The sequence below is a fragment of the Sporosarcina beigongshangi genome (assembly GCF_033485195.1).
Classification (GTDB): Bacteria; Bacillota; Bacilli; order Bacillales_A; family Planococcaceae; genus Sporosarcina; species Sporosarcina beigongshangi.
The window spans coordinates 287,747-345,417 of the sequence record NZ_JAWLIR010000002.1 but is presented as its reverse complement, the minus strand read 5'-3'; the positions used below and the strand labels follow the sequence as shown (position 1 = coordinate 345,417).

Sequence of the window (57,671 nt, the reverse complement as noted above, 5' to 3'; positions counted from 1 at the left end):
TCGATGCTTGGCTTTTAATCCGTGGGTTGAAAACTTTGCCAGTTCGGATGGAGCGTCATTCGTCGAATGCGGAAAAGCTAATCACTTATTTAAAAGGCCAGCAACAAGTGGAGGAAGTTTTCTATCCGTTTGATCCGGATAATCCGCAATATGCCATTGCTCAACGTCAAATGCGTGCAGGTGGTGGTATTATTTCATTTTCAGTGAAGGGTGGAAAAAAGGAAGCGCAGTTATTTATGGATCGCCTTTCGCTTATTAAGATTGCGGTTAGTTTAGGAGATGCGGAGACACTTATTCAGCACCCAGCAACGATGACCCATTCTGGTATTCCTGAGCAGGAGCGTCTTCGCATGGGGATTACAGATTCCTTGCTACGGCTATCAGTAGGCCTCGAGCATGCTGATGATTTAATTCGAGATATGGATATGGCGTTCTCTACAATGGCATAAATGTGAAATGAAGAAACCACCTTGGTTAAATAAACCAAGGTGGTTTCGATTTAGATATGTTGAATAAGAATTTGAGTAATACGCTCTAGACCAATTCGATCATCTTCAGTAAAACGATTGAATTCAGGACTGTCAATATCGAGTACGCCTAGAAGTTGACCGTCTCTGACTAGCGGTACGACGATTTCGGATTTTGAAGCTGCATCGCAGGCAATATGTCCTGGAAATGCATTGACGTCTTCTACAACAATGGATTGCTGTGTCTTGGCAGCAGTTCCGCAAACGCCTCTTCCGAGAGGAATGCGAATACACGCAGGAAGCCCTTGGAAAGGTCCAAGTACAAGCTCCTCTTCATCTAGCAGATAAAAGCCAACCCAATTGATACGATCGAAAAATTGATTGAGTAACGCCGAAGCGTTGCTTAAATTGGCGTATCTATTTTTTTCACCTGTTAATAAAGCATCTAATTGTCCAGCTAGTTGCTCATATTTTGCATGGCTATCAGTTGCATAATCAATTTCTACGAACAAAGAAAGCACCCCTTTATACAAAATCATTATGAAATAAGTATACATTTTCAGCTGTTCTTAGACAAATATTCTGAATGAAATAAGTGAAAAACAGATTTTTCCCTATAAATCATTCATTTTCGCAACAAAAGTCTTTAAACGTGGTACTATATAGGATAATATCAAAGGTATAGTGACTCGGGATAGGGGGACCACGATGATATACTTCATCATTCCAATTATAGTACTCATCATAGCAATAACAATCATCTTTTTGTTTAGACGCAAACATATTCAGCAAGTCGGTCGACTGGAGCAGCAGAAGTTGCAAATTCAACACAAACCGATTTTAGAAGAGATGACAAAAGTCAAGCAACTGAATATGACGGGTGAAACCGAGGAAAACTTTGAACGCTGGCGCAACGAGTGGACAGAAGTAATGGATATACATATGCCTAAAATTGACTCACTGTTATTTGACGTTGAAGATTTGGTCGATCGTTTTCGTTTTGGGAAAGCAACTGAGGTAGAAAAGGGTATCCAGGAGAAAATTCTTTTTTGTGATAAAAAGATGAATGATATATTACAAGAATTGAATGAACTCGTTGGAAGTGAAGAGAAAAATCGGATTGAAATGGAAAAGTTGAAGGAGCAGCATCGCGCTGCACGCAAAACAATCCTTGCCCATCAGCATTCATTTGGGATGACGGTTGATCCATTAGAGAAAGAACTGGAAGCATTTAATCCGAAATTTGACGAATTTGACGAGTTGACAGATAACGGAAACTATTTATTGGCGAGGGAAATTGTGATTACCTTGTCAGCACAAGGGGACCGTCTGTTTGAAATTATTCACGAAACACCATCTTTGTTGGCGGAGCTCCAAAATAAGATTCCATCAGCCCTTCGTGAACTCCGGAATGGAATGAAGGAGATGGAAGAGCAATCTTATTATTTGCAGCATCTAGAACTGACGGAGCATCTTAATGCCATTGAAAGTGAATTGGAGCAGTTGCTGTCAAAAATGGCTGAATTACAAATTGAATCTGTCCAACAGGAAACTTCAGAAATAAATGATCGGATTGATTCTTATTATGATGCTTTAGAGAATGAAGTAACAGCTAAGCATTATGTCGATGAGAATCATGGGGAAATTGCAGCGAAGCTAGTGGAAATTACTAAGCTAACAAGGGAAACTTCAGATGAAGCGGCATTTGTGCAGCAAAGTTATCGACTAAATGAACAAGAAGCGCAAATACCACAGCAATCACTTAAAAAATTGTCTGCCATTGATAAACGATTTGAAATGCTGACTGCTAGAATTGAGGAGCAAGTATCTGCTAATTCTAGCTTACAAGAAGAATTGCGGCAGATTTCTGAGGAGCTCATGCAAATAGCCGATGAGCAAGACAGCTTCGCCAATCGTATGAAAAATTTGCGAATCGATGAAAATAATGTTCGGACAAAGCTAGAGGAACTGTCTCGGAAATTGCAACAGACAGATCGAATGCTTCAAAAAGGAAATATTCCAGGCATTCCAGATGAAATGGAAGCCCGACTCGAAGAGGCAGACGAACAAATTTATATTGTGACACAAAGCTTGCAGGAAGTACCTCTTAATATGAGCCTTGTGGACACATACTTGGAAAATGCAGAAAAAGCGGTCATTGACGTTACTGGAAAAGTGGAAGAGCTACTTGATAATGTCATGTTAATTGAATGGATTATTCAATATGGTAATCGCTACCGCGCTTCTAATCCCGAAATGCATGAACGGCTGTTGGATGCAGAGGAGTCATTTAGACAATTCCGATATGCTAAAGCATTGGAAGAAGCTGCGACAGCAGTCGAGGATGTTGAACCGGGTGCAATGAAGCGAATTCAGGAACTTGTCAAAGAACATGTGTAAGATGATATAATAAAAGAACTTGTGAAGGTTTGGTAACGAAAAAATAGCCACCGGCATAGTAAGTGCGGGTGGCTTTGTCACGTATTTTTAGGGGAGTTTTTCGAGTGGACTTGAAAAAATCCGGACGCTATTACGCCTTGGCGTAATTGATATTTATGATGACTGAAAGGGTGGAACGAATGATTTATTTTGACAATAGCGCAACCACAGCTCCAGATGATAGTGTACTTACTTCCTTCATTGAAGTAAATAAGCGTTTTTTTGCAAATCCTGCTTCGATACATCTGGCAGGTAAGCAGGCTGAGACATTGCTAGAAAAATCTAGAGCACAAATTTTATCGATTCTTGGTGTGCAAGATGGCCAAGTCATATTTACTTCTGGAGGGACAGAAGCGAATAATTTAGCTGTCATCGGCTTTGCACGAGCCCTGCGTTCTAGAGGAAATCACCTCATTACGACAGAAATTGAGCATCCTTCGGTTCTGAATGCGATGGCATATCTTGAAACACAGGGGTTTGAGGTTGATTACTTAACGGTGGATGAACAAGGAATGATTTCGACCGAAGAATTAAAAAACAAGCTACGCGCAGAGACAGTTGTCGTAAGTATTATGCATGTGAATAATGAGATTGGTACAATCCAACCTTTAGCTGAGTGTGCACGCATTATAAAAAAGCATTCACGAGCATTGTTTCATTCGGATGCGGTACAAAGCTTTGGAAAGTTACCTGTTTCATTGACAGGAGATGGTCCGGATGCAATTACCATCTCAGCCCATAAAATTAATGGATTAAAAGGGTCAGGTTTACTAGCATTTAGAAAAGGTATTCCGCCGCAAGCGCTTAACTTTGGCGGGGGTCAGGAACATGGTTTACGCAGTGGTACGGTAGCGGTAGCAGATGCTGTAGCGATTGCTAAAGCGATGCGAATTAGCTCACTGGATGAAGAGCAACAGGAATTTAGACAATGGAGAAATCGACTAATCCGATTCATTGAGCCTTTTAAGGATGCGGTTGTTCTTGCACTTGATAAGGCGGCGCCGCATATTGTGACGATTGCGTTTTATAAAATAAAAGGTGAAGTAGCTGTTAATTTCTTTCAAGAAAAGGGCATCATCATATCGACTTCCAGTGCTTGTTCATCGAAAAGTAGCGCTGCCGGACATGTAATAGAAGCCATTCGATTGGCTGATAAATATAAAAACGGAGTCATCCGCGTAAGTTTTGGGAAAGATAATCATGAGCAACATGTAGCGGAATTCGAGCAAGTTTTTGCTCAGTTCATGGAGCTACTTGGAAGGGGAAATGACTAATATGGAATGGAACGAATTACTAATTCGATATGGTGAAATATCATTAAAAGGTCGGAATCGCAATGTATTTGTGAAGAAGCTACGCAAAAATATAAAAGAAGCTCTAAGTGATTTGCCAACTGTTGTGCTAAAGCCAGAACGGGATCGCATGTTTTTGTTTGCGAGTGACAAACAGGATATGGAGCAAGCAATTGAGAGGTTACCCTACATTTTTGGTATCCAATCTTTCAGCCCGGTTGCAAAATGTGAAGCAACACTTGAGGCGATTAAAAAAACTGCGCTCGATGTAATTGGTGCAAGTGAAACAGCAGGGAAAACATTTAAAGTAGAAATTAGACGGACAGACAAATCGTTTCCGCTTGTCACAGGTGAGCTGCAGCAAGAAATTGCAGCGCATGTGTTAGAGCGTTTCCCTGGATTGATTGTGCAGATGAGAAAACCAGAAATATTACTGCATGTAGAAATTAGAAGTGAAGGTGCTTTTTTAACGGCTAAAGTACATAAAGGTGCTGGTGGTATGCCGGTGGGATCGAATGGTCACTCGCTTTTAATGTTGTCAGGCGGTATTGATAGTCCGGTTGCAGGTTACTTAATGATGAAACGCGGTGTGTCGATTGATGCGATTCACTTTGCAAGCCCACCGTTTACAAGCGAGTTGGCGAAAAAGAAAGTAATGGATTTAGCAGAGAAATTGAGTTCTTTTGGAGCGACAGTGCGTCTGCATATTATTCCATTTACTGAAATTCAACAAACGATTGTCAATCAGGTGCCGGATAACGTGTCAATGACGACAACACGTAGATTAATGCTACAAATTGCAGATCAAGTACGTACGGAAATTGGTGCATTAGCAATTGTGACGGGAGAAAGCCTAGGGCAAGTGGCAAGTCAGACATTGGAAAGCCTAACGGCAATTAATGCAGTTACATCAACACCGATTTTGAGACCACTCATTGCCTCAGACAAGCTTGATATTATTGAGATTGCCCAAAAAATTGGAACGTATGATATTTCAATTCAACCGTATGAAGATTGCTGCACAATTTTCTCGCCTTCAAACCCAAAAACAAAACCGAGGCTTGAAAAAGTTATGTATTATGAAAGCTTTTCTGATTTTACTCAAATGATCGAAGAAGCAGTGAAGAATCGGGTAACGGTTGACTTACCGCTTCAGCAGCAGGATGAATTCGAAGATTTGTTATAGGTGATACAAAAATTACCACATAAACCTCGCGTATGAATTTCCGCTTACGGTACATTCTACATGCATAAGGAGGTGGTAATCATGGCTAGTAACAACAGTGGTAATTCAAATCAGCTTGTCGTTCCAGGCGCAAGACAAGCACTTGATCAAATGAAAAATGAAATTGCAAACGAATTTGGTGTACAGATGGGCCCAGATGCTACATCGCGTGCCAACGGATCCGTCGGCGGAGAAATTACAAAGCGATTAGTACGTCAGGCACAACAACAAATGGGTGGCACTAACCAACAATAAATATACTTTGAAAAGCTGTTTCGGAATTTTTCCGAGGCAGCTTTTCACTTTTTTATTTTGTAGTTTTGCCAAAGGAAGAGAACTTTAAGCGACAAAAGCCGACTTGGTGGAAGTTACCAATTGGAAGGGTTGTATGAATTTTAATCATTGGAACATTCTATCTGCACAAGGAGGTGACACACAATGCCAAACAGTGGTAATTCAAATCAACTTGTCGTTCCGGGTGCTAGACAGGCGCTTGATCAAATGAAAAATGAAATTGCGAATGAATTTGGTGTACAAATGGGACCAGATACTACAGCGCGTGCTAATGGTTCTGTTGGTGGAGAAATTACAAAGCGATTAGTACGTCAAGCGCAGCAACAAATGAATGGTTATAGCCAAGAATAATGATGATATGACCGGTTGTTTAGAAGTTCTTTTTCTTCAAATCAGTCTTGGCGTAAATGTAGTATTTTAAACTTCTTTAACCAATTTGGTAGAAGTTACCGACTACCGTTTGTGTATGAATCTTCACCACGAGCACATTCTATCTGCACAAGGAGGTGACATACAATGCCAAACAGTGGTAATTCAAATCAACTTGTCGTTCCAGGTGCTAGACAGGCACTGGATCAAATGAAAAATGAAATCGCAAATGAATTTGGAGTACAAATGGGTCCAGACGCTACATCGCGTGCCAACGGTTCCGTCGGCGGAGAAATTACGAAGCGATTAGTACGTCAGGCTCAAGCGCAAATGAACGGATACCAAAAATAATGGAATAGATGACAAGCCGCCTCTAAAGCTAAGAGGCGGCTTGTTCGTTTTAAATTACATTAACCAAAACTTATTATGCTGAAAATGATACGTTAGCGATTGATAGGCCGAAAAGTAAATTATTTTTGAATTGTTGTACAAATGTTTGTATAATTAATGTAGCAAGAAATGAGGAGTGAATTTAATGAATCGGGAGCAGTTAATTGCGCCAGAAAATTATAATCTTGTAAGTGAATTTGAAAAGTATGCGACAGGAAGCGGAAAGAAAGCACTTATTTACATAAATGCACAAGGCGACAAAAAAGAAATTTCATATGATGTATTAGTGACATTAGCGAACAAAGCAGCTAACGTATTCAAGGCGAATGGACTCCAGAAGGGGGATGTCGTTCTTGTTATGGTGCCTCGTTTGATTGAGGCGTATGTAACGTATATTGGAGCACTAAAAGCGGGACTTGTCGTTATTCCTAGTTCTGAAATGCTTAGATCCTCAGATATCGAATACCGACTGGCACATAGTGATGCAAAAGCGATTGTGGCCTACGACGCGTTCACTGATCAATTTAATGAAGTAAGCAATATGAAAAATATTCAACTGTTTGTAGTGGGAAAAGCAGGAGAAGGACAGCTGTCATTAACGGAATTGATGGAGACGGCATCACCAGAATTTAGTGCACCTGACACAAAAAGTTCAGATATGGCATTTCTTTCGTATACATCTGGAACGACTGGCAAACCAAAGGGTGTCGTTCATTCCCATGGGTGGGGTTATGCCCATTTACGAACAACTGGTGCAAGCTGGCTTGGTATTGAAGAAGGAGACGTCGTTTGGGCAACTGCTGCCCCTGGTTGGCAAAAATGGATTTGGACACCTTTTCTTTCCGTTTTGGGAAGTGGTGCAACGGGGTTAGTCTATGATGGAAAATTCGATGTTAAAACGTATTTGGAGCTTATTGCTAACTATCGTGTGAATGTACTTTGCTGTACACCGACAGAATACCGATTTATAGCAAAAGCGGACAACCTAAAGGATTACGATGTTTCTTCGATTCGAAGTGCTGTATCGGCAGGAGAGCCTCTGAATCGTGAAGTGATTGACATATTCGATAAAACATTCTCACTTCAGGTGAGAGATGGCTATGGGCAGACTGAAAATACATTACTTGTCGGAACGATGCTTGGTATGGAAGCAAGACCTGGTTCAATGGGTAAACCAACGCCAGGGAACAAAGTCGATATTATAGATGACGAAGGATATCCTATTAGGACAGGGGAAGTTGGGGACATCGCAGTCCATGTGTCAACACCCGCATTATTTAAGGAATATTTAAAAGATCCAGAACGGACGCAGATGCAGTTCCGCGGAGAGTATTATATAACTGGTGATCGTGCAAAAATGGATGAGGATGGCTACTTCTGGTTTGAAGGTCGTGGAGATGATATTATTATCAGTTCTGGTTACACAATTGGACCTTTCGAAGTGGAGGATGCCTTAACGAAACATTCAGCAGTTCGTGAATGTGCAGTCGTCGGAAGTCCAGACGAAGTGCGAGGTAATATTGTTAAAGCATTTGTTGTGTTACGTGATCCTAAACGAAAAAGTGAGATCGGCCTCGTTGCAGAATTGCAAGAGCATGTGAAGAAATTGACAGCGCCATATAAATATCCACGTGAAATTGAGTTTTTGAATGAATTGCCGAAGACAGCGTCAGGAAAAATTATGCGCGTTGTACTAAGAAAACAGGAACAACAGTAAGCGATAGGTTAAGCCGCATTTGGAAGACGGAGTATCCGTTTTGACAAATGCGGTTCTTATATGTAATGAAAAAATTAAAAGTAAATTTCACCTTTACCTATTATTAGAATGGGTCTATAGTTAGTTTATTATTTCGAGAATCAAAATAAAAGGGGATGTCGTTGTGCAGACAGAGAAAAATGGTGTCCTCTGGGCGGTAGGCTCGTATTTAATTTGGGGATTTATGCCGATTTATTGGAAGAGTTTGGAGCATGTGAGTAGTACTGAAATTATTATAAGCCGCATCTTCTGGGCATTTGTTATGACGCTATTATTAGTGCTTTTGTTGAAAGGTGGATCCCATTTAAAAGAGGACATACAAAGTCTTTGGAAATCGCAGCGAGATTTTTGGGCATTATTTTTTGCGTCCATCCTCGTTTCCGGTAACTGGTTCATCTATATTTGGGCTGTGAATCATGATTATATTGTCCAAGCAAGCCTCGGCTACTATATGAATCCACTCATTTCAGTGCTGCTCGGGATCTTTTTTCTAAAGGAAAAGCTTAGCCGGGCACAGCAAGTGGCATTTCTACTTGCGACAATAGGTGTGGCAATTTTAACAATTTCATATGGCCAGTTTCCATGGTTAGCATTTTCGTTGGCCGCTACTTTTGCAGTGTATGGGCTCATTAAGAAAAGAATTCAGCTAGATGCCTTGCGTGGATTGACAATCGAAACATTTTTTATTATGCCATTTGCGGTCATCTATTATATTTGGTTATTCATGGATGATCGTGCAGTATTTTTACATATGGATATAAAGACAGATGTTTTACTGATTTTAACAGGTATTGCAACTGCCTTACCGCTCGTTATGTATGCTAAAGGGGTCCAAAAGATTCCGCTCTACATGGCTGGCTTTTTGCAGTATATTGCACCGACGATGATGCTGTTTATCGGAGTTGTCGTTTATAAAGAGTCTTTTGAGAAAATCGATTTATTATCGTTTGCATTTATCTGGATCGCACTTATTTTATTTACAGTGTCAAAAGTACTGGAAGTAGTAAAGATAAAGAAGAGCCACCAATAATTGGGCGGCTCTTCTTTATTATAAATAAATGCGCTGTACTTTTTCCCAAAATGAATTATCTTTTAGTTTTACAGTTTTAATTGTTTTGTCGCTTAACCGAATTTCTACATGTTCGACTTGGCGAATACCGAGTGCTTCATTATCAGCAGCCATCGAAGGAAAATCGTTGCCGTCTTGGTGGACTTTAAGCTGTAACTTTCTGCTGCCACTCATAATAAATGAAGAGCCGAGTGTGCGGTATTTATTGTTATTGACAGACGCTAGTTCACTTACTTGGAAACAAGGTAGTAATGGGTCAACAACTGCACCTTTTACAGATTTATTATAAGCTGTGCTACCTGTTGGCGTTGAAATGATTAGACCATCGCCAAGGAATGCTTCGAATAATTTGTCGTCAATAATAACGTCAAGTGCGAACGTTCGAATGATATTTGAACGAATACTAAATTCATTCAAGCAATAGAATGGTTGGTGATTGTCAATCGTCACTTCGATAAGTGGGTATCTTCTTACTTCAAGTTTTTCTTGGTGAATAGCCTGTGTCATTTCGTAAAGATTGTTATAATGAAAATCGCAGTATAGTCCATGCTTGCCAGTTAGTGATAGTCCGGCATATAAGCAGTCCTGTCGAAACCCAGTTTTACGAACAGCCTGCAAAAAAGAACCGTCACTACCGATACTGATGATAATATTGGCCTCTTGGTCATTTTCAGTCATCGTAAAGCCCTCGTGGATGAGCGCGTCTTCCACCTTCGATTTTTTATCGAGTGAGTCTTCGTCATGCTTGCTGTAAATATAAATGTTCATCCGCTCTGTCATAAGTTCTGCTCCTTCCAAATGAGGTATCTTTATCTTAACATGGAAGTGAAACATTTTGGACTTTCAAACGTATAGAGTGGTGTAAGAAAAAAAAGGAGGAATCGTAAATGACAATGAAACGATGGATTGCTATCATCGTCGCGGCAGCACTTATTTTTGTTTCAATTGGTGTTAATTCGCTATCGTACATATTTACAAGAGATTTCAATAGTTTGTTTGATGAGATGATGGCAACATCATCATCAGGTTATACTGAAATCGTTTTAGAGGAAGGTGTATCAAGGGATCGAATTGCAGTCCTGACATTAGATGGAGTTATTCAAGACTTAGGCAGTTCTTCTTCACTGTTCCAGCCGGCTGGTTATAACCATCAGTTTTTCATGAATCAGTTGCATGAAGTTTTGGTGGATCAAAGTGTTAAAGGAGTGGTTCTACGCGTAAACTCACCTGGTGGTGGGGTAGTAGAGTCGGCAGATATTTATGATGCGATTCGTGAAATTCAAACGACAAGGGAAATTCCTTTATACGTATCAATGGGTGGTATGGCTGCATCAGGGGGCTATTATGTGTCAGCGCCTGCCGAAAAAATATTCGTCAATCGTGAAACCATTACAGGTTCAATTGGTGTCATTATGGAAAGCGTCAACTATGCAAAGTTAGCTGGAAAATACGGAATTGATTTTAATACAATTAAAACAGGACCCTATAAAGATATTATGAGTGGATCTCGCGAAATGAAAGAAGAAGAGCGTGCGATGCTACAGGAAATGATTAATGATTCCTATGAACGCTTTGTTGATATTATTGAAGAAGGGCGCGGTATGACAGAGGCGCAGGTCAAGACAGTGGCAGATGGTCGGATTATGAATGGGCGCCAAGCGATTGAAGCTGGACTAGCAGATGGTGTCGGCAAAGTAGAGGATGTCATTGCTGCAATGAGAGAAGACTATGATCTGAACGATGCAACTGTGTTTGAATATGCGGCAGAAGAAAACTGGGCTTCGCTATTGGGTATGAAAGCAGGCAGTCTCGTTGGCAGTAATATTGAATCAGAGCTTATTGGAAAATTATTATCTGATTACAATGCCCCGCGGATGATGTATTTGTATGGTGAAAGATAAGGAGGAGTCGCAAATGTCAGAGTTTATGGATCAAGCGCCACAACTCCCAGAACAGTCAGTCGTAGTGAAGCCAGCTATGGAATATGAAACGGTTCAAATAGAGCATTTTCGGCCGAAATATGCCGGTTTTTGGACACGGTTTTGGGCATATACAATCGACCTTCTTGTCCTCTATGCAATTAGTGGAATAATGATTAAACCTATCTTTAGAGTGGTCGATATTGACATTAGTAATCCAGCTTTTTTGTTCTTTAGTCCCTATAAAATAACTGCTTTGTTGTTGTTATTCCTTTATTTCACACTTATGACGAAGTATATGGGACAGACGGTCGGGAAAATGATTATGGGAATAAAGGTAGTGGCGAAAAATGGAGAACAGCTAACCTGGAGTGCTGTTGTATTTCGAGAGGTGTTTGGACGGTTTATATCAAAGATGCTAATGCTACCTTATCTGCTCGTATTATTCATGCCTAAAAAAGAGGCTCTACATGATGTGTTTGCGGACACAGTCGTTGAATATGAGGCTGTCTATGAAAAGGAGCTGCGCATTAGTCAACGCCAACAGCTTGAGGGACAACAGTTGCAAGAATAGATCGGCTTTTAGTATGATAGAGAAAGAAAAAGGAGGCGTCTTCATGGCTAACGTTACATTTAAGCATAATCCTGTTACATTACTCGGTAAAGAAGTTTCAGTAGGCGATACTGCACCTGATTTTACAGTGCTTGCAAATGATTTAAGCCCGGTTTCATTGGCAGATTCAAAAGGTAAAATTCGTCTTATTAGTGTTGTACCTTCAATCGATACAGGTGTTTGTTCCACGCAGACACGTAAATTCAATGAAGAGGCTGCATCACTTGGTGATGATGTCCAAATTTTGACGATTTCAGTAGATTTACCATTTGCGCAAGCAAGATGGTGTGCTGCAGAAGGTATTGCAAATGTTCAAACATTATCTGATCACCGTGATTTGTCATTTGGGGAAGCGTATGGCGCGGTTATTGAAGAACTTCGTCTACTGACACGATCCATTTTTGTTGTCGATCAGAATGATAAAGTAACATATGTCCAATATGTACCTGAAAACACAGATCACCCTGATTATGATAAAGCAATTGAAGCCGTTAAACAGCTTAAAAACTAATTACTGAAACCCACTCGGTGACGGGTGGGTTTTGTCGATTGAGGGATAGGAAATGACAACAGATACAGAAAAAGTATTTTCATTCATTGATACATATGCAGAAACAGCCGATCAGCTTTACTTAGAAGCGATTATTGAAGCGTGCGAGCACTGGCTTTCAAATGAAGGCGGTCCTAGCCTGTCTGAGTCTGTATCAAAAGAGGATATCCGTAGAGGAATTCAGCTTGCTATCCTTAAGGGGATGAAGCAAAATGCTCAACCACATCACCAGATGACTCCCGATTCGATAGGGATGTTAATTGCTCATATTGCTAATCAATTGACAGTAGATAGGCATAATTTGACGGTGCTGGATCCAGCAGCGGGGACGGGTAATTTACTGCACACCGTGATGAATGCGATTGGTAATGGTGTGACTGCGACAGCAGTTGAAATTGATGATATACTTATCCGCTTAGCGGCAGTTGCAGCAGAACTTCTTGAACATCCTGTGTCATTTTATGTTCAGGATGCACTGCGCCCTATGCTTGTCGATCCGGTAGATATTACCGTCTGTGATGTACCTGTTGGGTTTTATCCAGATGATGATAATGCATTGAATTATGCTTTAATGCCGGCTGAAGGTCATGCGTATGCACATCACCTCTTTATCGAACAATCAATGAACCATACAAAATCGGGTGGTTATGGACTATTTATTGTACCGGCGAATTTGTTTGATTCTGAACAGTCGTCTTTACTGCACCCGTTTTTGAAAAAAGAGACCATTATCCGAGCGGTCATTCAGTTGCCGGATTCACTATTTAAAAGTTCTACACATGCAAAAAGTATCGTAGTCCTACAAAAGCCTTCTACAGAAATTATTGCTACGCCAGACGTCATGCTAGCGAAGGTTCCTAACATGACAGATAAGCGAGCTATGGCACTATTTCTTCAAAAGATTGATATGTGGGCTACTGAATCAGAATAAGGAATTATGGTTTCACCAAGTATATAGTTGAAATGAGGCATTAGTGATGCAAAACATTTTAGCGATTAACGCAGGTAGTTCTTCTCTAAAGTTTCAGCTTCTTCAAATGAAGAATGAACATGTAGTTGCAAAAGGACAAATTGAACGGATTGGTCTTTCTGATTCTATTTTTACAATGAAATCAGAACAAGGTAAAATAGAAAAAATTCAGGATATCCATAATCATGCTGATGCAGTGAGTATACTTTTGGCTATGTTATTGGACGAAGGAATTGTTCGATCCTTCGATGAAATTGACGGGATTGGTCACCGTGTTGTACACGGTGGAGAAGTTTTTAGTGACTCGGTATTAATTACTGAAGAAATTCTCATGAAACTCGAGGAGCTTTCTAATCTTGCGCCACTTCATAATCCAGCTAATATTATCGGCATTAAAGAATTTCAAAAGGCTTTGCCGTCTGTACCAGCTGTTGCTGTTTTTGACACTGCTTTTCATCAGACGATGCCGGAAAGCTCGTTTCTCTATCCGTTACCGTACGAGTACTATGAGAAATATGGCATACGGAAATATGGATTTCATGGGACGAGTCATAAGTATGTAACGGAGCGTGCGGCGGTACTATTGAATCGACCACTGGAACGTACACGACTTATTTCTTGTCATTTAGGAAACGGCGCAAGTATTGCAGCTGTTGAGGGCGGCAAGTCACTTGATACGTCGATGGGCTTTACACCGTTAGCCGGTTTAACAATGGGGACACGCTCTGGTAACATAGACCCGGCGCTCATTCCTTATATAATGGAGCAGACGGGAAAATCGGTAGAAGAAGTACTCAATATATTGAATAAAGAGTCGGGTATGCTCGCTGTTTCAGGTTTTTCCAGCGATTTACGTGATATTGAGATTGAAGCGTCAAAAGGCAATAGCCGTGCGCAGCTTGCGCTAGATGTATTTGCAGACAAGATCCATAAATATATCGGGTCCTATGCAGCGCGAATGGGCGGTGTCGACGCAATCATTTTCACAGCAGGAATTGGTGAAAACAGTGATGTTATTCGCCGGAAGGTGCTTGAAGGCCTTGAGTTCATGGGTGTTTACTTCGATCCAGATTTGAATAACATAAGAGGGAAGGAAGTTTACATCAGCTTCCCACACTCCCCTGTGAAGGTACTTGTCATCCCAACGAACGAAGAGATCATGATTGCTCGTGATACCATTCGGGTTGCAGGGTTATAACAATTATAAAAAAGAGTTACCCAATGATAATCGGGTAACTCTTTTTATTATTTTGCTTCTTCAGCTGTACGCACAACAAGCACATCACATTTCGCAGAACGGACAATATTTTCAGAGACACTTCCAATGAGGAAGCGTTCAACTGCGTTCAGTCCTGTTGCGCCACAAATGATAAGGTCTGCTTGTAACTTTTTCGACAAATCGCGTGAAATCATTGTTTTAGGCGAACCGTATTCGACGATGATATTGACATTTTGTACTCCGGCTTTTTCGGCCTCAACTTTATAATCGTTCAACAGCTCTTCCGCAAATTTTTGCGCACGTTCCGCAATTGATCGGTCATAAGCTTCAACAGCCGCGTAAGAACGTGTGTCAATGATATTTATCAGATTCAAAGTCGCATCATTACGATCCGCAATCGCTACAGCTTTTTTAAAAGCCCATTCTGATTCTTTTGATCCGTCCACCGCAACAAGAATTTGTTTGTATACTAATGTCATTTGAACCACTCCATTCTTAATTGTTATAATAACTACTTCGATAATAAAATTAGAAATCCTTTAAATCTATAAAAAAATATTAGGAATCGTATAGTTATTACAAATTTGTGACATACTTTGTCGAAAAATGAAACTTGTTAGGGAAGTTGCACAATTATGTGATTGAGTATTCTGTGAATACCGAAAAATAGAGCGAAATGATTTTCTATCTGATAGAATAAAGTAAACATTGGTTCACATAACAATTTGCCGTGTAACCAACGAAATAATCATTTTTTAGGGGGAAGAGCAATGCGTATCGGGGTTCCGAAAGAAGTTAAGAATAATGAAAATCGAGTCGCAATGACACCGGCGGGAGTTTTTAATCTAAAGTCGGCTGGACATGAAGTCTTCATCGAAACAGGGGCGGGTCTCGGTTCAAGCTTTACAGATGAGCAGTATGCTGCATCAGGTGCGCAAATCGTTGCAACTGCGGAACAAGCATGGGATACCGATATGGTGATGAAGGTTAAAGAGCCGATTGCTTCAGAGTATGGCTTTTTCCGTGAAGGGCTTATCCTATTTACTTACTTGCATCTTGCACCAGAAGTGGAACTGACAAATGCGCTACTTGCTAAAAAGGTTATTGGGATTGCTTATGAAACTGTTCAACTTCCGAACAATACATTACCTCTTCTTGCGCCAATGAGCGAAGTTGCAGGGCGGATGGCTACACAGATTGGTGCGCAATATTTACAACAAACGAATGGTGGAAAAGGGATTTTACTTGGCGGTGTACCAGGTGTTTCTCGTGGACAAGTAACGATAATTGGCGGAGGACAAGCGGGCGCAAATGCGGCGCGAGTTGCAGTAGGTATGGGAGCGAAAGTAACCGTGCTAGACCTGTCGGTAGACCGTCTACGTTATTTAGATGAAATCTTCGGTAATGATATTCAAACACTGGTTTCTAACCCATTCAATATCGCTGAATCCGTGGCGAAGTCAGACCTTGTTATCGGTGCAGTTTTGATTCCAGGGGCAAAAGCACCGAAATTAGTGTCTGAAGATATGGTAAAGTCGATGAAGCAGGGCTCTGTGCTTGTTGATATTGCAATTGACCAAGGTGGAATTTTTGCAACGTCAGATCGTGTCACAACACATGATAACCCGACATACGAGAAACATGGTATTGTTCACTATGCAGTTGCAAATATGCCAGGAGCTGTTCCACAAACCTCGACAATCGCGCTAACAAACGTTACGGTGCCTTATGCACTGCAAATTGCTAACAAAGGCTATAAACAAGCGTGTCTAGACAATTTAGCTCTTCAAAAAGGTATCAATACATTAGACGGCCATGTAACGTATAAAGCTGTAGCAGATGATCAAGGGATTGACTACGTAGCAGCTGAAACAATACTTAGCCGATAACGATAAAAAAAGGCTGTCCACGAACTCATGTGGACAGCCTTTTTCATATCTTTATGGTTGAAGAATTTGTAATTCTTTCGGGAACTTCGTCAATACTTCTACGCCGTTTGCAGTGACGACAACATCGTCTTCGATTCGAACGCCTGTAATATCGGGATGGTAGATGCCTGGTTCAATGGTAAACACCATTCCTTCCTCAAGCTCAAGTTCGTTGTTACCTGTAATCGAAGGGAATTCATGCACTGAAATGCCAAGTCCATGACCGACGCGGTGTGTGAAATAGTCGCCGTAACCAGCCTCGTCAATGACATCCCTTGCAGCTTTATCAATTTCGAGTGCTTTAACGCCAGGTCGTACTTTATCAATGGCTGCTTGTTCTGCATGCTTAACCGTTTCGTAAACCTCGCGCATTTTGTCGGTTGGTTCGCCGAAGGCAACAGTTCGAGTAATGTCGGAGCAATAGCCGTTATAGACAACACCGAGGTCAAATAGGATGAAATCTCCCTTTTGGATTTTGCGGTCCCCTGGCGTGCCGTGTGGTGAGGCAGTCTTTGGACCGGAAAGCACCATCGTATCGAATGACATTTTCTCGGCACCCTTTCTCTTCATCTCAAACTCGATAGCCATGAGTATTTCTAGTTCCGTTTTCCCTTCGGCAATTTCCTTGCAGCCAACTGCAATCGCATAATCGGCTAGCTCAGCAGCTTTGCGTAAGTTCGTTAACTCATCTTCACTCTTGATATTGCGCATACTATTTAGCTGTTCGTCAAGACGGACGAATGTAGTGTCAGTTAATAGTTGTCCCAAACGCTCGTAGCGTTCAACAGTCAAATGGGATTTTTCAATGGCGATAGAAGTCGGAAGATCCCCTCGTTTGCGGACAGTATCCATGACAACGTCCCAAGCATCCTGTGTATCTTCGTGTCCGACCGCTTCGAAGGACCAACCGGCTGCCTTCACATCAGGCACTTCCATCAATGGACAGATGATAAAAGGCTCTGCATCCTTGAATACCATAACGCCCAATAATCGTTCATGTGGATTACTGTGGAATCCTGTAATGTAGAAGACATTATCAGGCGTTGTGATAAAAGCAACGTCTACATTCTCATTGTGCAAATATTGTTGAATTTCTTTCACTTTACTCACTCTTAATGACCTCCTCTTCAGATATTATAATCATAACAAAAAAGAGGGTTTTTGGGTTGAAGAACGAAAATTATAGTTTAGTGGATAAAAAATGAAGGAGGTATTTTTATGCAAATTTCATATCACGGACATTCCGTTGTCAAAATAATAACAGGCAACACTTCAATTTTCATTGATCCGTTCATTACTGGAAATAAACTGACGGACTTAGTTGTTGGTGATGAAAAGCCGGATATTATACTACTCACGCATGGACATAATGATCATGTTGGTGATACGGTGGCGCTTGCCAAAGCAAATGATGCACTTGTCATTGCAACCTTTGAGCTTGCTAACTATCTTGAAGGGCAGGGTGTGAAAACGCACGGTATGGGCATTGGTGGAACGCGTGTCTTTGATTTTGGGACAGTGAAGTTTACGCAAGCATTCCATAGTTCGTCTTATACAACAGAAGATAACGACATCGTTTATACAGGGATGCCAGCAGGTATTTTACTAACGGTGGAGGGAAAAACAATCTATCACGCGGGGGATACGGCACTCTTTGGTGATATGCAAATGATTGGTAAGCGTCATCCGATCGATGTGGCTTTCTTACCAATCGGTGATAATTTCACAATGGGACCTGAAGACGCTGCTTTTGCTGTGGAATTGCTAAATCCGAAAGTAACGATTCCGATTCACTTCGACACATTTCCGCCTATAGAGCAGGATCCAGTAGTTTTTAAAAGACTTGTTACTAATCATGCTGTGAAAATTATGCAGGTCGGCGAGGCTTTCGAATATTGATCCATTATAGGGATCTTTTATTCACTCCCTAGTCTGCAGGCAGCTTGCGCTTTTCTTTTACTTTTGTGGTAGAATGGCTGTAAGGTCATGATAGGAAAAGGTGAAGACATGGCGACGAAGCACGAACTAATATTACAACATATTGAAGGGCTTGCCGTAGGTGAAAAGATATCTGTTCGACAAGTAGCCCGTGCGCTGTCTGTTAGCGAAGGAACGGCATACCGAGCTATAAAAGAGGCGGAAAATCAAAAACTTGTCAATACAATTGAACGTGTTGGGACAATCCGAATCGAAAAGAAAAAGAAGGACAATATTGAACGGCTCACGTTTGCAGAGGTGTTGAATATTGTCGATGGGCTTGTGCTTGGGGGACGTGGGGGCTTACATAAAACGTTGACCAAGTTTGTCATTGGTGCGATGCAGCTGGATGATATGATGCGCTATATCGATGCAGGCAGTCTATTGATTGTAGGAAATCGTTTAAAAGCGCATGAAACGGCTTTATTAGCAGGTGCAGCGGTGCTCGTTACGGGAGGCTTTGATGCATCAGATGATGTGAAAAAATTAGCAGATGAGCTGGAGTTGCCGGTTATTTCAACGAGTTATGACACATTTACCGTAGCAACGATGCTGAATCGAGCGATTTACGATCAGTTAATTGAGAAGGAAATATTGCTTGTGGAAGATATTTTGACACCATTATCGAAAACAATCACATTGTCAACGAAGGATAAGGTTGCTCATTTCAATGAAGTGAATCGTCAGACGTCTCACTCAGGTTATCCTGTTATTGAAAATAACGGCAAACTTATAGGTATTGTTACATCGCGAGATGCTATTGGTAAATCGAATGAAGAATTGATTGAGAAAGTGATGACACGCCATCCGATTACAGTTACAGGAAAGACAAGCGTAGCGTCGGCGGGGCATAGTATGATTTGGGAAGGTATCGACCTCATGCCGGTGGTGACAGATGCGGGAATGCTTGCTGGTATTATTAGCAGGCAGGATGTTTTAAAGGCATTCCAAATGACACACAGGCAACCACAGCAAGGGGAAACCATTGATGATATCGTAAAAAACCAAATGAAAAGCTTGGCGAATCAGCAAATGACTGTGGAATTTACTGTTATTCCACAAATGACTAACCAGTTTGGCTCGCTGTCCTATGGAGCATTGACGACTCTTTTGACGGAAGCGGGTAACAGAGCTATCAAAATGCGCAAGCGTGGAGAAAGTGTTCCGGAAAATATGACATTATACTTTATAAAGCATGTCCAGCTGGGTAGTGTTGTCGTCGTGGAACCACGTATTTTGCATATGAGCAGGCGCTTTGTAAAAGTAGACTTCGATATTTTGTCGGAAGGCGAATTTGTTGCCAAGGCCGTGTTCATGTACCAATTATTTGAACGTTGAATGTCAATGGAATCATAATTAAATATGCTGCCGTACTCACGACTGCCGCTTTGCTTTCGTCTCGGAAAACATTGTGCATTGACTTTGAATTGGGCTTCCCCAATTCATCCCTTTCAAAAGCTGTGGCATCCGCTGGAGGCTTGATTAAAAACAAAAACTGATGCACGTAAAGCGCATCAGTTTTTGTTCAACTCATTTTCTTCATCTACGAAGGTTAGATAATGTTTATAGGCTTTGAAATTGAAAATCGCAACATAAGCGCCTAATCCGATGAATAGCGCTGCAATTAGGTATGTTACAATGCCGTTAAATAGGAACAGTTGATTGATTCCAAAAAACAACAGAAGACTACCTAGAGCTGAGCCAGCCATACTGGCAAACATTTTTTTTCGTATGGGAAAAACAGATTTTGTTCTGAATTGCCGCGTTTTGAAATAAAAATAAAAGACAAAAGAAGCAATAATAAGAAATACTAAAATGAAATTTAACATAAAAGCCCTCCATGAAATACAAACTTCTTATATTGTAGCGGCTTTTAGAACGAAATGCGACTCGAATCAATCGAGACCTGGAGGAATCGGAATTGAAAAGACAAATCATTGACACAATTGAAAAGTACGACAAAATTATTATTCATCGCCATGTAAGACCAGACCCAGATGCGTATGGCTCTCAAATGGGGTTGAAAGCACTAATACAAGCCAATTATCCATCAAAACAGGTATATGCAGCAGGTGAACATGATGAATCTCTTACATACTTAGCCCTTCCTGACCGCGTAGATGAAGCTTTATATGAAGGTGCTCTTGTGATTGTCACAGACACAGGTAATACGGAGCGTATCGACGGGGAATTTTACACAAAAGGCGATTTACTAATGAAAATTGACCATCATCCAGATGCGGATCCTTATGGGGATGTAAAATGGGTGAATACAGCTTCAAGTTCGACCTCAGAAATGATCCATGCACTGTTTGAAGTTGCGCGGGCAGAGTACGGCTGGACTATGACGACGGAAGCGGCTAGATTGTTGTTCGCAGGAATTGTCGGAGATACGGGGCGCTTTATGTTCCCAAGCACATCTGTTCATACGTTTGAAGTTGCAAGTAATCTGATAAAATACGATTTTGATCGAACAGAATTGTTTGCGGGAATGTATGAAGTGAAGCGAGAGTTACTGCATTTAAAAGGCTATATGTATCAAAACTTCAAGATGGATGAAAACGGGGCCGCCTTTGTTAAAATAGACAAAGCGATACTGAATCAGTTTCATGTAACTGCCTCTGATACATCTCAGCTTGTGGGGGCACTTGGAGATGTCAAAGGAATTTGTGCATGGGTTATTTTCATTGAAGAAGAAGACCAAATACGTGTGAGACTACGCTCCAAAGGTCCTGTAATTAACCAATTGGCTGCAGAATTTGGAGGCGGAGGTCATCCGCTCGCTTCTGGAGCATCAGTTCACTCATGGGAAGAAGCAGATGAAGTCATTGTTAAGTTAACACAATTATGTAAGTAAAAAAACGAGCGGAGGGATTGCGTTGACACTTGTCTATCCGCAAGTAGTGACTGGCGCAGATCTTTTGCGCGGGATTATAAAACTCGATCGACTAGCCCCACTTCTGCAGCGAAGAGGGGCTACCTCTGTTGCTATCGTCAATTCGAAATTATATGGCGTTCGTTCATTTCATAAAGTGATGACAAAGTATGGGATTCGCCCCGTTATTGGATTATCCATTTTTGCAGAGGTTAACGAAGCAGAAGCCGTTTTGCTATATATTTATGCGAAAGATGATGAAGGCTACCGCAATTTATTGAAAATGAGCAGCGCTGTAGCTGTCAGAGATTCTGAAACCCTTCCTCTACAATGGTTGAAAGCCTATAGCTCGGGGTGCTTCATCGTCTGTCCACTAACGGACAATTCGTGGGATGGATTACGCACAAAGGATGTATTTCAACAGCTACTAGCGAATTGTGAAAAGTCGCAAATTGTCATTGGGATAAGTCGTGCCGGCGATGTTAAGCATCCTGAAGAAGAGGTAATTGAAACAATCGCACAGGTGGAACAGATTACGATTGTAGCTGTCCATGAAGCTCGCTATCTTATGCAGGAGGATGCTTTTGCCTATGAGGTTGCGGACGCAATTCGAACGGGGTATAAGTTAAACGATTCAGCAAGACCAACCGTCGTGCAACAGGCTGCCTATGTACCAGAAAAAAGTGAGCTTACCGAATGGTTTCAGGACAGACCACAATGGCTTGAAAATATGTCTGAACTGCTCTTGGCGTGTGAAGTCAGTTTGCCGGCAAGTCAGTCGCTTATGCCGGTATTTCCCGTTCCGCCAGGAGAAACAGCCACCTCTTTATTAAATAAAAATAGCTTCGCAGGCTTACAAAGAAGGCTTACAACAGTAACAGAAGCTTATATGGAACGTTTACGTTATGAAATAACGGTTATAAGTAGCATGGGCTTCGCAGATTATTTCCTCATAGTTGAAGATTTCATGCGCTATGCGAAGGATAATCATATCCTAACAGGGCCAGGTCGAGGGTCTTCAGCAGGCTCACTTGTTGCTTTTTCACTTGGAATTACAGATGTTGATCCTCTTAAATATGGTCTACTATTTGAACGATTTTTAAATCCAGATCGTATTACGATGCCTGATATTGATATTGACTTTGCTGATAACCGTCGTGCCGAAGTAATTGACTATGTCGCACAAAAATATGGTAAAACACATGTGGCGCAAATTATTACATTTGGCACTCTATCTGCCAGATCTGTTGCACGCAACGTGGCACGTGTATTTGATTTTTCGAATGAAGAAATGGCTTTTCTATCGAAGGAGATTCCTAATCGTCATGTAGGGACCTTGGAAGAGGCTGTCGCCCAGTCCAAGGCGCTACGTGATTGGATGTCACTCGATCCAGAACGCAGTAAATGGTTGAAGACGGCTTCATTGATTGAAGGGCTACCCCGTAACGCATCGACACATGCGGCGGGTGTTATTTTATCGCCTGTGCCTCTTGTGGAGATTGTACCGTTACAAAATGGGGGAGACGACATTTATCTCACCCAATGGCCGATGGGGGACGTTGAAGCACAAGGGTTATTAAAAATGGATTTTCTTGGCTTGCGCAATTTGACTTTATTAGACAGAATTCGCTCAATGATTTCCTATGATAAGCACATTCGCTTGGATTTTGAGGCCATACCGCTTGATGATGAAAATACTTTTGAACTGTTTCGAATGGGTGACATGACAGGGATTTTTCAATTTGAATCGGAGGGGATGAGGGAAGCATTGCGACTCATTCAGCCGACAACATTTAATGATATTTTTGCTATTAATGCGTTGTATCGTCCGGGTCCGATGGATCATATTCCGCTGTATAGCCGCAGGAAAAATGGTAGCGAGAGCGTCACGTATCTTCATTCGCAGCTGGAAATGGTGTTGAAGGAAACACATGGCGTTATTATTTATCAGGAACAAATTATGCAAATTGCTGTTCGAATCGCGGGATTCACAATGGGAGAAGCAGATTTGCTGAGAAGGGCCATTAGTAAGAAAAACCGCGATATACTTCAAAAAGAACGTGCGCATTTTACGCAAAGTGCAGTAAATAATGGGTTTCCAGAAAGTGTAGCTGTTGCAGTATACGATTTGATTGTTAAATTTGCGGATTATGGATTTCCAAAAAGTCATGCAGTAGCATACTCGCTAATTTCGTATCGGCTTGCTTATTTGAAGGCGAATGAACCAGCTTACTTCTATGCGGCGTTGCTGTCAACGATGACAGGCAACAATCATAAAACGATGGAGCTACTACGCGAATCGGAGGCGCATGGTATCCAAATACTTCCGCCGTCTGTCAAGCGAAGTAGATATATGTACACCGTGGAAAACGGGGCTATTCGAATGGGACTAGGCGCCATTAAAGGTGTCACTCCAGTTTTCTATGAAGCGCTTAAAGAGGCAAGGAAATCTAATGGGGGCTGGAAAACATTATTTGATATGGCGGTTGGACTTGGAGTGGAAGCTTTTACGGAGAAGTCTATTCTACCTCTCATTAAAGCAGGAGCACTCGACGATTTTGGTGAATCGCGCTCCGTATTACTCGCGTCCATCAAAGGGGCAATCAGTCACCAATTATTTGGTGGGGAAGCAAGTCCGAAGTATACGCCTGCTGAAGATCAGGATCGTATGGAAATACTCGAATTGGAAAAGGAAGTACTTGGCTTCTATTTTTCGGATCACCCAGCTACAGAAATGAAAAGAGCAGCGGGCGGGGAATTTAACGCTATTACAGCACTCGCCACTGTGAAGGATCGTGAACATGTGAAAATTGCAGGACTTATTACAGGGATTAAACGCATTCGGACAAAAAAAGGAGAGGCGATGGCATTTGTCACTATCCAAGATGAAACAGCAGATATTTCGTGCACCTTCTTTCCGAGACAATATGCACTTGCGGCAGAACGACTAATTGAAATGACCATTATTCAGTTGAATGGGACTGTGGAGCGCCATAGGGGGAAGCCGCAAATACTTGTGCAGCAGTTATTAGAATAACGAACGGGCTTGTGCAATTTAGACAAGCCTTTTTTGAATGAGGGTTTTCCATCTTTCACTTTACGACGCGCCCTCTTTTCTGTATGCTATAGACATAAGTGGTCTGACCACTTTTAACTCGATACAGAAATTTTTTGTATAGAAGTGAAGTGTCAGATACAGAAGTCTTCCATTTTCATAAATGGTGTGATTGATTTTATTATCCAGAGGGGTCCATGTATGCAAATTCCAAAAACGTCATCGAAAATGTACCTCGATATTGTCGGTGAACTTCGAACGATTATTAAAGAAGAGGGCATTAAAACGGGTGATAAACTACCATCAGAAAGAGAGTTAGCGGAGCGTCTACAGGCCGGAAGATCGACAATCCGTGAAGCGTTGCGGAGTTTGGAGTTGCTCGGTTTGATTGAAACCCGTCGGGGGGAAGGGACGTTTCTTGTAGATTTCAATAAGCATCAGCTCGTTGAAGTGCTAGCCGCATTCATCATGCAGCAACCCGAATCAGTTATTGATGTACAAGAAACAAGACAGATTCATGAAACAGCTGCACTAATGTTGGTGTGTAAGGATAGCTCACTGCGCACATTGCCTGTATGGGAAAGTTTGCTTGTTAAAATCGATATAGATGGGCAAATACTCCGTGAGGATCTCATTCGTGAAATGATTGTTGCGACTGGCAATAGATTGTCGCTTAAAATCTGGTTTTTATTGAAACAATATAGTAAGGCTCCTTATGACGAAATGACGGCAGCCGACGAAAATGAAATTGTAAAAGAACTACTCCGTAGTGTAATCGGTGGTCATGAGTTGAAAGCATTGCAAGCCTATTCGAAATGGATAGAACTAGTTGAAGGTGAAAGAGGGGAAAGAAAGAAATGATTCGCGATATATTCATGAAAAATAAAAAGAGGCATCCGGTAACGATACCTTCTGATGATGCAAAAAATGATGTACCTGAAGGAATTATGACAAAATGTCCGCAATGTAAAAATATTATTTTAACAAAGGATTTAATGAAAACATTAAAGGTTTGCCCGAAATGTGATCATCACTTGAAAATGACCGCAGCGGAGCGTGTAGATTGTTTATTTGACGAAGGTACATTTGAATCGATCGACAATCATCTAAAAACCGAAAATCCGTTACAATTTCCAGCGTATACGGAAAAGATTGAATCGGACGCCAAAAAAACAGGACTAAACGAAGCAGTTTTAACTGGAACTGGGAAAATTGATGGCTATGAAGTAGCCGTTGCGATTATGGACGCTCATTTTAGAATGGGGTCAATGGGTTCTGTCGTCGGTGAGAAAATCACACGTGCGATTGAAAAGGCAACAGCGCTCGGTATCCCAATCATTATTTTTTCGGCGAGTGGTGGTGCACGGATGCAAGAAGGCGTATTATCGCTTATGCAAATGGCAAAAACGAGTGTTGCGTTGAATCGTCATGCTTCAAAAGGCTTATTATTCATATCAGTTATGACTTATCCGACAACAGGTGGTGTATCGGCAAGTTTTGCATCTGTTGGAGACATTAATATCGCTGAGCCGAAAGCACTTATTGGATTTGCTGGCAGACGAGTTATTGAACAAACAGTTAGGGAGAAGCTACCGGAGGACTTCCAGACGGCAGAGTTTTTGCTGGATCATGGACAGTTGGATGCGGTTGTTCATCGTAACGAAATGAAAAATACATTGGTCAAAATTGCACGACTTCATGCGAAGGAGGCGAAGTGAGATGAGTAAAACATTAGCATTCGAAGAGCCAATCGTCAGACTTCGTGAAAAAATTAAAGAACTTGAAGAATTTACAGAGACGAACACAGTAGATTTATCTGAAGAAATAGGTACACTAAAAACACGTTTAGCGAGCCTAGAGGCAGATATTTATGGTAATATGGAACCGTGGGACCGAGTTCAAGTTGCGAGGCACCCAGAACGTCCCACGACATTGGATTATATAAATGAGCTATTTGAAGATTTCATGCAGCTGCATGGGGATCGGACGTTTGGTGATGACGCTGCTATCGTAGGGGGAATTGCCTCATTTGAAAAATCTGCGATTACAATTATTGGTCATCAGCGCGGAAAAGATACGAAAGAAAATGTTAAAAGGAATTTCGGAATGCCCCATCCAGAAGGCTATCGCAAGGCGTTACGTCTAATGAAGCAGGCAGAGAAATTCGGGCGTCCAATTATTTGTTTCATCGACACGAAAGGCGCATATCCTGGTAAGGCAGCTGAAGAACGTGGGCAAAGTGAAGCAATAGCACGTAATTTAGTTGAAATGGCTGGATTGACAGTGCCGGTTATTTCGATTGTTATTGGGGAAGGCGGAAGTGGCGGTGCGCTAGCACTTGGCGTAGCGAATCATATTCATATGCTGGAGCATTCGACGTATTCCGTTATATCTCCTGAGGGTGCGGCTTCAATTCTTTGGAAGGATTCAAGTCTTGCTAAACAAGCTGCTGAAGCAATGAAAATTACGGCACCTCATTTAAAAGAAATGGGCATTATAGATAATATTATTCCGGAAGTACTGGGTGGTGCACATCGTGATTTGCAAACACAGGCTGTCTATATCGGAGATGCCATTCGTGCTTCGTTGGAAAAGTTGGGGGCGCTTGACAGAGATGGACTTATTGAAGATCGTTACAATAAGTTCAGACAAATGGGTGTGTTTTCTGGCTAAGGAATAGATGTGTAAAAAAATCGTATCTATTCGTGTTCAATGGAAAAACCAATTATACATATACGAGGAGCGATTTTAATGAAAAAGATTGCTGTTTTGACAAGTGGTGGAGACGCACCGGGCATGAATGCAGCAGTTCGTGCGGTAGTCCGAAAGGCTATATTCGAAGGGATTGAAGTGGCGGGTATTTACAATGGTTATCAAGGATTGATTGACGGGAAAATTGAACTTTTACAGCTTGGTTCTGTAGGTGATATTATTCAACGGGGTGGAACGATGCTTCGCTCGGCTCGTAGTGTCGATTTCCGGACGCCAGAAGGACGAGACAAGGCTGTCGAGCAATTGAAGGCACATGGTATTGAGGCAATTGTTGTCATTGGTGGAGACGGTTCTTTCCAAGGAGCTTTTGAGTTGACAAAGCTTGGTATTCCTTGTGTAGGTGTTCCGGCGACGATTGACAATGATATTAAAGGGACAGACTTTACTATCGGCTTTGATACTGCATTGAATACTGTCATTGATGCCATCGATAAAATTCGGGATACAGCTTCTTCGCATGAACGTACGTTTATTGTAGAAGTGATGGGGCGTGACGCAGGTGACTTGGCTTTGTGGGCAGGACTTGCGGGTGGTGCGGAAACAATTTTAATCCCTGAAGAGAAATATGATGTTCCAGCAATTATTGAAAGACTGAAAAGTGGCTCAGGTCGTGGCAAGAAGCATAGTATCATCATTGTTGCTGAAGGAGTTATGCCGGCAGTAGAACTAGCTGATTTGTTGAAGCGAGAAGCGGATATTGATACACGTATCTCAGTGCTTGGCCATATTCAAAGAGGTGGATCACCTTCTGCACGCGACCGTGTAATTGCCAGCCAATTTGGTGCAAGAGCAGTGGAGGTCCTAAAAGAGGGCCGCGGTGGTGTCGCTGTAGGGTTGAGAAACAATGGTATAGTGGAGTATGAATTAAAAGATGTTGTAGAAGATAAGAATGAATGGAAATCAGAGATGTACAAGCTTTCAATAGAATTATCTATCTAAATTGAACTAATAATTTCACATCACCACTAGCGATGGCTCCTTACTGGCTTATCGCGGGGGACTTCCCTAGGAGCCGAGCGTTATTTCAATAAAGTTAGTCTGAATGGTTTTATCATTGGAGAAGGGGCGATAATAGATGAGAAAGACAAAAATAGTTTGTACAATTGGTCCAGCAAGTGAGTCACCAGAAATATTGGGGCAACTGATTGACGCGGGGATGAACGTTGCAAGGCTCAATTTTTCACATGGAGATCATGCAGAGCATAAAGCACGTATCGATACTATTCGAAAAGTGGCTCATGAAAAAGGCAAAGTGGTCGGTATTTTATTAGATACAAAAGGACCTGAAATTCGAACGCATTCTATGAAAAATGGCGAAGTTGAACTTGTTACTGGACAACATGTCGCTATATCTATGCAAGAAGTTGAAGGAGATCAAAGCGTATTTTCTGTCAGCTATGAAAAGCTAATTGAGGATGTTGGAATCGGCTCAGTTATTTTACTGGATGATGGACTTATACAACTAGAAGTAACAGGAAAAGACGAAGCGCAAGGTCTTATTCAGACGCTTGTTATCAATTCTGGTACTTTAAAAAATAAAAAAGGTGTCAATGTTCCGGGTGTTTCCGTACAACTTCCTGGAATTACAGACAAGGATGCAGCAGATATTTTGTTTGGAATTCAAGAAGGTGTTGATTTCATTGCGGCATCATTCGTTCGACGTGCCTCCGATGTCATGGAAATTCGTGAAATCTTAGAAGCAAATAACGGAGCACATTTGCAAATTATCCCTAAAATTGAAAACCAAGAAGGCGTCGATAATATTGATGAAATCATTAATGTATCAGACGGCTTGATGGTTGCACGTGGTGATCTTGGCGTAGAAATTCCAGCTGAGGAAGTACCACTTGTTCAAAAAGAGCTTATCAAAAAATGTAATCAGGCGGGTAAACCGGTTATTACTGCTACACAAATGCTTGATTCAATGCAGCGTAACCCACGTCCTACACGTGCGGAAGCAAGTGACGTTGCGAATGCGATCATGGATGGCTCCGATGCCATTATGTTGTCGGGAGAAACAGCAGCAGGTTTGTATCCAGTTGAATCAGTTCGTACAATGGATCGTATTGCTACGACAACAGAAGATGCAATTGACTATCGTTCAGTCGTATCGACTCGACGTCGTGAAAAACATGGTAATATGACAGATGCGATTGGGCAAGCAGCAGCCTACACAGCTATTAACTTAAAAGTGAAAGCCGTTCTTGCACCGACAGAAAGTGGTCATACAGCTAAAATGATTGCTAAATACCGTCCGGGTTGCCCAGTTATTGCGGTGACTTCTACTGAATTATGTTCAAGAAAACTGTCACTTGTTTGGGGCGTCTATCCGATTGTGGGTAAAAAAGTAACATCTATTGATGAAGTTTTGCAAGAATCTGTTGAAGAGAGCGTTAAGCATCAATATGTTGGTCATGGAGATGTAGTCATTATTACTGCCGGAGTTCCGGTCGGCGAGGCTGGAACGACGAACTTGATGAAAATTCAAGTTGTTGGCGATCAACTTGCCCGTGGTCAAGGAATTGGTAGAACGACTGCATTTGGTCGTACAGTAGTTGCTAGAAATGCAGCAGAGGCACTAGCGCTTGATACAACTGGTGCAATTCTTGTGACAGTTGGTTCAGATCGGGATATGATGCCTGCTATTGAAAAGTGTGCTGGGCTCATTACAGAAGAAGGTGGGCTCACTAGTCATGCGGCAGTTGTAGGCCTTAGTTTAGGTATCCCTGTTATTGTTGGCGTTGAAAATGCAACAAAATTGATTAAGCATGGCAATGAAGTGACAATTGATGCTGAGTCTGGTGTAATTTATAACGGACATGCAAGCGTCCTGTAACGATCATTAATGAGTAAAGGCTGCTTCCGAATTGATCGGTAAGCAGCTTTTTCACTTAATTCAGCAGGGTAACCCTCTGCCGAATGTCACAGATTTTGAAGGGAGTTAATTGAGCTTGCTCAATTCAAAATCTGGACCCAATCACGCCGGGCGCGATTGATAATAAGGAGGTTGATTACGTAATGAAATGGCTAATCCTTGCCTTTATTGCAATTCCAACGGCAGAGCTTGCGTTACTTATTTATTCTGGGAAAACGCTAGGTCTGTTCTCTACGGTTGCTATCATCTTAATAACGGGTGTAGGTGGCGCTTATATGGCTAAACGGCAAGGCATGAAAGCGTGGAATGAGCTCAGAACTCGAATGGCAACAATGGAAACGCCAGGGAATGCTCTGATTGATAGTGTCTGTATTTTTTTAGGTGGTATCTTGCTTGTCATGCCGGGCTTTATAACGGATATTGTTGGGATATTGCTGTTATTCAAAGGGCCGAGAAATTTTATTCGTCCTTTTATCCAAAAATGGATCTATAACAAAATGAAAAATGGTCGTATCATTATGATGTAAACATGGGATGTTGTTTAATTTTTAGAGCGGCAAATAATAAGAATGGCGTAAGTAAAATGCCGGGTAATCCGAATAAGTAAACTGAGCATGCAGTAATGAAAAATGCATGGATCGGTTTTAATTGAAATGTGGAGGCCCACATATACGATTCGGCCATTTGCCGGGTAATCATCGTAAAAAGATAGAGTAAAATTAGCGTAATTCCAACGTATAGATTATTTGTGTAGATGAAAAAGGCTGCCATTGGTAACAGGAATAAGCCGATTCCGAGAAAGGGAAGGCTGTCCGCAAGTGAAATTAAAAATGCCATACCAATGGGGGAACTGAATTGAAGAAAGAAGAACCCTATGGTGATAATTAAAAAGGTTAGAAAAAATAACCGCATTTCCACGGCTACGAAAGTACCAATTAGTTGCCCGGCTTTTGTAAACATCTTTTTTGCAGGGGCGCGGACTTTTGCAGGAAAATAGACAAGAAACCAAAAACGATTTTTCCCAGATTCGCGAAGTGCAAAGAAATAAGCGATAAGGAAAATAACAAGGCTGAACAATTGTTGGAATATCATGCTAATCATTGTGACGGCGTATTCGAGTAAAGCATGTCCATACTGAACAACTTTATCCTCGAGAAAAATGAATAGCCTGCCTACGATATCGGTATTTTTTGTGAAAGGTGCTATGTGTCGCTCGATGGCAGGAATCGTATCCATCAATCCATGAAGCGCGACGAAGGTAAACGCACTAAATAGGAATACAATTAGCGTCATAACGAATAGCGTTGCAATTGTTAGAGGTAATTTTATTATGCTACGTAAAGACACTAAAATGGGTGAGGTAAAATAGGCAACAATAACTGCAATGGCAGCTGGAGGGACAGTAAAAAAAAGAATTGCTGTCAAAATAACAGGTAGCCATTTAAATAATATTAATTGGAAAGTCTGTTGCTTGTCGCGGTTTGCAGGCATTTATCTCCCACCTTTTTATAAATATAAAAACAAAAATAAGCGTAACCATTCACAAAGATGCCGAAATTGATTATAATGGTCTTTGTAAGCGTTTTTTAGATAGTGATTTAATATTATAAGCAGACTGGCCGTCCTTCTTTTTTAGGAGATTGAACGGCTACACTGAAAGAAGGAGCGATTTACATGACATCAGCCAAAGGGTTGGAGGGAGTCGTAGCGACACAGTCAGCAATTAGTTCAATTATTGATGACACACTTACATACGTCGGCTATGATATTGACGATCTCGCAGAGAATGCCAGTTTTGAAGAAGTCATTTATCTTCTATGGCATCAGCGTCTACCTAAAGAGGACGAACTTGCAGAGCTAAAAAAACAGCTTGCAGATAACATGTCTGTTCCTCAAGAAGTACTTAATCATTTTAAATCGTACCCAATCGGAGAGGTACATCCGATGGCAGCGCTACGCACGGCAGTTTCACTTCTTGGATTATACGATGACAAGGCAGAAGATATGTCTGACGAAGCAAACTACGAAAAAGCAATTAAGCTTCAAGCGAAAATTGCGACAATCGTAACAGCATTCGCACGTATTCGTAAAGGTCTTGAGCCGGTTGCTCCAAAAGCAGGTTTTGGCTATGCTGAAAACTTCCTTTATATGCTTTCTGGCAAAGAGCCAGAGGCAATTGCAATCGAAGCATTCGATAAAGCGTTAGTTCTTCATGCTGACCACGAATTAAATGCATCGACATTCACAGCGCGTGTCTGTGTTGCGACACTATCTGATGTATACTCTGGCGTAACAGCTGCCATTGGTGCACTCAAAGGACCACTTCATGGTGGTGCTAATGAGCAAGTAATGAAAATGCTAATGGAGATCGGTTCTGAAGAAAATGTGGAACCTTACATTCGTGAGAAATTAGCAAACAAAGAAAAAATTATGGGCTTTGGGCACCGTGTATACCGTAAGGGTGATCCACGTGCGAAGCACTTACGTGCAATGTCTAAAAAATTGACAGCACTTCGTGGTGAAGAGAAGTACTACAATATGTCAAATCAAATTGAAGCGATCGTGACAGGCGAAAAGAACTTGCCACCAAACGTCGATTTCTATTCAGCATCTGTTTACCACTCGCTTGATATCGACCACGATTTGTTTACGCCGATTTTTGCGGTTTCTCGCGTATCTGGCTGGATTGCACATATTCTTGAGCAATATGCAAACAATCGTTTGATTCGCCCACGTGCAGACTATATCGGACCTGGTATGCAGAAATATGTACCAATTAACGAGCGATAATCACATTAAATGAAGCAGTAAACTATGACTATCTATGGGGCGGCGTATTTATATGTCAGCCCTAAGATTTTGAAATTAGGAGGAAATTATTCATGACTAACGGTGGAAAAATTACAGTAACTAACGGTGTACTAAATGTTCCAGATCACGCAACAATCCCTTTCATTATCGGTGACGGTACTGGTCCGGATATTTGGCATGCAGCATCACGTGTACTTGAAGCAGCTGTAGACAAAGCGTATGACGGTAAGAAGAAACTTGTGTGGAAAGAAGTTCTTGCAGGAGAGAAAGCATTCAACGAAACGGGCGAATGGCTTCCACAAGAAACACTTGACACAATCGAAGAGTATTTGATCGCTATTAAAGGACCACTTACAACACCAATCGGCGGCGGTTTCCGCTCATTGAACGTAGCACTTCGTCAAGAATTAGATCTTTACACTTGCTTACGTCCAGTACGTTACTTTGAAGGTGTACCTTCACCAGTTAAACGTCCTGAAGACTGTGATATGGTTATTTTCCGTGAAAACACAGAAGATATCTATGCAGGAATTGAATACAAAGAAGGCACGCCAGAAGCGAAAAAAGTAATTGATTTCCTTCAAAATGAAATGGGTGTTAAAAATATCCGCTTCCCAGAAACTTCTGGAATCGGTATTAAACCAATTTCTGAAGACGGCACAAAACGTCTAGTGCGCGCTGCACTTAACTACATCATCAAAGAAGGTCGTAAGTCTTTAACACTTGTTCATAAAGGGAACATCATGAAGTTCACTGAAGGAGCATTCAAAAACTGGGGCTATGAAGTGGCTGAACAAGAATTCGGCGACAAAGTATTCACGTGGAACCAATACGACAAAATCCAAGAAGCTGAAGGAACTGAAGCTGCAAACAAAGCACAATCAGATGCTGAAGCGGCTGGCAAAATCATCGTTAAAGATGCAATTGCTGATATCTTCCTACAACAAATCTTGACACGTCCAAAAGAGTTCGATGTTGTTGCAACAATGAACTTGAATGGTGACTATATTTCTGATGCACTTGCTGCACAAGTTGGCGGAATCGGTATCGCACCTGGTGCGAACATTAACTACGATACAGGTCATGCAATCTTTGAAGCAACACATGGTACTGCACCGAAATATGCAGGTCTTGATAAAGTAAACCCATCTTCAGTACTTCTTTCAGGTGTTTTAATGCTTGAACACCTTGGATGGAATGAAGCAGCTGCAATGATTACAGCTTCAATCGAACAAACAATTGCATCTAAAGTTGTTACTTACGACTTTGCGCGTCTAATGGACGGTGCAACAGAAGTAAAAGCATCTGAATTTGCTAATGAATTGATCAAAAATCTATAATTTAGTGTAGTTGTAGGGGGACAGCTCCCCTTACAACTATTTTTTGAGAGTCGAGTAGCAGATGCTACTCGATTTTTTTTCTGATTATTGTTAAACTTATAGTGTTCGAGTACATCTAAAGGGGGAAGCAAGTTGATACTTGGAAAGAAAAGACGTCTTGGAAGAAAGATTGAGGATATTACTGTTGGAGAAAAGTTAAAGTTAACAGAAAAAATAGAAGACAAAGACCTGCTACTTTACCTTGGGCTAACGAATGATAGTAACCCGCTTTATATTCAGCATGATTATGCTTCGCAGACTGCTTTTGAAAAACCAATTGTACCGACCATTATGCTAACTGGAATTGTAACGTCGGCTATTTCGAAATATTTGCCTGGTCCTGGTTCTCATGTTGTGGAACAGCATCTAACATTCCAGAAACCTGTTTATCATTATTCGACGATTGACTTTCTATTCGAAGTAACTCGTGTCACTAAAGAAGATAATTGTATTGATATTTCAGTAGAAGCTCGTGACGAGCAACAAGAGATTGTCATTTTAGGAACAGTGTCGGCACTGCCACCAAAAGTGGAGGAACGTTTAACTTCACAAGCGATGGAAAATTTTTGATGGGAGAGCTGATTGAAAATGTCTAAACAGAAGAAAATATTAATTGTCGATGATGAGCAACCGATTCGTACATTGCTCGAATATAATTTACAGCAAGCGCAATATGAAACGATTTCAGCGGCTGACGGTGAAGAAGCGGTTCAACAAGCGGAGTTAGAAAAGCCTGATTTAATATTACTTGATTTAATGCTACCGAAAATGGACGGTCTAGATGTTTGTAAAACATTAAGACAACGTGGTGCCGATATTCCAATCATCATGTTAACAGCAAAAGGGGACGAGTTCGACAAAGTGTTAGGGCTTGAGATTGGTGCAGATGACTATATGACCAAACCATTTAGCCCGCGTGAAGTAGTAGCCCGTGTAAAGGCTGTACTGCGACGTAGCGGGGATGCTGGTGGTCGTGATGAAGAAGAAAGTGGAATCATTAGTTCTGGAGCACTCACTGTCCATCCAGAGCAATATGTTGCGTACCTAGACAATGGAGAACTCGAATTCACACCAAAGGAATTTGAATTACTCGTTTATTTTATGCAAAATAAAAATCGTGTCCTGTCGCGTGATCAATTATTAAGTGCGGTTTGGAATTATGACTTTGCAGGGGACACACGTATTGTCGACGTCCATGTCAGCCATTTACGTGAAAAAATTGAAGAAAACACAAAGAAACCAGCATTCATTAAAACGGTAAGGGGAATTGGCTATAAATTTGAGGAGCAAAAAGCATGAGAAAAGGTCTCTACGCCCGCCTCGTAATTGCTTGCGCAATCCTTCTTTCGGTTCTTTTAACTGGCCTTGGTATTGTACTCGGTCAGTTTTTCCCATTATTTGCGGAAAACAGCCATCTTGCATTGCAACATCAATATTGGTTATTCCTAATTGTCACACTCGTAATTGCCTTTTTATTGTCTTTATTTATCGCGTCAAAGATGATGTTGCAATATGCCCGTCCAATTGATGAAATGACGAAAATAGCGACTCGGATTGCAAATGGGGATTATTTGGCAAGGGTCCAAACAAGTGAGTCAGAATATGATAATGATTTAGCAAAAGCAATTAACAAAATAGCGAGTGATTTTCAAGAAATGTCGACGCAGCAAGCGATGGAAAAAGAGCGTTTGAAAACCCTAATTGAAAGTATGGGTAGTGGACTTCTTATGTTTGGGCGGGGGGGTACGGTCAATCTTTTCAATGAAGTATTTAAAAAAACGTTTGGATTATCAGAGCATGAAGTAGTCGGCAAAACGTTTAAAGATATTGGCTTACCAATTGCGATTGAAAATTTGATTGAGGATGTTTTTATGACAGAACAAGTTCACGCCAAACAGATACGTATCGATAGTAGTGATCACCCTGCTTATATGAGTGTATATGGAGCGCCTGTTATTGGTATTCATGGAAATTGGTTAGGGATTGTTGTCGTCATTCATGACATTACGGAGCTTGTCCGGCTTGAAGAAGTTAGAAAAGACTTTGTGGCGAATGTTTCACACGAATTGCGCACACCTATTACATCTATAAAGGGCTTTACTGAAACATTATTAGACGGTGCAATGAATGAACCTGTTATTATGAAAGAGTTTCTTGGAATTATTCAGAAAGAAAGTGACCGTTTGCATTTGCTAATAGATGATTTACTTGAGTTATCGGGAATGGAAAGAGAGGGGTTTTCTCTTACGTATGCAGCTGTTAATGTGAAAGAAATGATACATGATGCAATGAGAATTGTCTCTAGGAGCATGGAACGCAAGAAGATGAAAATTGTAACTGAGATTCCTAAAAATCTATTCATTGAAGCGGATGCTAGTAGACTTATTCAGGTGATGGTCAATTTGTTATCGAACGCGATTAGTTATTCAAAAGAGGAAACGACGATTACAGTCACTGTTACTAGCTCTATGAATGAAGTAATCATTAACATTCAAGATCAGGGGATTGGTATTGAGCAGTCGGAGCTACCACGACTGTTTGAGCGATTTTATCGAGTGGACCGTGCGAGAAGCCGTGATTCAGGTGGAACAGGCTTAGGTCTAGCAATTGTCAAACACCTTGTTGAAATTCATGGTGGTCGGGTTGAAGTAGAAAGTACGATTGGCGTGGGGACTAGATTTTGTATTCATTTGCCAATTACGCATGATAAGTGAGCGATCCAATTCTCTGGGTCGCTTTTTTTCATTCGGAGTGTTGGCATAAAGAGTCTTAGTAACGACGCTCGGCGCTTGGGGATGCCTAAGCGGATTCAACGTAATGTTTTATTAGCGTAGAACTCTCCCTTTCCCGAGAGTTCTACGCTTTTTCACGTTATTATGAAACTTCCAGCAAACTAATCCGTATAACATAGATATACATAAAAGGAGGGACTTTAAAATGAGTACACGCCGAATTTCAGTTATTGTCGGTATGGCGATTGCCGCTTTATTACTTATCGTTATTGCTTTTACAACGTGGTATACAGTTGACGAGTCAGAGCAGGCTGTTGTAATCACTTTTGGAAAGGCAGATACACCCGTTACAGATTCGGGACTGCATTTCAAACTACCTTGGCCAATTCAGAATGTAGAAATACTTTCGAAGGAAACGTTTAGTCTTCAATTTGGTTATAAGCAAGATCCGGGTGGGGAACTTGTATCATTTGATAAAGAAACAAAAATGATTACAGGGGATGAATATATTGTCCTGACAGACCTTGTCGTACAGTGGAAAATTACCGAGCCACAAAAATATTTATTCAATGCACAAGACCCAAAGGAAATTCTTTCTGATGCAACGTCTGCATCGATTCGATCAGTTATCGGAAGTTCGACGATAGATGCTGCGTTAACAGACGGTAAAGCTGAAATCGAAGCGCAGACACGTGAACTGCTTTCAACACTTATTGAAAAATATGATATTGGTATTGCGATTCAAGGTGTGAAACTGCAGGATGTTGAACTTCCGAATGCAGAAGTTCGAGCGGCGTTTACGGCAGTGACAGATGCCAGAGAAACGAAAAATACGAAAATAAACGAAGCGGAAAAATATGAAAATCAGAAAAAGAATGAAGCGCAGGGGGAGCGTGACGCTATCAAATCGCGGGCAGCAGGGCAAAAAACAGCTCGTATCGAACAGGCACGCGGTGATGTTGCCCTTTTTAACAACCTGCACACGGAATATATGAAAAATAAAGAAATTACACGTCAACGATTAGTCCTTGAAACGCTTGAGCAAGTATTACCGAAAGCGAAAATTTATATTATGAATGATCAAGGGGAAACGGTGAAATATTTACCGTTGCAACAACTGGAAAACCAAACACCTCCACCAGTAGAATCAGCTAAAGAAGGAGGCGGAAACTAATGGCAAACGATAACAATCCATTCAAAACAATTGAGGGTAAGCTATTAGAAAAGCAACGTGCGAAACAAAAGGGAACTGGAGAACCTAAAGCACCGATAGAAGTAAAGAAATATGTGAAGCTGACGCTTTTTTGGACCACTCTATTCGCGCTTGTAATTATTTTAGTCGCCAATGTCTTCGTCGTCAAAGAAGGAGAATATCACGTCGTCCGTCAATTCGGTGAGATTAAGCGTACTGTCCACGAGCCAGGTATCAACATAAAAATACCATTCATTCAAAGTGTCACGACCTTACCAAAAAGCCAAATGACGTTCAATGTATCAGAAGAGGAAATAAATACAAGAGATAAAAAGCGTATTATTATTGATAACTATGCTGTTTGGAAAATTACAGATCCTGGTGATATGATTTCAAATGCACGAAACATCGTCAATGCTGAAGCGAGAATGGAAGAGTTCATTTACTCAGTTGTAAGGACAGAGCTTGGACAGCTTGACTATGTAGATGTTGTCAATGATGAGAATTCTTCGCGAGGGAGTTTAAATGACAGGGTAACAGAACGAGTCAATGAATTTCTCGCTGAAGGAAATTATGGTATCGAAGTGGTTGACGTACGCATGAAACGCATTGATCTTCCACAAGAAAACGAACAGTCCATCTACACGAGGATGATTTCTGAGCGTGAATCGACTGCTCAAACGTATTTATCCGAAGGGGATGCGGCAAAGCAACGCATCGAAGCAGAAACAGATCGTGAAGTGCAGGAAATGCTTGCCTTAGCGAAAAAGGAAGCTGCTATTATTCATGCTGAGGGTGAATCAGAAGCCGCAAAAATCTATAATGATACTTTTTCAAAAGATCCCGAGTTCTATAATTTATATCGTACTCTCCAATCTTATTCGAAAACGATCGGTGATGACACAATGATCATTCTTCCAGCCGATTCCCCGTATGCGAAAGTGTTAACGGGTTACTTGGAATAATGGAATGCCTGCATGGCTAGCGGAAAGCCCGCCATGCAGGCATTTTCATTTACTATGCCTATCGTGGTAAGATAAATGCAGATGATGTCTTATAAAGAGGAGTGGATTGAATATGACGACAAAGAAAATTGTACTATTGGACGGCAATAGCTTGGCTTATCGTGCCTTTTTCGCTTTGCCTTTACTAACAAATGATAACGGAATCCATACGAACGCGGTGTATGGTTTTACAATGATGCTACAAAATATTCTCGCGGATGAAAAGCCGACCCATATACTGGTGGCTTGGGATGCTGGCAAAACAACATTTAGGCATTCGACATACGGGGAATATAAGGGAGGGCGTCAGAAAACGCCGCCTGAATTATCCGAGCAGTTCCCTTATTTGCGGAAGCTACTAGAGGCTTATCAGATCCCTCAATATGAATTGGACCAGTACGAGGCAGATGATATTATTGGCACGCTGAGCAAAACAGGCGATGCAGATCAAGCAGAAGTTGTTGTCATTTCGGGTGATAAAGACTTGACGCAACTAGCAAGCGGTCATACGACTGTGTACATTACCCGTAAAGGGATGACAGATATTGAAAAATATACACCTGACCATGTGCGCGAGAAATACGGCATTGAGCCCCATCAGATCATTGATATGAAAGGTTTAATGGGTGATGCATCTGATAATATTCCTGGAGTACCAGGTGTTGGTGAGAAGACAGCCCTTAAACTATTGAAAGAGTATGGATCAGTTGAAAATGTTTATAAATCGATTGATGCGATTACTGCCAAAAAGCTTAAAGAGAATTTGACGGACAATGAAGAGCAAGCTTATATGAGTAAAGTACTTGCAACGATTGAAGTCAATGCACCAATCAAGGTAACAATTGATGATTTGTCTTATGAGGGTCCAGATTTGGACAAAGTTATAAGTATTTATCAGGAGCTGAAATTCAAAACACTTCTTGAAAAAATTGCGCCACAAGCAGCGGAAGAACCACAAGAGGAAATTGAACTGACAATCGCATCCACGCTATCAGAAGCGGATTTGACAGATGAAATGGCAATCCATCTTGAAATGATTGAAGAACACTATTTGACTGCCGACATTTTAGGAATTAGTGTGGCAGATGATAGCCACACGCTATTCATTCCTCTCCCAGTTGCGTTAGATTCTGATGTATTTAAAAATTGGTTGAAGAATCCAGCTAAAAAGAAGTATTCATCTGATTCAAAAGCAACTATGGTCTCACTAGCGCAGCGTGGATTGGAAGCAGATGGATTCGAGTTTGATTTTCTTCTTGCCTCCTACATCGTCAACCCATCGTCTACGTTTACAGATGTTGCTTCAATTGCACGTGAATTCGGCTATGGGGACGTACAATCCGATGAAGTGATTTATGGTAAGGGAGCAAAGAAATCAGTACCGGTTGAAGCGATAGTTGCGGAAACTGCCAGTCGGAAAGCGCAGGCAGTTTGGAAGCTACGTCCATTGATTGAAGAAAAGTTAAAAGAAAATAACCTATATGATTTGTACCACGAGCTCGAACTCCCACTAGCAAAGATTCTAAGTAAAATGGAATCGACTGGTGTTAAAACCGATTTGAAGACATTAGAAGCAATTGGAGTCGATTTAACTGCAAAATTATTGGAGCTAGAAGCAGCTATTTACGAGTCGGCCGGTGACAAATTCAATATTAATTCACCGAAGCAGTTGGGCGTTATTTTATTTGAAAAAATTGGACTTACACCGATTAAAAAAACAAAAACGGGCTATTCAACTGCGGCAGATGTCTTGGAAAAGCTTGAAAATGAGCATGAAATTATTAGCTTGATTTTAACATATCGCCAGCTGGGTAAACTCAATTCGACCTATATAGAGGGGTTATCTAAAGAGATTCATGACGATGGAAAAATCCATACACGTTTCCAACAGGCCCTGACAACAACTGGCCGACTCAGTTCCATCAACCCGAACTTGCAAAACATTCCCGTTCGCCTGGAAGAGGGACGGAAAATTCGGGCAGCCTTTGTTCCATCTGAGCCAGGCTGGTATTTATTTGCAGCGGATTATTCCCAAATTGAGTTGCGTGTACTTGCCCATATGTCACAGGATGCCAAAATGATTGAAGCATTCCGTGCCGGTGTAGATATTCATACGCAAACAGCAATGGATGTATTTGGAGTTGACAAAGAGTCTGTCACTTCAGATATGCGCCGTGCTGCAAAAGCGGTTAACTTTGGAATTGTTTATGGTATCAGTGATTATGGGCTGTCACAAAACTTGAACATTACTCGAAAAGAAGCGGCTAAATTTATTGATACCTATCTCAATAGCTTCCCAGGTGTCAAACAATATATGGTTGATATCGTTGCAGACGCAAAGCAGACGGGATATGTCACTACGCTGATGAATCGTCGTCGCTATCTACCAGATATTACGAGCTCGAATTTCAATTTACGTGGTTTTGCCGAAAGAACAGCTATGAATACGCCAATCCAAGGAAGTGCGGCCGATATTATTAAGAAAGCAATGATTGATATGGCGGCAAGGCTGGAAGTAGAAGGTTTGCAGACGCGTATGCTATTACAAGTGCATGATGAATTAATATTTGAAGCACCAGAAGATGAAATTGAAAAATTAAAAGTAATTGTACCAGAAGTAATGGAATCGGCTATTGCACTCGATGTGCCGTTAAAAGTCGATTGGGCATTTGGATTGTCTTGGTACGAAACGAAGTGAGGGAGCGGCATGCCTGAATTACCAGAAGTAGAAGGGGTTGTCCGTGCGCTTGCACCCATCGCGATGGGCAGGACAATCTGTGCAGTAACCGTTTCAGATACGGTTATACAGTCTAAGCAATTAGGGAAAGAAACGATTGTGAAGGGGATTACAACAGAAGACCTTGCGAGTGATTTAGTCGGTATGTCGATTACTAATGTCACACGTCGTAGCAAATATATTTATTTTCATCTATTAAAAAATGGGCAGACATGCCTCCTTGTTAGCCATTTAGGCATGACGGGGGCATGGTTCACAGTCGGCTCTGTAGATGACATTGTGGAGCTGAAATTCCGGAAGCATGTCCATATAATTTTAACGATGGATGACGGGGAACTCCTTGTTTATTCAGATATACGCCGATTTGGTGAGTTACGACTTATTGGCTGTGAAGCTGATCACCCGCCTTTATTGAAAATGGCGCCTGAACCGTTCGTGGATGGAGCATGTCAACACTTCTTAGAGATGGCCGCTACGCCGAAGTATGCACGAAAGGCGATTAAGGAAGTCATCATGGACGGGCAAGTGATCTCTGGTTGCGGTAATATTTATGCAACAGAGGCATTGTTTAAGATGCATATGCATCCTGCGAGAACGGCTGAACGAGTGAGTATAGCGCGGAAAAAAGAATTGTTTCAGGTCATTGTGGATATATTGCAGGAAAGCATTGATGCAGGTGGGAGCTCGATTTCCGATTATCGTAATATTGATGGACAAGCGGGGACAATGCAGGATCGCCTGAAAATGTATGGACGAAAAGCATGCAGTGCATGTGGTACGGAAACAGCAAGCTTAAAAATTGCGGGTAGGACATCGGTGTATTGCCCGTCCTGTCAAAAGTGAGGAGACCGCGGATGATTATTGGTTTAACGGGTAGCATTGCTAGCGGAAAAAGTACAGTGTCTGCCATGCTACGAAAAAGAGGATACCCAATTGTGGATGCGGATGAGATTGCCAGGCTTGTTGTTGAGCCGGGCAGTCCTGTTTTGCTTGAAATCAGTCGCCAGTTTGGTAAGGATATTGTCAATGAGGATGGTTCACTTAACCGTGAAAAATTAGGTGTACGTATTTTCGGACATGATAAGGAACGAGAAAAACTGAATAGTATTATTCATCCAGCCATACGTCGCGAAATGCTACGTCAAAAAGAAGAGTGGCTATCGAATGGTGCAAATACAGTTATTATGGATATCCCCTTGCTATTTGAAAGTAAGCTCCAATCATTCGTCGATAAAATCATTGTCGTTGCTGTTTCACCTGAAATTCAAAAAGAACGTCTTATTGCACGAAATGTGTTATCGCAAGAAGAAGCAGATGCACGAATACGTTCTCAATTGTCTATGGAGATTAAAAAGCAGGGAGCCAACGCGGTTTTATCTAATGATGGAACGCTGGAAGAGACGGAGTTACAGCTTGAACAAGTATTGCTGAGATGGCAAGTGACGCCTTGAATAGCATTCTGAAAACTGAAATTTAATAAATATGCTGACAAAATCATTGTTTTTCTTTCGAATGTGTTATACTAATTAACGAATAACAATTAAGAGTATAACATACATGCAGGGGGACTGGTTTTGATGACTACTTCTATAGCGATTAATGGCTTTGGTCGGATTGGACGGATGGTTTTCCGCCAAATGATTATGGAGGAAGATGTTACGATCGTAGCGGTGAATGCGATGTACGCACCAGAAACTCTTGCTCATCTACTCAAGTATGATACGAATCATGGATCATTTGATGGTGAAGTGATTGCGGACGAACATGCGCTAATTGTCAATGGAAAACGTGTCACAATTGTTTCGGATCGTGATCCGCTCAATCTGCCTTGGAGAGACCTAGGTGTAGACATTGTGATTGAAGCGACGGGTAAATTCAATTCGCGCGACAAAGCTGCACTTCATCTAAAAGCGGGTGCGAAAAAGGTTATCATCTCTGCACCAGGTACAGATGAAGATGTAACAATCGTTTTGGGAGTTAACGACGACAAGCTTGATATTGAAAAACATGATATTATTTCGAATGCTAGCTGTACAACGAACTGTCTAGCGCCGGTAGCGAAAGTATTGAATGATACATTTGGGATTGAAAACGGCTTGATGACGACGGTTCACGCGTTTACGAATGACCAAAAAAACTTAGATAATCCACATAAGGATCTTCGTCGTGCACGTGCTTGTGCACAGTCGATTATTCCAACTTCTACAGGAGCTGCGAAAGCGTTATCACTTGTGCTTCCTGAACTGGAAGGAAAAATCCACGGCTTGGCATTACGTGTACCAACGCCGAACGTATCACTTGTTGATCTCGTTGTAGATGTGAAAACGGATGTTACGGTTGAAATGGTGAATGAGGCGTTCAAACAAGCATCTGTTGGAGCGATGACTGGTATTCTGCGTTTTACGACGGAACCGCTAGTGTCCATTGATTTCAACACAACGACAGACTCTGCAATTATTGACGGTTTGTCAACGATTGTCATGGGCAACCGAAAAATAAAAGTGCTCGCTTGGTATGATAATGAGTGGGGGTACTCCGCACGCGTTGTCGACTTAACAAAGAAGGTAGCCCAAGCCTTACAAACTGCTCTTGCAGCCTAATCATGAATCCTCCATCAAATTGATGGAGGATTTTTTTACCTTTGCATTGTTTTCTGATGTTCTCGCTAATGTTCTGTTATAATTAACTTGATACATTCGAAACACTCCATTTTAGGAGTGGCGGACTAACTATTAAACCTGCGTATGAATTTAGACGTAATTGCGTTGAGGCGTAATTTATTAAATATATTTATGAAAAATCGGAGGATACATATTATGAAATGTCCAGCTTGCCAATACAATGGCACTCGGGTCATCGATTCTAGACCGGCTGAGGAGAATCGATCGATTCGTCGTCGTAGGGAATGTGAACAATGTTCATTCCGATTTACAACTTTTGAAAAAGTGGAAGAAACACCACTCGTTGTTGTGAAGAAGGATGGCTCGAGAGAAGAGTACAGTGGAGAGAAAGTGCTACGAGGCCTTATCCGTGCGTGTGAGAAGCGTCCTGTATCTCTTGAGGAGTTGAAATCAATCGTTTATTCCATCGAAAAAGAACTGAGAAGCGCGGGTGTCGCGGAAATCAATTCTGATGAAGTCGGAGAAATGGTGATGAAATTATTAGCAGATGTCGATGAAGTGGCTTATGTCCGATTTGCATCGGTTTATCGTGAATATCGAGATGTGACAGTTTTCATTGAAGAGCTCCAACGGTTGCAACAGCGTTCAAAAAATGAATAGTTTTTACTTCAATCATTAGTCACCTAGAAAGGAAGGAGGAGCCGCGATGGCATACCTCTACAAGGAACTTCAGCCAATTGATGCATATACAATCATGTTGGCACACCCGTTTACGGATTATGATCGCCAATTAGTTACGTTATTCTATCAACCACTTATTGGTCGGGATGCTATGAGCCTATTTATGACATTATGGGCAGATGCCGAGCAGCATGAGAATTTGGTCTATAATCACTATCACCTGATGAATATTTTAACGATGCCGCTAGGCCCCGTTTTTGAAGCTCGTATTTCACTCGAAGCTATTGGGCTATTGCGAACATCCCGAAAAAAAAGTGGTGATACTCGAGAATTTTTGTACGAACTATTGCCACCACTTGATGCCAAAGCTTTTTTTGCGGACCCTTTACTGTCGACATTTCTATTTAGTAAAATAGGGGAGCAGGCGTATCGGGGCTTACGTGCTCGATTTTCCTTGGATGTGAAGCAGGACAATAACTATGAGGATATATCTAGGACGTTTTTAGATGTGTATACACCTATTCAAAAAGGAACTAGTATTGATGTAGATGAAGTTGTTGATTTTAAAGGCCGTGATGAGCCGGTCGGTGTTCCTTTTATGCAGACGGATTTTGATTTTGATCTTTTACGGTCTGGATTGTCTGAGCAAATGGTTCCTCAATCCGCGTTGTCTACTGTTTCCAAGCTGATGATCGCAAAACTAGCATTTTTGTATACACTCAATCCACTCGACATGCAAAAAGTTGTGATGATGGCACTTGATGAGGATCTTAAATTGCCGGAAGAACGATTGCGCAAAGCAGCTGCTGAATTTTATAAGATGAATGTAACAAAACAGCCGCCCAAATTGCAAAAAGTTTTTGTACAGGAGCCAATTAGACAACAGGTTGAACTAAAATCACGGGGCGATGAAAATGCCTATTATCTCGAAAATACATCTCCAATTGATATACTCCGTGAATTAAGGGGTGGCAAGGAGCCATTATCTGTGGATGTGGAGTTAGCTGAAAGGCTAGTCAATACCTATGAGCTGTCCTATGGCGTGGTCAATACGCTGCTACAATATGTTTATCTCCGTAATGATGGGAAGCTGACGAACAAGTATGTGGAGCGAATTGCCTCCCATTGGGCGAATAAAAAAGTAGAGACGGCAGAAGCTGCTATGGAATTGGCTCGGCAAGAGCATGATAAGTATACGAAGTGGAAAAACGAAGGTCAAAAGCCGGCAGCACAAAGAAGACCAACACGTGAAGAGCAAGTGCCAGAATGGTTTTATAAAAAAGAGCAAACGCAGGACAAGCAAGAGAAGAAGGAATCAACAGCTGTCGACGAGGAACGTCGTCGACTATTGAAGGAATTAGGCGTAACAGGAGACGGGGTGGAGTAAAATGGAAAGAATCGGAGATACGATGAAACGCGTCGTAAAAGCACCAGCATTTGCTGCACGTTACGAGGAATTACGTAATGAAGTGATGGAAAATCCAGGTGTCCAGCAATTTTTAACAGATCATGCAGATGCAATTGATAAGGATGTCGTTGATCGTAGTTTAGCGAAACTATATGATTACGCTTCAGCTTCCCATGATTGTGAAAAGTGTTCAGATCTTGGGGGCTGTGTGAATTTACTAAAAGGGTTTGAACCGAAATTAGTCCTAACACGTGGTTTGATAGACGTGGAATATATGAAATGTAAAAATAAGCTTATAGATGAAGAAAGTAGAAATGTATCCAAGATGATAGACAGTTTTTATATGCCGAAGGATGTCATGGAGGCTAGACTGCAAAATATTGATATGTTTTTCGATGATAGTCGAGTAAGAATTGTGCGCGTAGCAAAAGACTTTTTGAATGCTATTGATGAAACAGGCGAGCTTCCTGAAAAGGGGATGTATATATACGGCCCCTTTGGGATTGGAAAGTCCTTTATTTTAGGTGCTTTAGCGAATGAGTTAGCGAACCGTCGAATTCGTACAGTTGCTGTTTATGTACCGGAATTTTTACGTGAAATAAAACAATCCATTCAAGATCAGACGCTTAATGAAAAAATTGACTTTGTAAAAAAAGCGCAAGTGCTTATGCTCGATGATATCGGTGCGGAAACAATGTCTGCTTGGACACGTGATGAAGTACTGGGGACTATTTTGCAATATAGAATGGCCGAAAAATTACCAACGTTTTTCACGTCGAATTTTAGTTATGAAGAGCTAGAACATCATTTGACGTATACTCAACGCGGTGAAAAAGAAGCGGTGAAAGCTGCGCGTGTCATGGAAAGAATACGCATGGTCAGTAGTCCGTTACGACTCGATGGAAAAAATAGGCGTGGGAAGTAAATAAAATGCGTATGATTAAGAAGTGATTCTTAGTCATACGCATTTGTAATGATTACAGTAGAGAACTTCTGTAACTGCCGTTTCGCTTACGGTACAAATACATTTGCTGAATCAAGTTAAAAGTGTCTTTTTCCCGGATCTAAATCATTATTATTACGTTTTTGACTGTTGTTTTTTTGATCCTTTAATCGTTCGATGTCAAATGTTTCGCCAAATTCCCCGCGCATATCGTTTTTACTTGCGTCTTGATTTTGTTTAGGGTCTTTGTTTTTGATAGGGTTATTGTTCAAGTTTTTGTTTTTGTTTTCGTTTTTATTTTTATTATTTTGCAAGATTGATCACCTCCATGAATGTATCATGTGCAGAAAAGTCTGATTTATTCCTTGAGAAATTGCGTATAGATCTTTAAAACAACAACCGTTTTATTTTAACCGTTCACATAAAATCTAACAGTCCCGCATAGCATACAAGGCTACTACTAACATGGAAGAGGTGGGTTATGCCTTACACAGATAACTATGAAAGGGATACCTTTGGAATTATCGACTTTTGGGTGCGTAATAATTTTGAGCATGGTGAATTTTTTGACCGGGAAATTAGTCATCATGAGCTGGAGCTGGCTCGTGCAAATCAGCGCATGACCCAACGAATGGGCATGATATTCAAAAAAGCGGAGTCGAAAACAGGTTCTATTGAAGCTTTACTCGACGAGGCAAAAAGTTCTACGCATGAGTTCCATGATTTACTCGTTCATACGATGGATAAGGCGCTTCATTGTGAAGTCATTATTTCAACCCCCACATCTTTACTCGACCACATGATTCGTGAGGCAGAAGAGGCGCAGAAGGTTTTTAAATTAATTGAAACAGGTGCTTATGTCACTCCGGCGAACGCGACAATCCATGAAAATAATTTTTGGCTTAGACAAATGGTCGATCATTTAATTTTCATCAGCCATTATGTAGATGCCTCTAACTATGAACTGCATGACCAAGTAAGAGCGATGACAAGAAAATTTGAGAACTTATTCCTCCAAGCAAATGCACTTAAAACCATACTCCGTCAGCCGCGCAACGAAGTTTCTCCAGTATTAAATACTTTTAACCAGATGGTTATTAAAGAAGCCAAAGCATTGGAAGCATTTAAATTAGAATTAAGCGCACTCATCAAATCCTGTGCCGCGATCACAACAGCTCCGCCTGATTTGTTAGAGCATATTGCAAGAGAAGCACATCATTTATGGAGGAACCTAGAGGATCAGGTTGTCTTATAAGTGAGTTAAGCACCAACTGTTGTTTATAGCAATCTTTTTAGGCCATAGATAAACCCAACACAGCGATTATTTTGTATTCCTGTGTGGGTATCTATGGTTTTTTCTGTTTTACGCTACCGTTCGCAGATTAATTGTTGACACAGGATTGAATTCGTTATATTCTTGGAAAGTGTTGAGAATCATTTTCAATTAAAAAAGGGTTTGGAGATGAATAACTATGAAGAAAAATTTGGTGTTACTTGTTGTCGCTATGGTACTCATACTTGCAGCATGTAACGGTAAAGGCACGACAGATACGACAGACGATAGTAAAAACACAGATAAAGAAGCAGCAGTAAAATCAGGTGAAGTGAATTTATATACGAGCAGACATTATGATGTCGATGATGAACTTTATAAACAATTTGAAAAAGAAACAGGCGTTAAAGTGAATGTTATTAAAGGTGATGCAGACGAACTTCTGGAGCGCATTAAACGTGAAGGAGCAGCTACAAAAGCAGATATTTTCTTAACGGCTGACGTTGGCAGATTATACCGTGCAAAAGAGGATGGTTTGCTACAAGCTGTGTCAAGTGACATATTATCGAAGCAAGTTCCTGCTAATTTCCGTGATAACGAAGATATGTGGATCGGTTTAACGAAGCGTGCACGTGTATTAGTGTATAATAAGGATAAAGTAAAACCCGAAGAGTTATCTACGTATGAAGCTTTGGCAGAGGATGTTTGGAAAGGACGAGTTCTTGTTCGTTCTTCTGAAAGTGTTTATAACCAGTCACTTCTTGCTTCATTCATTGAAATAAATGGTGAAGAAAAAGCAAAAGAGTGGGCGCAAGGGATTGTAAATAACTTTGCACAAAGTCCACAAGGTGGCGATCGAGACCAAGCGAAAGCAATTGCTGCTGGTATTGGCGATATTGCGATTATAAACACATATTATTTTGGCCAAATGCTTAATTCCCAAGAACCAGAAGAAGTGAAAGTTGCTGAAAATCTTGGCGTATTCTTCCCGAACCAAGATACTACAGGCGCACATGTCAATATAAGTGGGGCTGGAATTGTCAATGGATCGGCTAATGCGGATAACGCGCTAAAGCTACTTGAATTCTTGACGGCGGAAGAAGCGCAAGGTCAGTTTGCAGCAGCAAACTACGAATACCCTGTCAACGAAAATGTGGAACCAGCTGAACTCCTGAAATCATGGGGAGACTTTAAAGAGCAAAATATTCCACTATCCACATTTGGCGAACATAATGCAAAAGCAATTATGATTTTCAATGAGGTAGGTTGGAAATAAAGAGTAAGCCCCCTGCCGTATTTGCGGTAAGGGGTTTATTGTGGAAATGGAAAAGGATGGTTTTTTGATATGAGCAGGCGTTTGGCGAGCGTAAACGGGTGGACAATTAGCGCAGTACTTATAATCATCTTGCTGTTTTTACCGAATGTGTCGATTGTGTCGGGGATATTTTCACAGGCAAGTGACAATTGGGCGCATATTAAGGAATACATGCTCTTCAACTACATAAAAACATCGCTAACGCTCGTGCTATTTACAGCGGTGTTTACGATTGGGATTGGTCTTAGCCTCGCTTGGCTTATTGCCCAATATGATTTTCCATTAAGAAACTTTATGAAGTGGGCACTCATCTTACCTTTGTCAATTCCTCCGTTTATCGGAGCCTACACGTATCACGGCATTATCAATTATACGGGTGTCATTCAAAAGACGCTCCGTAATCAGTTTGATATTACGCCGAATCCGGCATTTTTTGATATTATGAATATACCGGGTGCGGTCTTTATTTATACATTGTTTTTGTACCCTTATGTTTATATGATTACCAGAATTTACTTGTCGCATCAATCTGCGTCGTTAATTGAAAGTGCCAGGACTCTTGGCAAAGGTCCATGGGAGATTTTCTTCAAAATTGTTTTACCGATTTCGCGTGTGTCTATTATTGGTGGTGTCAGCCTAGTTATTTTAGAAGTTCTCAATGACTATGGCGTTGTAAAATATTTCGGTATCCAAACGTTTAGTACCGCAATTTTTCAAACGTGGTTTGGGCTTGGAGATTTGGATTCGTCCATTAAGCTCGCAGCCTCACTGATGGGGATCGTTATTTTCATTCTAATCATTGAACGGTTGCTACGCGGCGGCAAACAATATAGTTATGCAACGACAAAGGTTAGGCCGCTTCCGCTCGTTAAACTACGTGGCAAGGCAGCTAGGTTTGCGACAGCCTACACTTTGTTCATCTTTAGCATTGCGTTTCTCATTCCGATTATCCAACTGATAGATTGGGTTATTCTCACATTTGGCAAAGTTCCGATGGCAGAAGTGCTCACGTATACAAAAAACTCAGTGACCGTTGCTGGACTAAGTGCGGCGCTCATCATTGTGTTCTCGTTACTCGTCGGAAACTTTAGCCGCATCGTGCATCATCGGCTGGCAAAAGTGTTACCTAAGCTGACAATCCTTGGTTATTCCATACCGGGAGCAGTTATTGCGGTAGCCGTCGTGACGACATTCATCGCACTAGATAAGTTCCTTGCTCCTGTTTATCAGTTTTTTGGTGTAGATTCTGTACTTGTGTTAAGTGTTAGTTTATTCATGCTTATTAGTGCGTATGTCATCCGATTTTTTGCAATCGGTTATAATTCGATTGAATCCGGATTCGATAAAATCGGTACGGATTTCCGTGATGCCTCGCGTATGCTAGGGGCTACCAGTATGCGAACATTTTTCAAAGTAGACGTTCCGATGATGAAAGGCGCTATTATTAGTGGATTTACGCTTGTTTTTGTCGATATACTTAAAGAGATACCGTTAACACTTATTTTGCGTCCATTTAACTACGACACGCTTGCAACAAAAGCGTTTCAATATGCAAGTGATGAAAGAATCATGGAGGCATCTCAGGCTTCGCTACTCATTGTCGGAGTCAGTACAATTGCTATTTTTGTTTTCCATAAGTTATTGAGAGAGGAGCCAAAATGATATGTTCATAGATATTCAAAATTTAAGCTTCAGTTATTCGAATGCCGTGACGAAGGCAGTTAATGCTTTTTCGTTTACGATAGAGAAGGGCGAAGTTATCTCCATACTCGGTCGAAGTGGCAGTGGGAAGAGTACCATTTTACGTCTCATTGCTGGACTTGAAATGCCAGATGGAGGTTCATTTGCACTTGGCGGTAAAAAAATGATCGATAGTCATCTTTTTATCCAACCTGAGAAACGTGGAATCGGAATGGTATTTCAAGACTACGCGCTTTTCCCACATATGAGTGTGGAAGAAAATATTATCTTTGGACTCACTAAAATGACGCGGAAAGACAAGAAAAAACGTACGCATGAAGTGCTCGAACTCGTCGAGTTAGTAGGGTTTGAAAAACGCTATCCACACCAATTGAGTGGTGGCCAACAGCAACGTGTAGCACTTGCACGTGCGATTGCTCCAGAGCCAGAGCTGCTTTTGCTGGATGAGCCATTTAGTAACCTCGATACAGATTTGCAAGTGAAAATTCGTGAAGATTTGCGCCGCATATTGAAAAAGACCAACACGACTGTTATTTTTGTTACGCATAATGAAAATGACGCCCACGCACTTGCGGATCGCATTGTGAAGATTAAAGACGGTAAGATTGATAAAATTGGACGTCCTTGTGATTTACTTGGGATTCCGCCTTTGGAAAATCCGGATTTAATTGAAATTACAGTGGAAGAACTTTTATCTGTTTAATAAAACAGACTTGCATTTATAAAGTAACCAGCGTATACTCAGCTTTAATAATTAATCACTAAGTTAAAATGCAACGAAGAGGACAATAATTGTTTAGTTGACCTACAGAGAACGGGGCCATTGGCTGGAAGCCCTGACGGATAGACGAACGATTTACCACCTTGGAGCAGCGATGACGAATCATCGACGGTACCGGCCCGTTAGCCGATGTCAAGCTTCATCTTTCCAACGTTTATTTGTGTTGGACTGAAGAAACAAGGGTGGAACCGCGAGCTAAAGCTTCGTCCCTTTCCAGGGATGGGGCTTTTTTTGATTCCAAAAAATAAGAAGGAGTGTTTAAAACAATGGCAGAGATGATCAAATTACAATTTCCAGATGGCGCAGTGAAGGAGTTCCCACAAGGGACAACTACAGAGGATGTTGCAGCATCCATTAGCCCAGGACTACGAAAAAGTGCATTGGCAGGTAAAGTGGGGGACAAACTGATCGATTTAAAAACACCACTTACTGAAGGTGGCGATTTTGGAATCATTACACCGCAATCAGCTGAAGCACTTGAGATTTTACGTCATAGCTCAGCGCATCTTTTAGCGCAGGCTGTAAAACGTAAATTCCCGGATGCAAAATTGGGTATCGGACCTGTTATTTCTAGCGGTTTTTATTATGATATTGATTCACCAACACCAATCACAGCGGAGGATTTACCGGAGCTTGAAAAAGAAATGCGGAAAATCATTGCTGAAAACGTTGAAGTCATCCGTCATGATGTGTCACGCGAAGAGGCGGCAGAAATCTTCAAGAAAATTGATGATGAATACAAATTGGAATTGCTTGAAGCGATTCCAGCAGGCGAGCAAGTATCGCTTTACGAACAAGGCGATTTCATCGATCTATGCCGTGGGGTTCACGTACCATCCACTGGGAAATTAAAAGAATTCAAATTGCTTAGTATCGCAGGTGCTTATTGGCGCGGCGATTCCAATAACAAAATGCTACAACGTATTTACGGGACAGCATTCTTCAAAAAAGACGAACTAAAAGAGCATCTACGTTTACTAGAAGAAGCAAAAGAACGTGATCACCGTAAAATCGGTAAAGAATTGAATCTGTTCATGAACTCACAAAAAGTGGGCCAAGGTTTACCAATGTGGTTACCAAAAGGTGCAACAATTCGTCGCATTATTGAACGTTATATTGTCGATAAAGAGCAGAAGCTTGGTTATGATCATGTCTATACGCCAGTTCTCGGTAGTGTGGAATTGTATAAAACATCAGGTCATTGGGATCACTATCAGGATGGTATGTTCCCTGTTATGAGTATGGACAACGAAGATCTTGTGTTGCGTCCGATGAACTGTCCACACCATATGATGATTTACAAAAATGGCATTCATTCATACCGGAGCTTGCCATTACGGATTGCAGAACTAGGAACGATGCACCGTTATGAAATGTCTGGTGCATTATCAGGCTTGCAACGTGTTCGTGGAATGACATTGAATGATGCACATATCTTTGTCCGCCCCGATCAAATCAAAGACGAGTTCAAACGTGTTGTGCAACTTGTCATTGACGTTTATAAAGATTTCAAAATTGAAGACTATTCATTCCGTGTATCTTATCGTGATCCAGCAGATACAGAGAAATACTTTGATGACGATGCAATGTGGAATCGTGCACAAACCATGTTAAAAGAAGCGATGGATGAAATGGGTCTGGATTATGTAGAAGCGGAAGGTGAAGCAGCATTCTACGGTCCGAAATTGGACGTTCAAGTAAAAACGGCTATTGGTATGGAAGAAACGTTGTCAACTGTACAGCTAGACTTCTTGTTACCAGAACGTTTTGACCTAACATATGTAGGAGAAGACGGTAAGCAACATCGTCCAGTCGTTATTCACCGTGGTGTTGTATCTACAATGGAACGTTTTGTCGCATTCCTAATTGAAGAATACAAAGGTGCATTCCCAACTTGGTTGGCGCCTGTTCAAGTAGAAGTGATTCCCGTATCACCAGATGCGCATTTTGACTATGCAGATGGCGTACGTGAAAAACTAGTTGCAGCTGGCTTCCGTGTCGATATTGATAGCCGCGAAGAAAAAATCGGTTATAAAATCCGTGAAGCACAAATGCAGAAAGTACCTTATATGCTCGTGCTTGGCGACAAAGAAGTGGAAACGGGCGAAGTGAATGTTCGTAAATATGGTGAACAGAAGTCCGAGAGTATGCCGTTTGATGATTTCATCGCTAGGTTGCAAGAAGAAGTAACTTCATTATAATAAGTTGAGCTAATGAATTTATCTAAACTCTAGCGCAGGCATCCCGAAGCGTTATTGGAAGAATTATTTAAGGCAGCTCAAATAGCTATTTTATTAAAATTGTTGACACGCACAATGGTGTATGATAAAGTAAATAAGGTTAGTAATGACTGAATACAGTTTGTGGTATAAGAAGAGGCTACCCGCTTCTCACCTGTTTGACGCCTTGACGTTGTTGACAGGTCAACACATGAGTGAACGTGCCGTGCATTTCGATGTGCGTACACATACGCGGGTAGACAAATCTAATTTGTCTACCTTTTTTATTTTGATCAGCGAGTGTCCAAACACCTGCTGAAACAAAATAATGCCTCCGGCGGATTTCATAGATTTTTAAAGTGAGCTTTTCGAGCGAACTCGAAAAAATCTAGATGCAATTACGCCGGGCGTAATTGATTGGATGGACCTGTGGTACCGACCTATTTGGCCGGTGTACCCAAACCATGTATTCGCGAGATAACATCCGGAGGTGGATTACTATTAGCAAAGACATGTACGTAAATGAGGGTATTCGTGCCCGCGAGCTGCGAATTATCGACCATAACGGCGATCAGCTCGGAATCAAAACTCGTACCGAGGCACTAGAAATCGCCGCTCGTGCGAATTTGGATCTCGTCCTTGTCGCTCCACAAGCGAAACCCCCAGTAGCTCGTATCATGGACTATGGGAAGTTCAAGTTTGAGCAACAGAAAAAGGACCGTGAAGTACGTAAAAATCAGAAGATTATCCTACTCAAAGAAGTTCGGTTAAGCCCGACAATTGATGAGCACGATTTTCAAACGAAACTACGTAATGCGATCAAGTTCCTTGAAAAAGGCGACAAAGTAAAATGCTCTATCCGTTTCCGCGGACGTGCGATTACGCACAAGGAAATCGGACAGCGTGTCCTTGACCGCTTTGCAGAAGCGTGCAAAGATGTATCGACGGTTGAACAACGACCGAAGATGGAAGGTCGCAGCATGTTCTTAGTGCTTGCGCCAACTGCTGAAAAACAGTAACAACGAAAGATTTAGGAGGAACAGAACATGCCAAAAATGAAAACTCACCGCGGTTCAGCGAAACGTTTCAAAAAAACCGGTTCTGGTAAATTGAAACGCGGCCGTGCTTACACAAGTCACCTTTTTGCGAATAAATCGACAAAAGCGAAACGCCACCTGCGTAAAGCTTCACTCGTTTCTTCAGGAGACTACAAACGTATCCGCGAAATGCTCACATACGTAAAATAATTCAAACCATAATCGGACAGAAAAGCAGGAGGTAATGAACTATGCCACGCGTAAAAGGTGGAACAGTGACGCGCAAGCGTCGTAATCGAGTATTGAAATTAGCAAAAGGTTATTACGGTTCAAAACATAGACTTTACAAAGTCGCAAACCAACAGGTCATGAAATCATTGAACTATGCATACCGTGACCGTCGTCAAAAGAAACGTGAATTCCGCAAACTTTGGATTACACGTATCAATGCAGCTGCACGTATCAATGGTCTTTCATACAGCACACTTATGCACGGTTTGAAAGTAGCTGGTATCGATGTTAACCGCAAAATGCTTGCTGATCTTGCAGTAACTGACGCATCAGCGTTTGCACAACTTGCAGATGCAGCTAAAAAATCAATCGCAAAATAAGTCTTTGACTAGAAGCCGCCAAGAGAACCGGAGTTAATCCGGCCTCGGGGCGGTTTTTTATTTATTGGCAAAGTAGAAAAGTTATATAAAGGGCATCATGTTTGCCCGCGAGGTAGTCGAGTTTGCATTATAGGTAGCCGAGTTTGTCCGCGAGGTAGCCCAGTTTCCATTATAGGTAGTCGTGTTTGCCCAAGGTAGCTCAATTTCATTATTGGAAGCCGAGTTTGCCCGCGAGGAAGTCCAGTTTCCATTATAGGTAGTCGAGTTTGATCGTAAGGTAGTCCACTTCACCAGATTAGCGACATTCCGGTTAACAAATGGTGTAAAATGGAGGATATAAGGGGGAATGCAGATGCAGCCGATATTGGTCAGTTGGTTGATGTTTATGTCGATTTGGGCTTTTGCAGCAATGGGATATGATAAGCGGCAAGCGAAGAAAAGAGGGCGCAGAGTGCCGGAAAGAAATTTATGGTTACTAGCAATCCTTGGTGGTGGCATCGGTGCTTATTTGGGCATGCAAATGTTTCGTCATAAGACAAGACATACGTCATTCCGCATAGGTTTTCTCCTATTAGCGATGATCTATGGAATTGGCATTCTTTATCTTTTAGGCGTTCGTATGCCGGGGAGTTTCACAGCATAAAAAAAGCCCGTCAAATCGACGGACCTTTATCAAGTATTCATCAATTGCTCAATTGGATTTTTCCAACCGATATCTGCTTTTGGGTAATTAGAAAGAATTTCTGACTTTAGAAAATGGAAATCATCTTTCGTGAATCCTTGTAGTTTCGCTTCGTCCTTCACCCGGACAAAAATGGATACAACATCAAAGGAATCTTCAGTTGTTCCTAAGTATTTTTCGCCTTCAAACATAGCACCTTTGTACGTAATGAAGAAGTTTTTTCGAACATTTTTCACATCATCATAAAAGTAAAATTGCTGTTGTTCATAAGCTTCATCCAATTTGCGCTTGGGGTCCGTTAAATAACGAATACCTCGGTAAAATAAATAGATGATGAAAGCAATAATGACAAAACGGATCAGCAATGGCATAACAGATCCCCCTCACTTTAAACGTAGTACTCTCCTATACGGATGAGGAGGTAGATTGGTTTCACTTTTATAAAATTTTCTGGAGGTTTTTTTATGCAACTGTCAACATTATTTTCTAT

57 protein-coding genes (2 of these 57 running past the window's edge) are annotated in these 57,671 nt (G+C 41.3%); 49 read left to right on the top strand and 8 right to left on the bottom strand.

Annotation, left to right across the window (positions count from 1 at the left end):
• Window positions 1-449: the 3' portion of a methionine gamma-lyase gene (gene megL / locus R2B77_RS02210; RefSeq protein WP_203246639.1), read on the top strand. The gene continues 742 nt to the left of window position 1, outside the view; the window shows 449 of its 1,191 coding nt (coding positions 743-1,191); its start codon lies off the left edge, out of view; the stop codon is at window positions 447-449.
• A 50-nt stretch (window positions 450-499) separates the two neighbouring features.
• On the opposite strand, the gene R2B77_RS02205 is transcribed toward megL, so the two are convergent.
• Window positions 500-979, bottom strand: coding sequence for a GAF domain-containing protein (locus tag R2B77_RS02205; protein WP_232843428.1), 480 nt, complete (start codon window positions 977-979; stop codon window positions 500-502).
• A gap of 196 nt (window positions 980-1,175) precedes the next feature.
• Between R2B77_RS02205 and ezrA the strand changes: the two genes are divergently transcribed.
• The 8 genes from ezrA to rarD all read left to right on the top strand — a co-directional run bounded on the left by ezrA (window position 1,176) and on the right by rarD (window position 9,262).
• Window positions 1,176-2,867, top strand: a complete 1,692-nt coding sequence (gene ezrA / locus R2B77_RS02200) for a septation ring formation regulator EzrA (protein ID WP_203246640.1) — start codon at window positions 1,176-1,178, stop codon at window positions 2,865-2,867.
• 179 nt (window positions 2,868-3,046) lie between these two features.
• Window positions 3,047-4,180, top strand: coding sequence for a cysteine desulfurase family protein (locus tag R2B77_RS02195; RefSeq protein WP_203246641.1), 1,134 nt, complete (start codon window positions 3,047-3,049; stop codon window positions 4,178-4,180).
• A 1-nt stretch (window position 4,181) separates the two neighbouring features.
• Complete coding sequence (thiI, locus tag R2B77_RS02190) at window positions 4,182-5,384, top strand: tRNA uracil 4-sulfurtransferase ThiI (RefSeq protein WP_203246642.1); 1,203 nt, start codon at window positions 4,182-4,184, stop codon at window positions 5,382-5,384.
• Window positions 5,385-5,465: 81 nt separating this feature from the next.
• Window positions 5,466-5,678, top strand: coding sequence for a small, acid-soluble spore protein, alpha/beta type (locus R2B77_RS02185; RefSeq protein ID WP_203246643.1), 213 nt, complete (start codon window positions 5,466-5,468; stop codon window positions 5,676-5,678).
• Window positions 5,679-5,861: 183 nt separating this feature from the next.
• Window positions 5,862-6,068: a small, acid-soluble spore protein, alpha/beta type gene (locus R2B77_RS02180; RefSeq protein ID WP_203246644.1), complete on the top strand. Its 207-nt coding sequence runs from the start codon at window positions 5,862-5,864 to the stop codon at window positions 6,066-6,068.
• Window positions 6,069-6,233: 165 nt separating this feature from the next.
• Window positions 6,234-6,437 (top strand): small, acid-soluble spore protein, alpha/beta type, encoded by a 204-nt coding sequence (locus R2B77_RS02175; RefSeq protein WP_203246645.1) that lies wholly within the window; start codon window positions 6,234-6,236, stop codon window positions 6,435-6,437.
• Between the two features lie 184 nt (window positions 6,438-6,621).
• Entirely contained in the window at window positions 6,622-8,193 is a 1,572-nt protein-coding gene (gene mbcS / locus R2B77_RS02170) for an acyl-CoA synthetase MbcS (RefSeq protein ID WP_203246646.1), read from the top strand.
• A 163-nt stretch (window positions 8,194-8,356) separates the two neighbouring features.
• Window positions 8,357-9,262 carry an EamA family transporter RarD gene (rarD, locus tag R2B77_RS02165; RefSeq protein ID WP_203246647.1) on the top strand — a complete coding sequence of 302 codons (906 nt, stop codon included), beginning with the start codon at window positions 8,357-8,359 and terminating at the stop codon, window positions 9,260-9,262.
• A gap of 18 nt (window positions 9,263-9,280) precedes the next feature.
• Here the strand turns inward: rarD and R2B77_RS02160 are convergent, their stop codons facing one another.
• Entirely contained in the window at window positions 9,281-10,081 is an 801-nt protein-coding gene (locus R2B77_RS02160; protein WP_203246648.1) for an NAD kinase, read from the bottom strand.
• 107 nt (window positions 10,082-10,188) lie between these two features.
• Between R2B77_RS02160 and sppA the strand changes: the two genes are divergently transcribed.
• Genes sppA through R2B77_RS02135 form a run of 5 tightly spaced genes read left to right on the top strand, consistent with a single transcriptional unit; the run spans window position 10,189 to window position 14,551 of the window.
• Window positions 10,189-11,202, top strand: a complete 1,014-nt coding sequence (gene sppA, locus R2B77_RS02155; RefSeq protein ID WP_203246649.1) for a signal peptide peptidase SppA — start codon at window positions 10,189-10,191, stop codon at window positions 11,200-11,202.
• Between the two features lie 13 nt (window positions 11,203-11,215).
• Window positions 11,216-11,794 carry an RDD family protein gene (locus R2B77_RS02150; RefSeq protein ID WP_203246650.1) on the top strand — a complete coding sequence of 193 codons (579 nt, stop codon included), beginning with the start codon at window positions 11,216-11,218 and terminating at the stop codon, window positions 11,792-11,794.
• Window positions 11,795-11,837: 43 nt separating this feature from the next.
• Complete coding sequence (gene tpx, locus R2B77_RS02145) at window positions 11,838-12,344, top strand: thiol peroxidase (RefSeq protein WP_203246651.1); 507 nt, start codon at window positions 11,838-11,840, stop codon at window positions 12,342-12,344.
• A 52-nt stretch (window positions 12,345-12,396) separates the two neighbouring features.
• Window positions 12,397-13,314: a class I SAM-dependent methyltransferase gene (locus R2B77_RS02140; protein WP_203246652.1), complete on the top strand. Its 918-nt coding sequence runs from the start codon at window positions 12,397-12,399 to the stop codon at window positions 13,312-13,314.
• 46 nt (window positions 13,315-13,360) lie between these two features.
• Complete coding sequence (locus R2B77_RS02135) at window positions 13,361-14,551, top strand: acetate kinase (RefSeq protein ID WP_203246653.1); 1,191 nt, start codon at window positions 13,361-13,363, stop codon at window positions 14,549-14,551.
• Window positions 14,552-14,598: 47 nt separating this feature from the next.
• On the opposite strand, the gene R2B77_RS02130 is transcribed toward R2B77_RS02135, so the two are convergent.
• On the bottom strand, window positions 14,599-15,051 hold the full coding sequence (locus R2B77_RS02130) for a universal stress protein (RefSeq protein ID WP_203246654.1): 453 nt from the start codon (window positions 15,049-15,051) through the stop codon (window positions 14,599-14,601).
• 291 nt (window positions 15,052-15,342) lie between these two features.
• Between R2B77_RS02130 and ald the strand changes: the two genes are divergently transcribed.
• Window positions 15,343-16,461, top strand: a complete 1,119-nt coding sequence (ald, locus tag R2B77_RS02125) for an alanine dehydrogenase (protein WP_203246655.1) — start codon at window positions 15,343-15,345, stop codon at window positions 16,459-16,461.
• A 51-nt stretch (window positions 16,462-16,512) separates the two neighbouring features.
• On the opposite strand, the gene R2B77_RS02120 is transcribed toward ald, so the two are convergent.
• Window positions 16,513-17,610, bottom strand: a complete 1,098-nt coding sequence (locus R2B77_RS02120) for a M24 family metallopeptidase (RefSeq protein WP_203246656.1) — start codon at window positions 17,608-17,610, stop codon at window positions 16,513-16,515.
• 108 nt (window positions 17,611-17,718) lie between these two features.
• On the opposite strand from R2B77_RS02120, the gene R2B77_RS02115 reads away from it, so the two are divergent.
• The gene (locus R2B77_RS02115) at window positions 17,719-18,399 is read left to right on the top strand and encodes a metal-dependent hydrolase (RefSeq protein WP_203246657.1); all 681 of its coding nucleotides are present in this window, start codon (window positions 17,719-17,721) and stop codon (window positions 18,397-18,399) included.
• A gap of 108 nt (window positions 18,400-18,507) precedes the next feature.
• Window positions 18,508-19,815, top strand: a complete 1,308-nt coding sequence (locus R2B77_RS02110; protein ID WP_203246964.1) for a DRTGG domain-containing protein — start codon at window positions 18,508-18,510, stop codon at window positions 19,813-19,815.
• A gap of 176 nt (window positions 19,816-19,991) precedes the next feature.
• On the opposite strand, the gene R2B77_RS02105 is transcribed toward R2B77_RS02110, so the two are convergent.
• The gene (locus R2B77_RS02105) at window positions 19,992-20,306 is read right to left on the bottom strand and encodes a YtpI family protein (RefSeq protein WP_203246658.1); all 315 of its coding nucleotides are present in this window, start codon (window positions 20,304-20,306) and stop codon (window positions 19,992-19,994) included.
• A 92-nt stretch (window positions 20,307-20,398) separates the two neighbouring features.
• Here R2B77_RS02105 and R2B77_RS02100 point away from each other — a divergent pair, with 92 nt between their 5' ends.
• The 8 genes from R2B77_RS02100 to R2B77_RS02065 all read left to right on the top strand — a co-directional run bounded on the left by R2B77_RS02100 (window position 20,399) and on the right by R2B77_RS02065 (window position 30,581).
• Window positions 20,399-21,334, top strand: coding sequence for a DHH family phosphoesterase (locus R2B77_RS02100; RefSeq protein ID WP_203246659.1), 936 nt, complete (start codon window positions 20,399-20,401; stop codon window positions 21,332-21,334).
• A gap of 22 nt (window positions 21,335-21,356) precedes the next feature.
• Complete coding sequence (locus tag R2B77_RS02095) at window positions 21,357-24,389, top strand: DNA polymerase III subunit alpha (RefSeq protein WP_203246660.1); 3,033 nt, start codon at window positions 21,357-21,359, stop codon at window positions 24,387-24,389.
• Between the two features lie 219 nt (window positions 24,390-24,608).
• Window positions 24,609-25,268 (top strand): FadR/GntR family transcriptional regulator, encoded by a 660-nt coding sequence (locus R2B77_RS02090; protein WP_203246661.1) that lies wholly within the window; start codon window positions 24,609-24,611, stop codon window positions 25,266-25,268.
• Window positions 25,265-26,125: an acetyl-CoA carboxylase, carboxyltransferase subunit beta gene (accD, locus tag R2B77_RS02085; RefSeq protein WP_203246662.1), complete on the top strand. Its 861-nt coding sequence runs from the start codon at window positions 25,265-25,267 to the stop codon at window positions 26,123-26,125. Before R2B77_RS02090 ends, accD begins: the two co-directional genes overlap by 4 nt.
• Before the next feature lies 1 nt (window position 26,126).
• Window positions 26,127-27,080: an acetyl-CoA carboxylase carboxyltransferase subunit alpha gene (locus tag R2B77_RS02080; RefSeq protein ID WP_203246663.1), complete on the top strand. Its 954-nt coding sequence runs from the start codon at window positions 26,127-26,129 to the stop codon at window positions 27,078-27,080.
• 78 nt (window positions 27,081-27,158) lie between these two features.
• Window positions 27,159-28,118: a 6-phosphofructokinase gene (gene pfkA, locus R2B77_RS02075; RefSeq protein ID WP_203246664.1), complete on the top strand. Its 960-nt coding sequence runs from the start codon at window positions 27,159-27,161 to the stop codon at window positions 28,116-28,118.
• A gap of 136 nt (window positions 28,119-28,254) precedes the next feature.
• Window positions 28,255-30,015 carry a pyruvate kinase gene (gene pyk / locus R2B77_RS02070; RefSeq protein ID WP_203246665.1) on the top strand — a complete coding sequence of 587 codons (1,761 nt, stop codon included), beginning with the start codon at window positions 28,255-28,257 and terminating at the stop codon, window positions 30,013-30,015.
• Between the two features lie 182 nt (window positions 30,016-30,197).
• A complete protein-coding gene (locus tag R2B77_RS02065) occupies window positions 30,198-30,581 on the top strand; it encodes an FxsA family protein (protein ID WP_203246666.1) in 384 nt (127 codons plus the stop codon).
• Here R2B77_RS02065 and R2B77_RS02060 read toward each other — a convergent pair.
• On the bottom strand, window positions 30,571-31,545 hold the full coding sequence (locus R2B77_RS02060) for an AI-2E family transporter (protein ID WP_203246667.1): 975 nt from the start codon (window positions 31,543-31,545) through the stop codon (window positions 30,571-30,573). The two genes, R2B77_RS02065 and R2B77_RS02060, sit on opposite strands and share 11 nt — an antisense overlap.
• Window positions 31,546-31,728: 183 nt before the next feature.
• Here R2B77_RS02060 and citZ point away from each other — a divergent pair, with 183 nt between their 5' ends.
• The 14 genes from citZ (at window position 31,729) to dnaI (ending at window position 47,544) form a co-directional block, all read left to right on the top strand.
• Window positions 31,729-32,844 (top strand): citrate synthase, encoded by a 1,116-nt coding sequence (gene citZ, locus R2B77_RS02055; protein WP_203246668.1) that lies wholly within the window; start codon window positions 31,729-31,731, stop codon window positions 32,842-32,844.
• 92 nt (window positions 32,845-32,936) lie between these two features.
• On the top strand, window positions 32,937-34,205 hold the full coding sequence (icd, locus tag R2B77_RS02050; protein WP_203246669.1) for an NADP-dependent isocitrate dehydrogenase: 1,269 nt from the start codon (window positions 32,937-32,939) through the stop codon (window positions 34,203-34,205).
• A 132-nt stretch (window positions 34,206-34,337) separates the two neighbouring features.
• Window positions 34,338-34,814, top strand: coding sequence for a MaoC/PaaZ C-terminal domain-containing protein (locus tag R2B77_RS02045; RefSeq protein WP_203246670.1), 477 nt, complete (start codon window positions 34,338-34,340; stop codon window positions 34,812-34,814).
• An 18-nt stretch (window positions 34,815-34,832) separates the two neighbouring features.
• Complete coding sequence (locus R2B77_RS02040) at window positions 34,833-35,543, top strand: response regulator transcription factor (protein ID WP_203246671.1); 711 nt, start codon at window positions 34,833-34,835, stop codon at window positions 35,541-35,543.
• A complete protein-coding gene (gene pnpS / locus R2B77_RS02035) occupies window positions 35,540-36,958 on the top strand; it encodes a two-component system histidine kinase PnpS (protein WP_203246672.1) in 1,419 nt (472 codons plus the stop codon). The genes R2B77_RS02040 and pnpS overlap by 4 nt, the downstream gene beginning before the upstream one ends.
• A 223-nt stretch (window positions 36,959-37,181) precedes the next feature.
• Window positions 37,182-38,150 (top strand): FtsH protease activity modulator HflK, encoded by a 969-nt coding sequence (gene hflK / locus R2B77_RS02030; protein ID WP_203246673.1) that lies wholly within the window; start codon window positions 37,182-37,184, stop codon window positions 38,148-38,150.
• A complete protein-coding gene (hflC, locus tag R2B77_RS02025; protein WP_203246674.1) occupies window positions 38,150-39,133 on the top strand; it encodes a protease modulator HflC in 984 nt (327 codons plus the stop codon). Before hflK ends, hflC begins: the two co-directional genes overlap by 1 nt.
• Before the next feature lie 112 nt (window positions 39,134-39,245).
• Window positions 39,246-41,870: a DNA polymerase I gene (polA, locus tag R2B77_RS02020; protein WP_203246675.1), complete on the top strand. Its 2,625-nt coding sequence runs from the start codon at window positions 39,246-39,248 to the stop codon at window positions 41,868-41,870.
• A gap of 9 nt (window positions 41,871-41,879) precedes the next feature.
• Complete coding sequence (gene mutM / locus R2B77_RS02015) at window positions 41,880-42,752, top strand: bifunctional DNA-formamidopyrimidine glycosylase/DNA-(apurinic or apyrimidinic site) lyase (RefSeq protein WP_203246676.1); 873 nt, start codon at window positions 41,880-41,882, stop codon at window positions 42,750-42,752.
• A gap of 11 nt (window positions 42,753-42,763) precedes the next feature.
• Window positions 42,764-43,360: a dephospho-CoA kinase gene (gene coaE, locus R2B77_RS02010; protein WP_203246677.1), complete on the top strand. Its 597-nt coding sequence runs from the start codon at window positions 42,764-42,766 to the stop codon at window positions 43,358-43,360.
• 126 nt (window positions 43,361-43,486) lie between these two features.
• Window positions 43,487-44,509: a glyceraldehyde-3-phosphate dehydrogenase gene (locus R2B77_RS02005; protein ID WP_203246678.1), complete on the top strand. Its 1,023-nt coding sequence runs from the start codon at window positions 43,487-43,489 to the stop codon at window positions 44,507-44,509.
• Window positions 44,510-44,725: 216 nt separating this feature from the next.
• Entirely contained in the window at window positions 44,726-45,190 is a 465-nt protein-coding gene (gene nrdR / locus R2B77_RS02000; RefSeq protein WP_203246679.1) for a transcriptional regulator NrdR, read from the top strand.
• 46 nt (window positions 45,191-45,236) lie between these two features.
• Entirely contained in the window at window positions 45,237-46,598 is a 1,362-nt protein-coding gene (locus R2B77_RS01995) for a replication initiation and membrane attachment family protein (protein ID WP_203246680.1), read from the top strand.
• 1 nt (window position 46,599) lies between these two features.
• Entirely contained in the window at window positions 46,600-47,544 is a 945-nt protein-coding gene (dnaI, locus tag R2B77_RS01990) for a primosomal protein DnaI (protein WP_203246681.1), read from the top strand.
• 116 nt (window positions 47,545-47,660) lie between these two features.
• Here the strand turns inward: dnaI and R2B77_RS01985 are convergent, their stop codons facing one another.
• Window positions 47,661-47,876, bottom strand: a complete 216-nt coding sequence (locus R2B77_RS01985; protein ID WP_203246682.1) for a hypothetical protein — start codon at window positions 47,874-47,876, stop codon at window positions 47,661-47,663.
• A 167-nt stretch (window positions 47,877-48,043) separates the two neighbouring features.
• Here R2B77_RS01985 and R2B77_RS01980 point away from each other — a divergent pair, with 167 nt between their 5' ends.
• The 9 genes from R2B77_RS01980 to R2B77_RS01940 all read left to right on the top strand — a co-directional run bounded on the left by R2B77_RS01980 (window position 48,044) and on the right by R2B77_RS01940 (window position 57,142).
• The gene (locus R2B77_RS01980; protein WP_203246683.1) at window positions 48,044-48,817 is read left to right on the top strand and encodes a DUF2935 domain-containing protein; all 774 of its coding nucleotides are present in this window, start codon (window positions 48,044-48,046) and stop codon (window positions 48,815-48,817) included.
• 217 nt (window positions 48,818-49,034) lie between these two features.
• Window positions 49,035-50,111 (top strand): Fe(3+) ABC transporter substrate-binding protein, encoded by a 1,077-nt coding sequence (locus tag R2B77_RS01975; RefSeq protein WP_203246684.1) that lies wholly within the window; start codon window positions 49,035-49,037, stop codon window positions 50,109-50,111.
• A 69-nt stretch (window positions 50,112-50,180) separates the two neighbouring features.
• Window positions 50,181-51,812, top strand: coding sequence for an ABC transporter permease (locus R2B77_RS01970; RefSeq protein ID WP_203246685.1), 1,632 nt, complete (start codon window positions 50,181-50,183; stop codon window positions 51,810-51,812).
• Window position 51,813: 1 nt separating this feature from the next.
• Window positions 51,814-52,554 carry an ABC transporter ATP-binding protein gene (locus R2B77_RS01965; RefSeq protein WP_203246686.1) on the top strand — a complete coding sequence of 247 codons (741 nt, stop codon included), beginning with the start codon at window positions 51,814-51,816 and terminating at the stop codon, window positions 52,552-52,554.
• 344 nt (window positions 52,555-52,898) lie between these two features.
• The gene (thrS, locus tag R2B77_RS01960) at window positions 52,899-54,833 is read left to right on the top strand and encodes a threonine--tRNA ligase (RefSeq protein WP_212391239.1); all 1,935 of its coding nucleotides are present in this window, start codon (window positions 52,899-52,901) and stop codon (window positions 54,831-54,833) included.
• Between the two features lie 518 nt (window positions 54,834-55,351).
• Window positions 55,352-55,870 carry a translation initiation factor IF-3 gene (gene infC, locus R2B77_RS01955; protein ID WP_203246966.1) on the top strand — a complete coding sequence of 173 codons (519 nt, stop codon included), beginning with the start codon at window positions 55,352-55,354 and terminating at the stop codon, window positions 55,868-55,870.
• Between the two features lie 27 nt (window positions 55,871-55,897).
• The gene (gene rpmI / locus R2B77_RS01950) at window positions 55,898-56,098 is read left to right on the top strand and encodes a 50S ribosomal protein L35 (protein ID WP_203246687.1); all 201 of its coding nucleotides are present in this window, start codon (window positions 55,898-55,900) and stop codon (window positions 56,096-56,098) included.
• A gap of 41 nt (window positions 56,099-56,139) precedes the next feature.
• Window positions 56,140-56,499 carry a 50S ribosomal protein L20 gene (gene rplT, locus R2B77_RS01945; RefSeq protein WP_203246688.1) on the top strand — a complete coding sequence of 120 codons (360 nt, stop codon included), beginning with the start codon at window positions 56,140-56,142 and terminating at the stop codon, window positions 56,497-56,499.
• Window positions 56,500-56,851: 352 nt separating this feature from the next.
• Entirely contained in the window at window positions 56,852-57,142 is a 291-nt protein-coding gene (locus tag R2B77_RS01940; protein WP_203246689.1) for a DUF1294 domain-containing protein, read from the top strand.
• Between the two features lie 29 nt (window positions 57,143-57,171).
• Here the strand turns inward: R2B77_RS01940 and R2B77_RS01935 are convergent, their stop codons facing one another.
• Window positions 57,172-57,552, bottom strand: a complete 381-nt coding sequence (locus R2B77_RS01935; protein WP_203246690.1) for a hypothetical protein — start codon at window positions 57,550-57,552, stop codon at window positions 57,172-57,174.
• A gap of 93 nt (window positions 57,553-57,645) precedes the next feature.
• Between R2B77_RS01935 and R2B77_RS01930 the strand changes: the two genes are divergently transcribed.
• Window positions 57,646-57,671: the beginning of a dUTP diphosphatase gene (locus R2B77_RS01930; RefSeq protein ID WP_203246691.1), read on the top strand. Its footprint extends 460 nt past the window's final position; the window shows 26 of its 486 coding nt (coding positions 1-26); the start codon lies at window positions 57,646-57,648; the stop codon falls past the right edge of the window.

Bases quoted from the DNA above. Each gene is read 5' to 3' on its own strand.
- ezrA (WP_203246640.1), top strand. From the start codon at position 1,176: ATGATATACTTCATCATTCCAATTATAGTACTCATCATAGCAATAACA.
- R2B77_RS02195 (WP_203246641.1), top strand. From the start codon at position 3,047: ATGATTTATTTTGACAATAGCGCAACCACAGCTCCAGATGATAGTGTA.
- thiI (WP_203246642.1), top strand. From the start codon at position 4,182: ATGGAATGGAACGAATTACTAATTCGATATGGTGAAATATCATTAAAA.
- R2B77_RS02185 (WP_203246643.1), top strand. From the start codon at position 5,466: ATGGCTAGTAACAACAGTGGTAATTCAAATCAGCTTGTCGTTCCAGGC.
- R2B77_RS02180 (WP_203246644.1), top strand. From the start codon at position 5,862: ATGCCAAACAGTGGTAATTCAAATCAACTTGTCGTTCCGGGTGCTAGA.
- R2B77_RS02175 (WP_203246645.1), top strand. From the start codon at position 6,234: ATGCCAAACAGTGGTAATTCAAATCAACTTGTCGTTCCAGGTGCTAGA.
- mbcS (WP_203246646.1), top strand. From the start codon at position 6,622: ATGAATCGGGAGCAGTTAATTGCGCCAGAAAATTATAATCTTGTAAGT.
- R2B77_RS02160 (WP_203246648.1), bottom strand. From the start codon at position 10,081: ATGACAGAGCGGATGAACATTTATATTTACAGCAAGCATGACGAAGAC.
- sppA (WP_203246649.1), top strand. From the start codon at position 10,189: ATGACAATGAAACGATGGATTGCTATCATCGTCGCGGCAGCACTTATT.
- R2B77_RS02150 (WP_203246650.1), top strand. From the start codon at position 11,216: ATGTCAGAGTTTATGGATCAAGCGCCACAACTCCCAGAACAGTCAGTC.
- tpx (WP_203246651.1), top strand. From the start codon at position 11,838: ATGGCTAACGTTACATTTAAGCATAATCCTGTTACATTACTCGGTAAA.
- R2B77_RS02140 (WP_203246652.1), top strand. From the start codon at position 12,397: ATGACAACAGATACAGAAAAAGTATTTTCATTCATTGATACATATGCA.
- R2B77_RS02135 (WP_203246653.1), top strand. From the start codon at position 13,361: ATGCAAAACATTTTAGCGATTAACGCAGGTAGTTCTTCTCTAAAGTTT.
- R2B77_RS02130 (WP_203246654.1), bottom strand. From the start codon at position 15,051: ATGACATTAGTATACAAACAAATTCTTGTTGCGGTGGACGGATCAAAA.
- ald (WP_203246655.1), top strand. From the start codon at position 15,343: ATGCGTATCGGGGTTCCGAAAGAAGTTAAGAATAATGAAAATCGAGTC.
- R2B77_RS02115 (WP_203246657.1), top strand. From the start codon at position 17,719: ATGCAAATTTCATATCACGGACATTCCGTTGTCAAAATAATAACAGGC.
- R2B77_RS02110 (WP_203246964.1), top strand. From the start codon at position 18,508: ATGGCGACGAAGCACGAACTAATATTACAACATATTGAAGGGCTTGCC.
- R2B77_RS02105 (WP_203246658.1), bottom strand. From the start codon at position 20,306: ATGTTAAATTTCATTTTAGTATTTCTTATTATTGCTTCTTTTGTCTTT.
- R2B77_RS02090 (WP_203246661.1), top strand. From the start codon at position 24,609: ATGCAAATTCCAAAAACGTCATCGAAAATGTACCTCGATATTGTCGGT.
- accD (WP_203246662.1), top strand. From the start codon at position 25,265: ATGATTCGCGATATATTCATGAAAAATAAAAAGAGGCATCCGGTAACG.
- R2B77_RS02080 (WP_203246663.1), top strand. From the start codon at position 26,127: ATGAGTAAAACATTAGCATTCGAAGAGCCAATCGTCAGACTTCGTGAA.
- pfkA (WP_203246664.1), top strand. From the start codon at position 27,159: ATGAAAAAGATTGCTGTTTTGACAAGTGGTGGAGACGCACCGGGCATG.
- pyk (WP_203246665.1), top strand. From the start codon at position 28,255: ATGAGAAAGACAAAAATAGTTTGTACAATTGGTCCAGCAAGTGAGTCA.
- R2B77_RS02065 (WP_203246666.1), top strand. From the start codon at position 30,198: ATGAAATGGCTAATCCTTGCCTTTATTGCAATTCCAACGGCAGAGCTT.
- R2B77_RS02060 (WP_203246667.1), bottom strand. From the start codon at position 31,545: ATGCCTGCAAACCGCGACAAGCAACAGACTTTCCAATTAATATTATTT.
- citZ (WP_203246668.1), top strand. From the start codon at position 31,729: ATGACATCAGCCAAAGGGTTGGAGGGAGTCGTAGCGACACAGTCAGCA.
- icd (WP_203246669.1), top strand. From the start codon at position 32,937: ATGACTAACGGTGGAAAAATTACAGTAACTAACGGTGTACTAAATGTT.
- R2B77_RS02040 (WP_203246671.1), top strand. From the start codon at position 34,833: ATGTCTAAACAGAAGAAAATATTAATTGTCGATGATGAGCAACCGATT.
- pnpS (WP_203246672.1), top strand. From the start codon at position 35,540: ATGAGAAAAGGTCTCTACGCCCGCCTCGTAATTGCTTGCGCAATCCTT.
- hflK (WP_203246673.1), top strand. From the start codon at position 37,182: ATGAGTACACGCCGAATTTCAGTTATTGTCGGTATGGCGATTGCCGCT.
- hflC (WP_203246674.1), top strand. From the start codon at position 38,150: ATGGCAAACGATAACAATCCATTCAAAACAATTGAGGGTAAGCTATTA.
- polA (WP_203246675.1), top strand. From the start codon at position 39,246: ATGACGACAAAGAAAATTGTACTATTGGACGGCAATAGCTTGGCTTAT.
- mutM (WP_203246676.1), top strand. From the start codon at position 41,880: ATGCCTGAATTACCAGAAGTAGAAGGGGTTGTCCGTGCGCTTGCACCC.
- coaE (WP_203246677.1), top strand. From the start codon at position 42,764: ATGATTATTGGTTTAACGGGTAGCATTGCTAGCGGAAAAAGTACAGTG.
- R2B77_RS02005 (WP_203246678.1), top strand. From the start codon at position 43,487: ATGACTACTTCTATAGCGATTAATGGCTTTGGTCGGATTGGACGGATG.
- nrdR (WP_203246679.1), top strand. From the start codon at position 44,726: ATGAAATGTCCAGCTTGCCAATACAATGGCACTCGGGTCATCGATTCT.
- R2B77_RS01995 (WP_203246680.1), top strand. From the start codon at position 45,237: ATGGCATACCTCTACAAGGAACTTCAGCCAATTGATGCATATACAATC.
- dnaI (WP_203246681.1), top strand. From the start codon at position 46,600: ATGGAAAGAATCGGAGATACGATGAAACGCGTCGTAAAAGCACCAGCA.
- R2B77_RS01980 (WP_203246683.1), top strand. From the start codon at position 48,044: ATGCCTTACACAGATAACTATGAAAGGGATACCTTTGGAATTATCGAC.
- R2B77_RS01975 (WP_203246684.1), top strand. From the start codon at position 49,035: ATGAAGAAAAATTTGGTGTTACTTGTTGTCGCTATGGTACTCATACTT.
- R2B77_RS01970 (WP_203246685.1), top strand. From the start codon at position 50,181: ATGAGCAGGCGTTTGGCGAGCGTAAACGGGTGGACAATTAGCGCAGTA.
- R2B77_RS01965 (WP_203246686.1), top strand. From the start codon at position 51,814: ATGTTCATAGATATTCAAAATTTAAGCTTCAGTTATTCGAATGCCGTG.
- thrS (WP_212391239.1), top strand. From the start codon at position 52,899: ATGGCAGAGATGATCAAATTACAATTTCCAGATGGCGCAGTGAAGGAG.
- rpmI (WP_203246687.1), top strand. From the start codon at position 55,898: ATGCCAAAAATGAAAACTCACCGCGGTTCAGCGAAACGTTTCAAAAAA.
- rplT (WP_203246688.1), top strand. From the start codon at position 56,140: ATGCCACGCGTAAAAGGTGGAACAGTGACGCGCAAGCGTCGTAATCGA.
- R2B77_RS01940 (WP_203246689.1), top strand. From the start codon at position 56,852: ATGCAGCCGATATTGGTCAGTTGGTTGATGTTTATGTCGATTTGGGCT.
- R2B77_RS01935 (WP_203246690.1), bottom strand. From the start codon at position 57,552: ATGCCATTGCTGATCCGTTTTGTCATTATTGCTTTCATCATCTATTTA.